Here is a 54,893-nt window from a genome sequence, read left to right as displayed (position 1 = left end):
AAAAACTGCTGGTGGACTCGGCGATGCGGCCGCGCCAGCAGCTGAGCCTGATTAGAGGCAGCCATCTGGTGCTGCCCGGGCAGCGCAGCCACGGGCTGATGCTGGAGGTGCCGTTCGAGGAGCGGGTGGTGTTTGTGTTGCCCCACGGGGAGCACACCCTGCTGGGCACCACCGAGGTGCGCCATCAATTGGGGGAGCCGGTGCGCTGCTCGGCCGAAGAGCGCCACTACCTGTTGCAGCTCTACAACCATTACTTTCTCAAACCCCGTACCGATGGCGAGGTGCTAGGCAGCTTTGCCGGGGTCCGGCCGCTATTGGCGGGCGCTTCTTCCCCAAGCCAGCTTAGCCGCGAATACGTGCTGAGTAGCCAGGGGCGGGTTTTGACGGTGAGCGGCGGTAAATGGACCACGGCCCGAGCCTTGGCCCGGGCCGTGTGCGCTAAAGTCGACGAGGATCTTTAGATCAGGCCTTCGGCCTTGAGGGCGCGCTGCACCGCGGGGCGCTCGGCAATGCGGCCAAGGTAGGCCTGCAGGGTCGGCCAGGGGTCGAGACTGAAATTCACCACCTGGGCCCAGCTCAGCACGGTAAAGAGATAGGCGTCGGCCACGGTAAAGCCGGGGCCGGCGATAAAGGACTTGTCGGCCAGGGTCTTGCTCAGCCAGTCCAGGCGGCGGGTCAGCAGGGCCTTGGTGGCTTCTTTCCAGTCGCCGGTTTGAGCCGGGTTGAACATCGAGCCCATGGGCTTGTGCAGCTCGGTAGAGATAAAACTCATCATACTCAGCAACTGGTAACGGGCTTCGCCACTGGCCGGGATCAGCGCCGCTTCCGGGTCCAGGTCAGCCAAGTATTGGGAGATAACCACGCCCTCGGTGAGGATATGGCCGTTGTCCATCTCCAGCGCCGGGACATAACCCTTGCCGTTGATGGCCAGGAAATCGTCGCCGGTTTCGGTGGTTTTGTCCTTCAAATCGACCTTGACCAGGCTGTGGTCCAGTTCCAGTTCTTCGAGCACGATATGGGGCGCGAGGGCACAGGTACCTGGCTTGTAATAGAGCTTCATCGGCTTTCCTTTTTTGATGCAAGGGTCTCTGGTTGGTCAGTGTAACCGTTGCTTTCTGGCTAACAAGTACTTACCGTTTGGTTAGTTTTGCATGACATTGTTGAAGTGATGACCCAAACCGCTCCTTTGTGCCTGCCCCCCGATGTGCTGAGTAAAGGCTGCCCGGCCCGCCACATATTGGAGGTGCTGGCCGACAAATGGACCCTGCTGCTGATGTATGCGCTGTCCGACAAAGCGCCGTGCCGCACCGGCGAGCTGCGCCGTCGGGTAAACGGCATCTCCGAGAAGATGCTGAGCCAGACCCTGCGCCGCATGGAGCGTTTTGGCCTGGTGGAGCGCATCGCCTACCCCGAGGTGCCGCCGCAGGTGGAATATCAGCTCACCGAACTGGGCGCCTCGCTAAGCGGCCCCATCCGTACCCTTAACCGCTGGGTGGAAGACAACGTCACCGCCATTACCGGTGCCCAGCTGCAATACCAGCAGCGCCAGCAAGACGGCGCCAACTAACGCTTTGCCGCGCCGGCTTTGATCAACATCATGGCCGGCCTGGCGCCAAACCGCTTTGATAGGACAGTATTCACCCAAGGAGACCACCATGACAGCCCTGAATGCCATTCCCTTTACCCTGATTGACGGCAAGGCAGCGACCCTCAAGGACTTTGCCGGCAAGGTGCTGCTGGTGGTCAACGTGGCCTCCAAATGCGGCCTCACCCCACAGTACCAAGGCTTGCAAAAGCTCTATGCCAGCTACCGCGACAAGGGCTTTGAGATTATCGGCTTTCCCGCCAACAACTTTCTTGGCCAGGAGCCCGGCAGCGAGCAAGAAATAGCCCAGTTCTGCACCGGCCAGTACGGGGTGACCTTCCCCATGGCCGCCAAGGTATCGGTGCAGGGCGATGATATTCACCCGCTCTTTGCCGCCATGATCGCCGAGCAGCCCCAGGCCACCGGCAATGTCGACAGCCAGCTCAAAACCCGGCTCACCGAGATGGGCCTGCTGCACCATGATGCCCGGCAAATCATGTGGAACTTCGAGAAGTTTCTGATTGATGGCCACGGCCAGGTGGTAGGGCGTTTCCGCCCCGACATCACCCCAGACGACCCGCGTGTGCTTTCCATGCTTGATAGCCTGCTGGGCCTTTGACTTGCTTGCTTAAGTGCAGCCTTTGCCGGACTATGGAGCCGGGTTTATAACCGGTAGCGCAAATGGAATTTGAACTTCAATACTGGCATTGGCTGGTGTTTGGCATGGTGCTGATCATCGCCGAGATGTTTCTCGCCTCCTTTACCCTGTTCTGGTTTGGCCTCGGGGCTCTGGTCGTAGCCGGGCTGATGGGGGTTTTTCCGGCGCTGCCCCTGCCTTGGCAACTGGTGCTTTGGGCCCTTAGCTCCATTGTGTTTACGCTGCTCTGGTTCCGCTACCTAAAGCCATTGATGGCCGATAAAAGCAAGGCGGGTAATGCCAGCGAAGCCATTAAAGGCGAAGTGGGCCAGGTTATCGTCTTGCCGGTTGACGACAAAAGAGGAGTGGTGCGTTTTACCACCCCCCTGCTGGGCGATGACGAATGGCCTTTTATCTGCCGCAACACTGTTGCGCTGGGTGATCGGGTTTATGTTACCGATATTTCGGGCAACACCCTGATCGTCGAAAAACGCTGAGGCAGCGCCGCTGCCCATCAAACCAAGGATATATTCATGCTTTTCAACGGAATGAGCATCGCTGTGGTGTTTGTATTGCTGGTGCTGATCACCATCTTTATGGGGGTCAAGATAGTTCCCCAAGGCAGCAAGTACGTGATCCAGCGTCTGGGTAAATTCAGCCGCACCCTGGGCCCCGGCCTGCATTTTGTGATCCCCTATGTCGATATGGTGGCGTACAAGGTCACCACCAAGGACATTGTGCTGGATATTCCCTCACAGGAAGTGATCACCCGCGACAACGCAGTGATCATTGCCAACGCCGTGGCTTACATCAACATCGTCTCCCCGGAAAAGGCCGTTTACGGCGTTGAGAACTACGCCTTTGCCATCCAGAACCTGGTGCAAACTTCCCTGCGTTCCATTATTGGGGAAATGGATCTGGACGATGCCTTGTCCAACCGTGACGCCATCAAGGCCAAGCTCAAGGGGGCCATCTCCGACGACATCGCCGACTGGGGCATCACCCTCAAGACCGTCGAAATTCAAGACATCAATCCGTCCCCTACCATGCAAAAAGCCATGGAAGAACAAGCCGCCGCCGAGCGGGGCCGCCGCGCCACAGTAACCCGCGCCGACGGTGAAAAAGCCGCTGCCATCTTGCAGGCCGAAGGCCGTCTGGAAGCGTCCCGTCGTGATGCCGAGGCCCAAGTGGTGTTAGCTACCGCCAGCCAAGCGGCCATCGAAAAGGTCTCCGAAGCGGTCAAAAATAACGAATTGCCGGTGATGTACCTGCTGGGAGAGCGCTACGTGGACGCCATGAAAGACATGTCCACCTCCCCCAATAGCAAGTTGGTGATATTGCCGGGAGACATCCCAGCCGCTATTCGTGCCCTAATGGGGGGCGTGATGAAATAACAAAAAACCCGCCGCGGCGGGTTTTTTGTTGCTCTGCGGCCAGCCCTGTCCGGCACCGCCTAGGGTGACGGCCTCAGGCGCCAAAGCCGCCGTCGATGGTGTGCTGAGCACCGGTGATATAACCGGCTTCCGGCCCGGCCAAGAAGGCCACCAGGGCGGCGATTTCCTCGGGCTTGCCGTGGCGTTTGATGGCCATGAAGGAATGCATCAGCTCGCTGAAGGGGCCTTCGGCCGGGTTCATGTCGGTATCTACCGGGCCGGGCTGGACGTTATTGACGGTGATGCCGCGCTCGCCAAGGTCACGAGCCAGGCCGCGCACCATGCCTTGCAGGGCCGATTTGGTGAGGGCGTAGGCGCTGGCACCGGCCATGGGCATGCGGTCGCCGTTGACCGAGCCGATAACGATGATGCGCCCGCCGTCTTTCATCTGCCGGGCGGCAGCCACGGCGGCGTGATAAGGGGCCCTGACGTTGATGTCTATCATGCGGTCTACGTCGTCGGCAGCCAGGGTCAGGGGGTCGCCCATCAGCAGGGTGCCGGCGTTGATCACCAGGATATCCAGGGGGCCTTGGCTGTCGATAAAGGCGGTGAGCTGGTCGCGCTCGCTGCTGTCTACCTGCACGGCCTGGCTGGCGGTGCTGTCGGCCAGGGCTTTGGCGGCTTGCGCCGAGCCGGCGTAGGTAAAGGTGAGGTAGGCGCCTTCGGCGCTCAGGCGGTTGACGATGGCGGCGCCGATGCCACGGCTGCCACCCAGGACCAGGGCTTTTTTCGCTGTCAGAGTGTTCATCAGTATTTCCTCGGTAAGGGAGTTAATTAGGACGCACTCAGGCTATTCCTTAACCACAGAAGGAAAAACAGCCTAAAATTCAAATCATCTTTCTGGAAGTCAGAAAAATCCCATGAATCAGCTGGAACAGATCCGCATCTTTGTCGAACTGGTGAGGGCCGGCAGCGCCACCCAGGCCGCCAACCGCCTCAACCTCGCCAACTCGGCAGTGAGCCGGCGCTTAAAAGAATTGGAGGCGAGGCTGGGCACCCAGCTGTTGCACCGCACCACCCGCAGCATGACCCTGACCGAAGACGGCCGGGCCTACTTTGAGCGCTGCGTGCAGATCCTCGATGACCTCGACGAAGCGGAGCGCGGCTTGTCCAGCCGGGCCAGCGAGCTGAGCGGCAGGCTGCGCATCGCCGCGCCCTGGAGCTTTGGGGTGTCTCACCTGGTGCCAGCCATTACTGAGTTTATGCACCTGCACCCCAAGGTGCTGGTGGATTTGGATATGAACGACAGGCGGGTGGACTTGGTGGCAGAGGGGATAGACGTGGCCATTCGTATCGGCGAGCTGGGGGATTCAAGCTATATCGCCCGCAAGCTGGCGCCGGTCAGCCATGTGGTGGCCGCTTCCCCCGATTATCTGCAGCGTTTTGGGCGGCCCGAGACGCCGGACGATCTCGCCCATCACCAGGGGCTTTGCTATGCCAACCTCAAGGCCCCCGGCCAGTGGTTGTACTTTGACCAAAGCGGCCAGCGCTGTAGCGTCAAGGTGCCGATAAGACTCAGGGCCAGCAATGGCGACGCCTTGCGCCACGCCGCCATCGCCGGGCTGGGGGTCTTGTGCGAGCCCAGCTTTATCACCTTCCAGGCGATGCGCCAGGGGCTGCTGGTGCCGCTATTGACCGAATATCGCTGGTACCAGATGGGGATCTACGCCCTCTACCCGCAAACCCGCCACCTTTCACCCAGGGTGCGCGGCTTTATCGACTTTCTCAGCCAGCGCTTTGGCGACCACCCCGAATGGGAGCAGTACCTTCCCGAACCGCCGCAAAAAAGCAGGGGCTGAGGGCTCAACCCTTGCTTTGGGCCAGCTCCGCTTCCAGCCATTTGGGTCTTGGCAGGCGGCCGGCCAGCACGTAGAGCACCATCACCAGCAGGGTGCAGGCGGCCATGGCGAGATACAAAGCCCGGCCGGAGTAGTGCTCGAGCATCCAGCCCCCCACCAACGGTGCCATCGACCAGCCGATGGAAAAAAGGTTACCGGCCCCGAAGTAGGCGCCGCGCAGTCTTGGCGGCGCCATGGAGTCGATTTGCACGTTGATGTTGGGAAAGAGGATCACTTCCCCCAGGCTCAGCACCAAGGTCGCGCCAATCCAGCCCCAGTAGGCGCTCATGGGGTTAAAGGCATACCAGAGCTGGGCGGCGCCCATCAGTACCAGACCAATCTGCATGCGCTTGGCCACAGGCATCCGCGCCATCATTTTAAGGAGCGGAAACTGCAGCACCATCACCGTTACCGCGTTTACCAGAATGAGCATCGAAATAAGCTCTATCAGCTTCGGCACCTGGGCCAGGGTCAGGTATTGAATGAGCGAGGAGTCGATATGGGCAAACACGAACATCAGCAGAATATTGGCCAGGATCAGCAGCAAAAAGCTGTGGTCCTGGCGCAGCAGAGATAGGGTCTGGCCGAACCCCTGGCGGGCAAGGCTGGTGTCTTCCCGGCGATAACCCCGGCCAAAGGCCCAGGCTAGCAGCGCCACCAACAGCACATAGCTGGCACTGGTGAGATAAAAGGTGGACTGCTGGGCAGTCAGCCCCGCCCAGACCCCCAGCAAAGGCCCCAGAGCGCCCCCGAGGTTGATAAGAAAGTAGCGCAGTTGCAGGGCCAGCTCCCGGGATTTGGCATCGGGCAGTTGGTCGCCCATCAGCGCCTGGGCGGCAGGTTCAAAGGTGGCCCGGCCAACGGAGGTGAGCATGATACCCAGCACATAGCCGGTGATGCTGTGGGCGCTGGCCAGCACCCCAAAGGCCAGGGCGTTTAAAAGGCCGGCGCAGTACAGCACCGCCTTGCGGCCAAAGCGGTCGGACAAGGCGCTGACATAAAAGCCGAGTATGCTGCCAGCCACCGCCGCCAGGCTGAGGATAAGGCCGATTTGCAGCGGGTTGAGGCCAAAATCCTGGTGCAGCAGTACTGCCAGGAAGGGCCAGACCATAAAGAAGGTGCCGCGGCTGACAAAGGTGCCCCAGAGGGTTATCCACACCAGCAGCGGGAAGGTTTTGAGGCGCTGCAGCGAAAGCGGGCTGTCCATGGCAAAGATCCATTGGGTCGGCCCTTCATCAGAACAAAAATCAGGCGTTTGTGAAACGGATTTTTTATACTCGCCACCAATATAAGCCCTTTAGTTTTAAGGTTTTTATGCCTTTGCGCCCGTTGTTGTTCCTGCTGCTGTCTTTGACGGCCTCGCCGCTGCTGGCTAAGCCTGCCTGCCAACTGATGTTTGATGCCGGCTCCAGCGGTACCCGGCTCTTTCTTTTTCAGCAAAAGGGCGGGCAATTGGTAAGCCAGCGTGGCCCGAAAATCGCGGCCCTGGCCGACCCGGTGCGGGGCATTCGCGGTAAAACCGCCGAAGATATTCCGGCCACCGCCATGGCGCTGGCCAAGGCGCTGGAGGACTTTCGCCACGACGGCCCGGCAGGCGAGGGCGGCAAACCCCGCTGGCGCGGTTTTGACTGGCGTGAGCGCTGCCGGTTACAGGCGGTGTCGGTGCTGGCTACCGCCGGTATGCGCCTTGCCGAGCAAGAAGCGCCGGGGCTCAGCCAAACCCTGTGGCTGGCGGTGCGCCAGCAGCTGCAACTGGTTGTCGGCCCCAAGGTGCAGGTTGAGGCCCGCACCCTGAGCGGCTTTGAAGAAGGGCTTTATGCTTGGCTGGCCCGCTATCAAAAACGCCAGCGCCGCGATTTTGGCATAGTTGAAATGGGCGGCGCCTCCAGCCAGGTGGCCTTTCCCTGCCCGGCCTGTAGCCTTGATGACGATGCCCTGCACCAAGTGGTGATTGGCGGCAAGGCGGTGCCCTTTTACAGCTATTCCTTCCTGGGGCTGGGCCAGGATCTGGCGCCCGGCTATCTTGGCCTGCCTGACCCTTGCCGCTTCGGCGCCGGTAAGGGTAACCCTCGGTGGCGCCTTTCCCAGTGCCAGGCCCAGCTGCTGCTTACCCAGGGCCCGGCCATTCGCGACCCCGCCAATTACCAGGGCGGCATCAAAGGCACAGAGCGGCAGGTGCCGGTGGCCAAAGCCGGTGTGGACAAGTGGTATTTGACCGGCGCTTTTAAATACCTGGAGGCCGACCAGGTGGCGCGCTGCTGCCAGGGCAGCGGCCAGTGCTACCAGCCCGAAACGGCCTGTTTTCGGGCCGCTTATCTGCCGCTGCTGCTGGAAAAACTGGGAGTGCCGGCCACCGCCAAGGTCAAAGACAGCAGCTGGACCTTGGGGGCGGCGCTGTGCCGCCAGGAAAACTGCCTGGCCAAGGCAGGTGTGCTTGCCTGCCGCTGGTCCAAAAACGGTTGTCTTTGATTTAGCTGGGCTTTTAAGGCTTCGCTACGGGCCGCGCCGGGAAGTATCTCAGGAAAGGCCGATGCCTTTGGCCATCAACACTGCCAGCAGTGGGATCACCAGCAACAGCAGCAATTCGGTGCGAATGAGCATCACCACCACCTTGGGCATGGCAACGGTCTCGGCGCTGCTGTTGCGGTGCTTGCGGTAGAAGAGGGTGGGGTAAATCGACAGCAAGGCGGCCAGCACAAAGAGCGTGATTTTGAGGTGGAACACCCAATTGTGGCTGTAAAAAACAGCCGGTTTGCCGACCCCAAACCACAGGGTCAGGCCGGCGGCCAGCACCACCAGCGCGCTGAGGCCAAAAATGGTGTCGATACGGGCCAGGCGTTTGAGCTCGGCCGGGGTCATGGTGGGTGCCAGCAACAGGTGCTCGGCCACCAAGGTGGCCATCAGCGCCATCATGCCGATGAAATGCAGGTAACGAAAAAAGATGTCGTCCATCAGGAGTCCGCGTGAAAAGGTTGCGAGCTGCCTACTCTTTCATAAAATCGAGCCTTTCCCAACAAGGGCAGCGTTATGAGCAGCGAACTGAAGATTGAAGACATCCTGGTGGGCGAGGGTAAAGCGGCGGTCAAAGGCGCTCTTATCACCACCCAGTACCGGGGCACCCTGGAAGACGGTACCGAGTTTGACTCCAGCTACGCCAAAGGCCGGCCGTTCCAATGCGTGATTGGCACCGGCCGCGTTATCAAAGGCTGGGACATCGGTCTGATGGACATGAAGGTGGGCGGCAAGCGGCGCCTGTGGGTACCGGCAGAGCTGGCCTACGGCGAGCGGCAAGTCGGCCCCCATATCAAGCCCGGCTCCAACCTGTTGTTTGAAATCGAGCTGTTGGAAGTGCTGACCCGCGACGACTGAGTTTGTCGCGGCCTTAAACGGCGGCAGTATTTCCCCTGGCAGGACAGCCAGGTTGCCCAATACTAAAACCTCGGTCTGCACCGAGGACGGGTGATGAACACACTGCCGCTTCTGGCCCTGCTGCCTTTTCTGGCCGCCGCCAACCCCCTGCAAGGCGACTGGCGCTGCCAGGCCGAGCGCATGGGAGGCGGCAGCGGCACCCAGGTGCTGCTGTTGCAACGCATCGACCCCCAAGGCCGCTACACCCTGGACTGGACCCAGCGCTGGTTCACCCAAGGCCTGCAAAACGACCCTTACCTTATTGTTGGCCAGCGCTCCCGAGGCGTGCTTGAGCGCCATGGCCCGGCCTTTGGCTACCTGCAAACCCAGGTCACCGAAAAGGTACAAACCGACACCTACCAACTCTGGCCTGATACCCCCAGCCGCCGCTTTGCCGACAACCAGCCCGGCCCCCGCTTTCGGCTCACCCCCCAGGCCGATGCGCCGCTGGCCTTTTTAGAGCCAGCAAGCGGCCTGCACTTTGCCTGCCAGCGCCTTTAATGCTCCTGGCGGCGCCGGCGCAGCGCATGCCAGGGCCGCATCTTGGGCGGCCAGTCTTCTACATCCTTGCTAAAGGCGATGGGCGAGAGTTCATGGAGATGGGTGCGCCGGTAGCGCAGCTCATACATAAACACGATAAGGGCGCTGGACAGTAAAAACAGCGAGTAGAAAAAGGGCAGGCATTTGAGGTGGCGAAGGGTCATCAGCCAGTAGCCCCCCGGCGGCACCCAGTAAAGGGGCAGGGCGCCCATTACCGAGATCAAAAACGACCACAACAATAGCCACAGAAAAATCTTCACCAGCGAGCCCGCTTCTTCCAAGGGCTTGTCCTTGCTGACAAAAACCCAGAACACGGCGATGGCCAGGCTCATGCTGGCCACGGTGGTGGCATTGGCTTCCACATAGGGGTAGAGGGCCAGCTCGGTCTGGTAGTCTATTTCTGGCGTGTAATAGCCCAGCACCACGTTGGCCACAAACACAAACTGGGCACCCCAAAAGGGAATGCGCAGGTACTTGAGCTTGGCCAGCAGCGGGTAACCCACCAGGGCATGCCAAAGCCCATACCAGCCCAGCAGCCCCAGGCTGTAAACAGTAATGGCAATTTCGGCTGGCGGCCCCATGGTGGCTCCTTTTTGGCGGTATTTTGTACCAGCTAACGGCAAGGGCCAGGTCTTTGGCAGGGGAAGGGCTTCCCGGCGCGCCAAAAGGGCAGAAAAAGCCGTCAAAACGGCTGAAAACACTGAAGACTTTACAAAGGCCGGTGATAAGCTTTCACCCAATTTTTACAGGTGTATTTGCCTACAGACAGGGAGAGGAACGGATGTCGTTTGAACATGGCTCGGTGGATTTAGGGATCCCCAACCCGTTCAAAGTGGAAGGGGCGCTGCGCACCCTTCGCGGTGTGGTGGTCAGCCTGCTGGGGGCCGGTGCCCTGATGCAGGTGGCCGGCTTGGTCAAGAACGACCCTGTCAGCGGCTGGATGATGGCCATTGTCGGCTTTATCCTGCTCGGTGGCGGCCTCAAAGCCACCGGCGCCGGTATCTTCCAGATGATGCGCTTTTACGTGGGCCGCGGCGTGCCGACCTCGCTGGCTGCCAACGTCAGCGAATCAGAGCGTTCCACCAGCCACCTGGAACAACCCTTTGTGGCTTATGACTCCGGCCTGCTCGAGCAAATGCTGATGGGCCGCAAGAACCTCACCTTTATCGAGCCCCGTGGCTGGATCGCGCGCCTGGTGCACAGCATCTTCCCGCGCCTGACCTTCCTCCCCTATGCCCTTCGCAACACGGCGTTGATGCTCTCGACCGCCGTGACCAAAACCTTGGTGGCGCTGCTGTGCTTTGTGCTGGCCTGGTTTACCTCGGCCACCGGCCTTGGCGGCCAGGGCGCCAGCGCCATGATGCCGGTGCTGAGCGCGGTGCTGCTGATTTACCTGCTGGTGGTGTGGTTTAAAGCTGGCACGGCGGTAACTCGCCGCCTGGGCGCCAGGGTGGATGCCGCCGGTACCGGCAGCCTGGCCAAAGTGCTGGCGCTGGCCATTTTGGCGCCGGTGCTTTTGGGATATCTCTACAGCTACGCCACCACCCATGGGGTGTCTCGCGGCCTGGCAGGCTTTTTAAACAGCATCGACATCATTGCCGCGGCCATCATGCCGGGGCTGTGGCTGCTGGTGACCAGCGTGCTGCTGGTGGCGGCCACCGCGCTGCTGGTTACCCTGCTTAGCGTTCGCGCTGGCCGTGCCAACCCGGTTACCGAGGTGTCGGAGTACCGGGGCAACTGGCAAGAGTCGGTGCATCCTAACGAGATTTTTATCAACATCGACTCCATGGTGATGGCCAACCGCCGTTATCTGGAGATCCCCAACCGGGTCTACCGCGACCTGGAGCCGGAGCTTAACGAGCAGTCCGAGGGTAAAGGGGCTTTTAAAGGCAAGATGATCCAGGAAACCCAGCCGGCCTATAAGCCGATGCCGGTGTCTCCTTTGCAAAAGAAACTGCGCCTGGTTGGTACCGCTGTGGGCCAACTGGCGTATGGGGTATCGGCGCTGCTGTTTTACTTCACCTTTACCGGCGCGGCCGAGGTGCTGGGCCAGCTCAAGGCCCACCGCATTCATGACATGGTGGCGCTGCTGGGCGCTATCGGTGGCGTGCTGCCGTACCTCACCGCATCTGTCATCGCGCTGGTGGTGGCGCGGCTGCTGGTAAACCATTGCCACCTGTTCTGGGGCGAGATGCAGTTTGAGTCGACCCTGGTGTACTTCAAGTGCGAAGGCACCTTTACCGAGTCGCGTATCTCTACCGGCGCCGGTATTTACGACTCCACCCGCTCCGAGAACACCCTGGTGCGCTCGTCCATGACCCCTTGGGTGATCGTCTCAAGGCTGGTTAGCTCCACCTTCGCCGGTGTGGGTGGCCGTAACCTCGAGTTCCCCCGCCATGTGCTGGAAATGCACAAGGACGAGGGCACTTTGCAGGCCCTGCTCAAAGACCTTAAAGGCTTCCTGGGCGACCGCGAAGTGATTGCCAGCCTCAAGAGCGACAAAGACCTGGCGGCCGCCTCCAATATCTTCAATATCAACGAGCAAACCCGCAGCGCCCTGCCGGGCAAGCCGGACTCGCCGGATGTGGCAGGCCATTTGACCAACAACGCCGACGCCACCGAGCAACACTAAAAAAGGCCCCGAAAGGGGCCTTTTTTATGCGCTGGCGGCTTGGTCGCGGGCGGTCATGCGCATCCAGAACAGCTCCTGGCACTTGTTGGCAAAGGCCTTGCTGCGCGGCTGCACCTCAAGGCCGTCCGGCAGGCTCAGCACCTTGTAGCCAATCCAGCATTCCTGGCAGCTTTGGCTGGGGTCTGGCTCGCTTTGCTCCAGTTCAAACTCGCGCTGCACCACCACGCCGTTGGCAAAGGTGTAAACGCCGGTTTGGGCTGTTACCTCGATGCCTGACTCCTCAAAGCTGTGATCGGTAAGCTCGCGCTTTGCGATTTGCTGCGCACTGGGAGCGGCATTGATGGCGGCAATGTAGGCGTGAAGGTGGGTCATAAGGCGTGCCCCGGCAAAAGAGAGCCTATGCTAGCAGCCTTTGCCGGCGCACTTTGATGGAAAATGCCGATAGCGCCAATGCCCTTAGTGGCGGCTGACAAAAGCGGCGCCCTGGCCTGTCATCCAGCTTTCCAGATCGGCCGCCGCCATGGGCCGGGCAAAGTGGTAGCCCTGGATGAGGTCGCAGCCAAGGCCGGTAACAATGTCGCACTGGGCCTGGTTCTCTACGCCTTCGGCCACCACCTTGAGCTGGAAGCTGCCAGCCAGTTGGATCACCGCCGCGGTGAGGTTTTTGTCGTTGGGGTCGGTATCGATATCGCGGATAAAGCTGCGGTCCATCTTCAGCTCGGTGACCGGGAAGCGCTTTAAATAGCTCAGGCTGGAATAACCGGTACCGAAGTCGTCGATAGACAGGCCAATGCCCAGTTGGCGAAGGGCGGTCATGGTGGCAAGGATATCTTCGTTGGACTCGATAAGCAGGCTCTCGGTGATCTCAAGAGTCAGGCTGCAACCGTCCAGCCGGTGAGCGGCCAGGGACTTTTTAATGCGCTCCAAGAGCCCTGGCTGGCGAAAATCCACTGCCGACAGGTTCACCGCCACCAGCGGAATGGCAAAGCCCTGGTTGCGCCAAAGGGCCAGCTGCGCCAAGGCCTGCTCCATCACCAGTTGGTCCAGCTGGCCAATCAAGCCGCTCTCTTCGGCCAGGGGAATAAAGACATCCGGCGGAATAAAACCCAGCTCTGGGTCCTGGCAGCGGGCCAGCACTTCCAGCCCCGCCAGGCGCTTGCCGCCGAAGTCGATTTGTGGCTGGTAATGTACCTTAAGGCTTTGGCCATTCAGGGCGCGGCGCAGGGCCTCAAGGTGGTGGTGGCGGCGAATGGCGGCCTGGTTCATGGTGGAGCGGTAAAACGACAACCCGCCCAGCCCTTGCTGCTTGGCTTGCAACAAGGCGCTTTCGCTACTGCGCAGCAGGTTATCGACAGTGCTGGCATCTTCTGGGGCCAGGCTGATGCCGATACCGGCACAGATCACCAGCTCGCGCTCATCAATGGCCACCGGTTGGTGGATGCAATGTTGCAACTGCTCGGCAAGGGCGCGGGCCTGGTGCTGGTCACAATCGGGAACCAGCAGCATAAACTCGTCGCCGCCCAGCCGGGCCAGGGTGCTGCGTGGTGGCAGGCAGTGCTGCATCCTGGCGGCCAGAGCTTGCAGCAACTGGTCGCCTATTTGCTGGCCCAGGGATTCGTTCACCGCCTTGAAGTTGTCGAGATCGATATGAATGGCGGCCAGGTGAGAATGGCTGCGCTGGCAGGCGCCAAGCTCCTGGTCGATACGGTCGCGCAGCAAGGTGCGGTTGGGCAGGCCCGTGAGGGGGTCAAAGAAGATGAGGTTCTCAAGCTGGCGCTGCACCCGGTTGTGTTCAATGGCCAGGGCGCTGACATTCAGGCAGCTTTCCACCATCTGCCGGTGAAAGGCGCTGGGGCCGCGTTTGTCGCGAAAATAAAGGGAAAAGGTGCCCACCACCTTGCCGTTTTTCAGGCTGACCGGGCAGGCCCAGCACGCCACCAAGCCCAGGGGCAGGGCAAGGTGGCGGTAGTTGTCCCACAGCGGATCTGAGGCGATGTCTTGCACCTCGACGGTGGTTTTGCGCCAGGCAGCCGTGCCGGAGGAGCCAGAGCCAGGCCCGATGGGCAGGTTAATAAAATGGTCGTAGTAGCTGCTATTGAGGCTGGGGGCGGCGCAGGGTTGCAGTAGGCCGTTTTCGTCTACCAGCATCACGCTGCAAATCGCTTCCGGAGCCAGCGCCTCTGCCCGGCGGCAGAGAATGTCCATGGTGCGATGCAGGGGGTTGCCCTCGGCCACCGAGCGCAAAATCTCGTTTTGCAGCTGCTGAATCTGGTACTGGGCTATGGGGTTGTCCAGCTCCTTTAGGCTCAGCGACAAAAACTGGCCATGCCATTGGTCGATGCGGCGCAGGGCCAGGGCGAAGTGGCGGCCGTCGTGCTTTTGCTCCTGGCTGCAAAGGGTGCCGCAGTGCTGGGCCTGGGCCACCAGCTTTTGCCAGCGCTGGGCCGTGAGGCTGTCGAGCAGGGTGTTGATGTTGTCGTGATTCAGCGGCGCCTTGTGGCCCAACAACCGCAAAAAAGCGCTGTTGGCACAATGGAGTTGGCCGTTTGGGCTGATACAAGCCGTTGCCTGGGGCACGGCCTCAAGCAGTGCGGTTAGCAAAACAGGATCGGGGGGAGCGACTAACAACCTTGCCTCGCCATTGTTCATCGACATTGTCTCCGCAGGTGAGTCTGGCAGCATGACTATTGAGGATTGTTGCAGCAATGGCTCACGTTAAGGCAACGTTGAATAAAGTAAAAGCAGGGTTAGCAAAGTTGTCTTTTATCCGGTGCTGGTGGCCGAGATCCTACCTGTGTGTCAGTTTTGCTCGGCGCTGTCGGGGTCTTGCATCTCGGCCATCAGCCATTCTTTAAAGGCCTTCATGCCGGCGGTCAGGGGCCGGTTCTTGCGGTACACCAGATAAAACGCCTTGTGGGTATCCAGTTGAATATCAAAGGGCACCACCAGCCGGCCCGAGGCAATTTCCCGTGAGGTCAGGGTGCTGTCGGCCAGGGCCACCCCCAGGCTTTCCTGGGCGGCAGCGGTGGCCAGCTGGCCGCTGGAGATCTGCATGCTGCCCTTGGGTTTGAGGTGCCCCACCCCGGCCTGGTGCAGCCAGTTTTCCCACTCGTATTTACGTTTACTGACGTAGATAAGGGTCTGGTGGCGCAGGTCTTCGGGTTTTTCCAGCGGCATGCGCCCGGCCAGTAAACGGGGGCTGCACACCGGCACCAGCATCACCTTACGTAAGAAATGCACTTCGATGTCGTCCCACTCGCCGTTACCGAAATACACCGCCATGTCGGTGCTGGCACGGTTGAAGTCAATCAAGCCCATAGAGGCGTTGATTTGCAGCTCCACGTCCGGGTACAGCTCCTGAAACCGGCCCATGCGGGGCATTAGCCAGCGGGTCAGGAAGTTGGGCGCCACGCTTATCTGCACCACATTGGCCTCCTGGTTGGCGGTGAGCCGTTGGGTGGCCACTTCTATCTCGTCCAGGGCGTGTTTGATGCCGGTCAGGTACTGCTCGCCGGCCGGGGTGAGTTCCACTTTACGTTTACTCCGGCTGAATAGCGAGACTCCTAAATATTCCTCAAGGGTTTTTATCTGGTGGCTGACCGCAGAGGCAGTAACGTGAAGTTCCTGTGATGCCGCAATAAAGCTGGCATTTCTGGCAGATGCCTCGAAGGCGCGCAGGGCGTTGAGGGGAGGGAGGCGGCGCATCATAGCTCGCTAATGATGAAATTTTCTCAGCATTATGGTTAGAAACGCTCGCTTTTTCAACAAGGGCGCCAGCAGTAGTATTTGCAGCGTGGAAACACCACTACCCCCGACCCGAGGAGCACCACCATGGCACAGCAACACGATCTGAAACTCGACCCCTACGGCAACATCGACGTCGACTACTACGTCCAGCAAGCCAAAGCCCAACGCCGCGTCTACATGGCCGAGCTTAACGCCGCTGTAAAAGCCAAATTCAAGACCCTGTTCCGCGCCAAGCACCGCAAAGTGGCCACCAGCCACTAATTCGCTCTGCTCCTCGTGTGAGATTGGCCGGCCCGCCCGGCCAATCTGCACGCCAGAGCCATACTGAGCCCGCCCTCTGCTTTACCGCGTTTTTGTGTTCGTCTTCCTCTATAATTGCCTCCACCTTTTTTGGTCGTGCCCCGTTGTGAACCTTGTGGGTCTACACCACCAACGATGAAGATGACTGCCCCATGCTAAGTTCTGCCACCACCCGCCTGAATAAATACATCAGCGAAAGCGGCATATGCTCGCGAAGAGATGCCGACCGTTACATTGAGCAAGGCAATGTCTTTATCAATGGCAAGCGCGCCTCAGTGGGCGACCAGGTGGCACCGGGGGACCAGGTTAAGGTCAACGGCCGGCTTATCGAGCCGCGCGAAGCCGACGACTTCGTGCTGATTGCCCTTAATAAACCGGTGGGGGTGGTTAGCACCACCGACAGCGCTGAGCGCAACAACATTGTTGATTACGTTAGCCACGGCACTCGCATCTTCCCCATCGGTCGCCTCGACAAAGACTCCCAGGGCCTTATTTTCCTCACCAGTAACGGCGACTTGGTCAACAAGGTGCTGCGGGCCGGCAACAACCACGAAAAAGAGTATCTGGTTACCGTCAACAAACCCATTACCCAGGGCTTTATCGACGGCATGGCGGGCGGCGTGCCGATCCTCGGCACCATGACCAAAAAGTGCAAGGTCAGCCAGGAGTCCAATAACGTTTTTCGCATCACCTTGGTGCAAGGCCTGAATCGGCAAATACGGCGCATGGCCGAGCATTTTGGCTATGAGGTGATAAAGCTTGAGCGCACCCGCATCATGCACATCACCCTCAAGGGGCTCGGCATTGGCGAGTGGCGCGACTTTACCGAAAAAGAAATCAAAGAGCTGGCCGAAGCCATTGCCGGGTCTTCGTCTGAATCGACAAAAGGCGGTTCGAGCAAGCACAGCCCCAAAAAAAGCGGCAACGGCCAGAGCCGTGCGGCCTCAGGTAAAAGCAAAGCGGGCAGTGGCCGCAATAAAGCCCAGGTGCTGGGCGGTGGCGGCAAAGCCCCGGCCAAACCGGCCCGCGACGGCGCCGGTAAAGGGCCTGCCAAGGCGGGGCTTGGCCGCAAAAAAGGCCCGGCGCAAAAAGGCGGGCGCCCGGCCATTAGCCTGGGTGGTAAAAGTAAAAAAGGGGGCCGCTAGGCCCCCTTTTTACTGTTTGAAAAAATACTCGCCCAGTATCTCTTTTTGTTGCCCCCACTGATCGGTTACCCCAATACCAATGCCCACTATCTGCCCCTTTGCCTGTGGTGGCTTGGCGGCCAAGGCCTTGGCGACTTCGGCCAGCGCTGGGCTGGTTTCTGAGGCCAGCAGGGTCAGGTGCGGCTCAAAGTTTTGAAAGACGTTGGGGCTGCCGTAACGCTCAAAGGCGGCCAGCTTGGTGGGGTAAGCCTTCACCCAGCCGGGCAGCGGCGGGTTGGGCGCGCGCAGCGGCGACAGCGCCATGGTCACTTCATCGGCCAGCCGCTGCAGGGCAGGGCTTGGAGTAACGTCTAAAAAGGCCCAGTTGCCCTTGGTAACGCTAAAGCCCTTGGCCTCAACCGCAAACCCTTCCTTACCTGCCACCAGCTTTGCAATCGCTGCCTTGATGGCCGCCTTGCTGCCCTCTGGGAAGCGGGTCAGGTACAAGGTGACATGCACCGGCTTACCCTGGGCATAAAAGCTCTCCAGGCCGTGGGCCTTGAGGGTATCGCTGGTGGCCTTTACCTCATCGATGATGGGTTTGGACGGAATGGCGAACACATCGATGCCAATGTCCTCGGCAAAAGCCTGAAAGCCAATACAAAGGGCAGCCACTGCCAGCAGGGATCGTTTCAACATAAGGTGTTGATACCGTTAAGGGAATGTAAGGCCATTATGGCCAAGGTAAGGGGGAGGGGAAAGAGGGGATGCTAAGTGGTGCTGTCTCTACTGAACCGGTCTCTGGCCTAGGGTTATCCGCCTCGGCTATTGCAGCCGGAAGGGTTTCCCCTTCTCTCGACTATGACAGGGACTTAGGGTCGCCCATGCGATCAACCAAAAGGAGATGGACAATGCCCAATATCAATTTAACCACCCTGGCCTGGGTACCCAACGTCAATCAGGCCTCCATGACCCAGCCGGAAGACAGTAACCAGTGCGGAGCCTTTGCCCTGGTGGCTGCCGTAGGGGCTTTTGGTGCCTTTACGGCCAACACTGTTGTCAGCTATCAAAATGCAGGGCCTGGGCCGGTCAACAATCAAGAGACGATAACGACTGAGCTAGATTTTACCGGCCTCAGCCAACGGGTTTATAACGTCACCGGCATCCTCAATCACGACCTGCCAGCACCAGACCCCGAGCTTATCAACGGGGGCGATTACAACTCACCGGCTGCCATGGCGAAAGTGATTGCCGATCTGGGCAGGCCCCAGCCGAGGGTGAATGTCCAACAAGACGGCTACCAATTATTGAATGCTCTCTATCCCGGGGAAACCGCCAGATGCCAACAGGTGGTTGGCGCCGGTAACGTTAATACCGATGCCGGCCAATACGGGGCGCCTGCAAATGGCGAAACCCATATTGTCTGCGTCAATGTTAACGATGGAGGCTTACACTGCCTGGCGCGCGGCTCTGACGGCCACTTCTATGACCCAGCCGATGGCACCCTCAACAACAACTGGAACCCAGTAAACACCGGTGATGCCATGGGGGCGCATTACACCTTTTCCGGGCTATGGATTGTTATTACCTGAGGGTGAATCGACGGCTGGTTTGGTGAGATCCGCGGTCGATGAGGGCCGTGGATTTTTATTAATGCCAGCCTCGGTGGACAGCCATTAGAGCCGGTGCCTAGCCAATAAGCATGACTCTGGCACCTCTTCAGAATGGAGTGGCTGATTATCTGGCACTGGTGGATTGGACGGGCCGGGCACAACGAGAAGACAAGCGCGGCTTCATCACCCCAGAAACCCCCGCCATTTTGAAACGCTTAGGCCTGGATGCCGACAGCTTCCTTATCGCCCTGGGTCAACATCAACTGTCCCAGGGCTCGGTGATTGGCCACAAACAGGCCCAAAGTGCTTACGCCAAAGCCCATCACCGACGATTGTGGTCGGCCAACCGATAAAAGCCGCTTAATCCCCTCACAGCACCACGCTCACAGACCCTCAGCAGTCACTGGCAATCTCGCTCGCCTTGGATTTGCGTTGTTAACGATAAAACGCGGTATCAGCGTGAAGTCAGCATTATCGGAAGCATATTGATATGGAAAGAGGAGACGCGTCGAACTTACTGTTTATTGCTACATCAGAAGATGGATGTCCTTTTTATTTGTTTGAAATGATTCACATTCGAGATAACATACTTTATGACCGGCATCCGGATGCATATGACACAGAAATGAATGCACACAATTGGCAACTAAACCATAGCGCAAGTTTTAATTGGAATAGTAAGAGTACTATGGACTTTTACAATGCTGGAGTTCTTAAAAGTATTGTGAGAGTTAAGAATGGAAGCTACGGTGTTGGCTAATGAAAAGTATTATTGCTTTTTTATGTGCTTTTTTCTATTCCAATACTTGTTTAGCTTTTGGTTATGGATGGCAGTATTACACCCATTTCAAGTCCAAGGCACATGGCGATGTTATAGGAGTGGTTCTAAAACTACCCAAACGTTATGATGGCTTCTCACTCAAGATTTTCACTACGTCTTTTTGCAACTATCAAAAGAATGGTAAAAATGTCGAAATATCAAGAAAACTGACACCAGAGAACTCAGCCAATGGTATGACCTTTGTTAATGTCAACGTAAGTGACTATTGTAAATCAGTTGCTAATTTTGACCATTTGACCTACTCCATAAAGTTTACAAAAGGAGTTGACTCCTCTAGTGATTTTTATGGAGATGATAGCCCCTTGATTTCTGGTCATTGGAAGTGGCAAGAGTTTGTTACGCTGAAAAAATTGAGAGGAGGGTGCCTTCTTTGGATAAAAAACCCCGATGAGAGCGATAGGATCTTTTCTATTTTTTCTGTCTTGAGAGGAAAGAAAAAAAGAGTGGATGAGGTCACCGTTGATGCATTAGGAAGTGCTTTTATCCATTTAGACGGAATTAGTGGTGATGAAGAAATTGAAGTTTATAAAGGTGATGGACTTTTTTTCTCATCAAAATAAAATATAAAGTAAAAGCGAAAGAAGTAAAAGGGACACCCATCCCATCATGGCGAAGTTACCTCGCGAAAACTAGTCTTGAAAGACCCTTCTCTTGATAAAGGCCTTTGGCCATTACCCGTCCTCGCGCTGAACTGGTGTCGGTACTCAGAAGATGGATGTCCTTTAATCATTCTTTTTGCAGTGAATCGTTTAAGCGAAAAGTAGAAGAGAGTGGTATTAAAGGATTGCTATTTAAGCAACACGAAACACTAAGCTGATTAGCTTCAGGCCACTTTCTTTATAGAAAATTAGAGGGGCAATTTCCCCTCTAACTTCATCGGCGGGTTGTGCTTACCAAAACTTCAGTTTGGACTTATTTTTCGCATTCCCGTACTTAAGATGCATCACCGTCTTTTCATGGCCAAAGTCGGACTCGCCGTAAATGACGCTTATCGACTCATCTTCGTCGTGGCCAACAGTATCGCCATCATTGATAACCAGGCTATTAGAGATAAGGTAGCCAGCCAAGCCTGTCAGTCGCTCTCTTAAAACGGCTATGGACTCAGGCGTCTCAACCGCCACTATGTCCATTAACCCCAGTGCCTCGAGGCCAGAGGTAAAGCCTGAAGAGAGGTTGGCTCTGCCATCGCCAACCCGAAAATCAACCCAGATAGGTACTGGTGGCCCATGAGGAAGCACTTCTTCTGGGAACTTGATAAACATCTCTTTGGGAACCACCATCGACGCGTTACTCCATAAAACGGCGTTGTTTCCTAAATCCGACAAGGAAATGCAGTCCCCTAATGGGCTGGCTGCCCTTAGCTGACCGCCTGGCGAACTGGCATACCTAAGGTCAGCATTTTGTTCATCACCTTCACCCCAGCCAGGGCCTCGGCAACCTGGCCGTTATAACTGCGCAGACTGAGCTTCGCGCTGATGAGTTGCTTGTATCGCGACATCGCCGTTTCCGCTTTTGACCGTTGGTGATAGCCGCTTTCTTTTTTCCACTCCGCCAGTTGCCCGGCTTTCAGTGCGGCCACGGCGTCGTTTCGTGGATGCCCTTGCTCCCAGAACCCCGCCGTTTTGCGCGGCGGTATGGTTGCCTTAGTGCCTTTCTTTTGCAGGAGTCGGTGGCAGGCTTTGCTGTCATAAGCGCCGTCAGCACTGACCTGCTCGATACGGCGGCGCAGCGGGCTAAGTAAGGCGGGGAAGACTTCGCTGTCACCCACGCTTTCCAGGCTCACTTGCGCACCAATGGCTTCATGAGTTTGGGCGTCCACCGCTAGGTGCAGTTTGCGCCACACCCGCCGCTGCTCCTTACCGTACTTACGTTGTTTCCACTCGCCTTCGCCAAAGACTTTTAGGCCGGTGGCGTCGATAACCAAGTTGGCCACCGCCCCTTTACTGGGTAGGCGGTACTGGATGTTGACTGTCTTGGCGCGCTTGCTGATGCAGCTGTAGCTGGGTGAGGTCAGCGGTAGTTTCATCAACTGAAACAGGGAATTGATAAAGCCTTCCAAGGCCCGCAAGGGCAGTTTGAACAGTGCCTTGAGCATCAAGGCGGTTTCGATAGCGGTGTCGCTGTATTCAAAGCACCGGCCCCGCTTGCCGTGGTGCTGGGGACAATACCAACCAGTGATGGCGGCCTTATCCATCCAAAATCCCGGCAAGCCTCGATTGATTAACCCGCGGTTGTACGTTGCCCAGTTGCTGATGGCGTGTTTGGCTTTGCCCATGGGTTGCTCCCCTTCGATACGTTGGGGATCGGATCACAGTCAGGCGGATTGGTTCAGTGGATTTGGGAAACAACGCCCCATAAAACGCCTAGCGCTTCATCACAGACAGCCAATAGCGCTGCCGTTACTTTGGTGAGTAAAATCGTGGTGTTAACCTCTGAAAGGTTGTCGTCAACGACGGTAACAATCAAATGATGGTCATGGGATGCAAGGTCTTGAGTCGCCGTTGGCCAAAGGATGCTGGTTGCACAGGGCCCTTCCAAGTCACTCCAAGGAAAGGGAGCCTGTGTGGTGCCAACAGCCACGAATGAATTGCCAATACTAAAAGAAAAGACATTGTCTTTGATGTCATCATCCAATGTGATGTCTTGCTTCCACACCGAGCTGAAATAGGTTTTCAGGTTCTCTAAAGAGATTGCCGGCATTCCTTTGCATAGAGGCATTGCTATTTGTAAAGCCAAAACGTCATCATTATTAATTGTTGGCTTAAGCCGAAAGTGATACTGGCACTGGCTCTGTAAACCAGAGCTGATTGATTATGAATTCACTTTCTCGGTAAGGGCGGCTATCCACGCCTCGGTGTCAGCCACTATAAATTCATAATGCAATGCATTTGATAGCGTTACTCGAAAAGCCTCAGTGGTAATAGGTATTATGCCGCCACCTTTTCCTAAACACTTCACGACGGATGTGATTTCACTACGCTTGAACCTGTACGGGCCCAATCCAAAGCGTTCATTAAATGGCACAAAAATAACTTCCGACTCTGTCAAGGACAGCTTTCCGTCCGCCTTAGCCGCACCGTCTTGCAATGTTGCAGGCGAAGATTTAATAACGTTATCAGGCATAATATGTTCCTTCTAAGTTTCTGTTTGGTAAAGCTACCAAGGTTAATTTCGTGACTGACACTGCTAATAAATGATGACACCTTTTTTTCAAGGTGACTCAGAGGATGGATGTCCCATTTTTTCATTATGAAGAGTTATTGATGCGTGTCCGTTAAAGCGGGTGAAGTCCACAAAACACCACAGTCACTTGTTATGTGCAATTACGCTTCACCCTCTAATTTTCCTGCTGCTGGCATAGTAACAACATGAAAATTTATACCATCTGGATCTACAACATCAGGGTGTCCTCGCAGATATTGCCGAATTGCAACTGCTTGCTCTGGAGTTGATACGGTTATATCACCATGAGCTGTGATACCCGTGCCATCACCACCTCCACCACCAACTAAAGATGGATTTATCGACTGTCGTATTGGTGAAAACTTAAGAGTTACACAATGTCTTTGATTTGCTTCAGTTTTGGCCGATAAATCGACAAAAAATTTAAACCCGCCACTTGCTTCGGCTTTTACTCCAAACTCGGTTTGAAGCTCAACCTCATTAAGCGTAAAAAATGGAACATCGTCTTCTTTTTTGTTTTTTACAGCTTCGATTAACTCTTTTTTTACTTCACTAATGAAATCAGCAAGACTAATTTTACCTTTCATAATAATTCCCTCTAGTTTAATAAATTAACCCCAAAATACTTACACATAACGCCCACCACAAACGCGAGTAATGTGTTGCGAATCGAGCGCCCAACGGACGCGTTTTTGATGGCGATTGTTATATGCCGAACGCAAAGCTAAACACTAAACCAGTTAAAAGTAGCAAAAAACCAAAAATTTGAATGAAGATATCTAATTGACGAGTCTCATTATTCCCTTTAATGAGCGTTGAAAACGACAACTTTTGAGTAAAGAAGTCTCTCGGCACAAGTCGGATACTTGAATACCCTAAACAGGAAAAGCCTACAGCATGGAGTAACAATGAAATTCTTTGTTCAAAGACAAAATTAATGATTGTGATAATCCCGACGAGGAACAAAAATATGCTCGGCCAATGTAGATTTATCTTTTTTTCCATTTGTGAAGCAACTCCGTACTTTTTATTACCTTAGCATATAACGCCGCGCTCTGCGGCAAATTTGGAGCGCAGCGGAAAGGGAGTAAAAGGGACATATATGTCCGCAAACCGCTTCTCATCGACAGTTGCAAAATACGGGGCGTCCATATATGTCCTTTAATCTTTATCCAGTGCAACCCGGTATTTAGCCGTTACTACTACCACCTCAAAGCCGCCGGAAAGCTTCCCAAAGTCGCCTTGATAGCCTGTATGAGAAAGCTCATCGTCATCCTCAACACCATGGTTAAAAATGGCGAGAAATGGACCGAAAAAGAGGCTTAATTCATTGACAGAACGCCACAGTCACTTGTTAGGCTTGCTTTTGATAAAACAAAATATATGGATCGTAAGCCTCTTCATGCGACGTTTGCACAACAAATTCAATGTTTGGATACAACTTTTTTAGTGAATGTAACCAGCCAACCTTCGTAATTTCTAAAGCAGCGTTCCAAAGGTCATTACTGCATGAAGCAGATTGATTGAAATATATTGCAAGGCTAAGCCTGTTAAAGCTGGCCTGATATTCTTCCAGACTTAAGTGACTAGATGATGGATTGATAAGCGCTGGATCTACCAATTCTTCTATGAAAATTAAACCTTTTACCTCTATGAAGTTTGGAAATATGAATTTCCCAATATGTACAAACAATTCCAAGTCGATATTATTGTCAAGGAAAAACTGCTTGTCGGTTACTTTGCAATTTGATACCCACTTTTGAAATTCAGGAGCTTCAAATTTTTCTGATAGCAGACTGATGGATTTCATTTTATAGCCTAACTACCCGCTAATCGGCGAGCGGCAGCGAGTCCGGTGGAGGCAACGCTTTTGGTGGCCGGAGCGCATTTAAGCGGTTTGTTATGAGTTACCACTTCTGTGATCTCCAAAACTCCGTATGAAACGTGGTGTAATCCATAAGTTGGCTGGTAAGTGCCCCGACCATTTTATCACTGCGCCTAAAGACTTTACCGAAACCGTTATCCATAAGTTCAGCCCATTCGTGACCGTTTGAATACGATTTAAATAGCTTTCTCAACTTCCGTTTACGGGTCCAAGGAAACCAACTTGGCGTCTGATAAATAACTTCATGAAGAACTTCGCCAAACGTTATAAGCAATATATCACCTGCCATTACTTCGACTGTGTATACAGTCGCTCCCGCAATCTTTCCATGGGGAGCTTCTTTAAAAGTAAAACCAGCAAGAGATTCAGGAATAAATTTATCCCCTAGATCAAAGGTGGGTAGCAACTTGAAGCTCCTTTACTCATAACGCCCGCATTTGCGGCTGGTTTGGAGCGCAGCGGAAAACCAGTCCGGCAATATGCGATTGTTAGGTAATTCGCTCACCGATCTAACCTTAATGCCATATGCTCATTGACCGATAGATCGCAATAAACTTTATTTCGCTGCGAGACAGATGGGCTTCCTAAAACCAAAATATATGCCCCAGCAAGATCTTCCTCGTCTTCAATTCCATATCTTGCGAAGAGAGGAGCAATCAAGTGCTCGTCCAAACAAAAACTAATAGAGTCCCTACCGCCACTGTTTAGCCACAATGTCCCATCAATTGCTCGCTTAGCATCAGACAGCATGCCCCAATAACCTCGAAATTGATTTTGATGATCGACGCTAACCTCAAGTAGAGGGACAAAGAAATCTCTTACGGCAATTTCAGGATGATCTTCGATTTCCAAGATCTGATCAGAATGCCGAAAAGCCGGAACTTCAATGAGTGTACGAAGTAATGGGCCAAGACGGCGATGCATACGAGCTTGCGGCCTGCCACCATCGCCGCCGTATCTACCACGTCTATTTCTGTTTGGAGGTAAATTCTCCGCTTCTTGAACGATAGGTTGCGGCGCAGCGCCATAATTTAGATCAACAACAATTCTATTCCCGGGATTTAAAAGTTGATCTTGATCTTCACCTTGGCCATCATCGTTGGGATCGTATTCTGGGGCTGCCAATTCACAGTTTGGCGCATGAGGTCTCGCTCCAAAACATGGCGCCCTTCCTCCTCGTGACGCTCGCCTAAAGAATGCAGGCCCTCCACATTCAGGACATTGCAAAAAACGCCTTTTCTGAGAAATTTCGTCAGGCGACAACCTTGAAAAGTCGACAGCAGCATAAGTCACGCCATCTTGGATGCATCTTGCTGAGTACATATCTTCCTCGTATTACCTAACAATAGTTATAAAGCTGGCTCGTTTTCACTCATCAGATCAGTTGAAGAGTTGGTGTTAACCAGCTGATTCCCCTACTTATATCTGCGAGTCTATCTATCACCCTGCGTGAAAGCGAGCCGGCTTCTTTTACTGATTGGACCGGCTTCATATCTTGACATCGGACCTGTTGATTAATCGATATTAATCAATGTTTTGTTGGTAGTGCACCGCAATAGATGAGCCAAGGTCTTGTAATAAAGATGCCAAAACCGCCACTACGGGCCAAATATACTGTGTCTAAATACAGTTTTGGTGATGTCGATGAGCTGCCCTTTGCTCAACCCAGTTCGCTAACAGATGCGGCTCTGACAGTACTGCATCCACACTAAGCACACTTACTTCTACTGGATAAAGGCATAGAAGATATCCACTTCTCAATTTCCATCACCACCCGCTCTTGAAGTCCTGTTAAGTGCAGCGCTCTGCTTAGCACGAGCACAAGGCATACGAGCTGGAATGAATTGCCATGGAAGGCCGAGTAAAAAGTACCTCGCCTGCCGGTGCGTAAACCGGCATTTAAAGGAACAAGAGCGAAGCTAAGCGTCTGCAAAATCCGCAACCTTGCTATTGGTACACTGACCAAACCCGCACCCACGCTACCGCCCTCAGGACTCGCACCTGCGTTGCCAAGACGGCGCCTTGTGTCTTGTTAGCCTGCTTTTTGAGCCTACCGGCTAACTCTTTGGGAATAAAGTAAAAAATCGTTGCTGACGGGCGGTGGCAGCAGGAGCTTAGGCCTGGGCTGACAGGGGCGCTTTGGCGCGGCTTTAGAGTAAGGCGCTATCCACGCTTGGCAGGCGTTCAAAACCCGGTTTGGCAAAGTAGTAACCCTGCATCAGCGCCACTCCGGCAGACTTTAACCAGTGCATTTCGCCGGCGGACTCTACCCCTTCGGCGAGGGCGGTAATGTTCAGATCCTGAAAGAGGTTGAGGAGATGGCGAATGATGTGCTGGCGCGTGCGGTCTTTGTCGATATCGCGAATCAGCGCCATATCAAACTTAATAATATCGGTTTGAAAGTCAGCCAACAGGCCCAAACCCGCATAGCCAGCCCCAAAATCATCAATGGCCGTTTTAAAGCCGGTATTTTGGTAGAAATTAAGAATGTCTTTAATGAAGGCACTGTCACGGATCGGCTCGGCTTCGGTGAATTCGAACATGATTTGTTCGATAGGAAAGGCATATTTCTTGGCCGCTTCCAGTGTGGTGCGAATGCAGCGTTCGGGCTTGTAAATGGCGTTGGGTAAAAAGTTGATGCTGAGCATGGAATCAAGCTTCAACCGGGCGGCAAGGGCAATGGCTTTTACCCGGCAAAGCTGATCGAACTGATAACGGTTATCGTCGTTTACTTGGGCGATGATGGTGTGAGCCGGTTCGTTATTCAGGCCCCGCACTAAGGCTTCATATCCAAAAATTGTTCTTTGTTGGCAATTCATAATCGGCTGAAACGCCATGGTGAAATCAAAGCCAAGGCTGGTTTTGTCTGCGCAATTCCCGCAGGAAAAACGGTCGAATACGGTGGGCAGATCGTCCATGGTGAATAACTCGTCAACTGTAACGCCATTTGGCGACCACTATCGCAGATTAGGCCTTGGCCCTGCAATGTTGCAGGGCTGCCGATACAGCTCGGTGCTCCCACTGGGCGCTGCTGCTTTATCAGGGGCAATCAGTCCAGCAAATGGCTGCCGTCGGCGTAACGTTCCCAGGCAACCGGGGTGTAGCTGTCGGCGATGCTAAGGCGCAGCAGGGCGTCGAAGATTTTCTCGGCATTCTCGCTGTTGCTAAGCAGCATCACCCCCAGCTTTTGTTTGGGAAAGACAATCAAATAGTGCACGCAGCCGTCGCCCCGGCCTTCTTTGAAGGCGCCCCAGCCGAAGGGGGTTTTGATTAGCCCCCAGCCAAGGCCGTAGCTAAGGGCGATATCGTCGTAGGCGTCTGTGACTTCATCGATACCCGGGCCGAACTGGGTGGGGGCGCGGATGCGGATTTGCGGGCTGAACATGGCGTGGTAGGAGGCTGGGGTGAGGCCAGCGCCTTGCAGCACGGCACTGGCAAAGCGGGTGAGCTCGTTGGGGGTGGTTTCCAGTGAGCTGGCGCTGCGCGGGGCGTTGTCTTTGTCTTTGGGGTAGGGGCGGCCCTCGCCGTTGTAACCGGTGGCGTAATGGCCTTCAAAGCGCGGTTGCCACTGGTAGCTGGAAGTTGCCATGCCAAAGGGGGTGAACACGTATTCTTGGGCCAGCTCTTCCAGGGTTTTGCCGGTTTTTTCTTCCAGTACCGTTTGCAGCAGGGTCATGCCCTCGCCGGAGTAGCGGTAATGGCTGCCGGGCTTGGAGTGAAAATGCAGTTTGTGGTCTGGCTCGAACCAGCGCCAGTTACCCAGGCCGGTGGTGTGGCTCAGGCAGATGCGGGCGGTGATGAGCTTGGCTTCGGGCTGGCCCTTGAGGCTGGATAAATCCCGGTGCCAGGCGCGCTTGTCCCCTTTGATGCGCCACAGCGGTTGGTCGAGATACTGATAAAGTGGGGTGTCGAGGTCTATCACGCCTTTATCTACCAGCTTCATCACCAGGGTGGCGAACACCGCCTTGCTGATAGAGGCGCCGTAGATCTCGGTGTCCAGAGTCAACGGGGTTTTGGTTTGGACATTGGCATAGCCAAAGGCCTGGCTGTAAACCGGCTTGGCATCGTTAAAAACGGTGACGCTAAGGCCCGTTACCTGGCCGATGGCCATCAGCTTGGTAACGCCGTCGGTGAGTTGCTGGCTACTGATGCTGCTGCCGTTGAGGCGCTTGATGGGGGCGGCTTGTACCTGGCTAATCAGGCAAAAGGCGATGGTGGCTAACACGCGGCTTAAGATGGTCATGGCTCCCTCCTGTGCCCAAACCATAGAAGTGGGAGGGAGGTTTTACCAACGGCCCTGAGGGCCGGTTGGTAACAAGATATTAAGCCTTGGCGGCGGGATTTTTCTTTAAAAGCCCCATCCAAAACAGCGCTTCAAAGCCTGCTCCCATCAGCAGCAGTAGCGTGCCACCGGCGGGGTAGCTGGCGCTATAGCAGCTAAGGGCGGCGATAAGGCACAGCGCTGGCAGCACAAAGCGCTTGATAAACGGCATCGCAAAATCCCTTAAGTGGCTGAGGGCTCAAGCTAACCCGTTATTTTTATTGTGTAAATAAAAAGGCCCCGCAGGGCCTTTTTGACTTACCGAGTTTGCCTTACAAGGATGGCAACAACCCTTTGGGGGCGAAGGAGTTAAGGGCGCCCAGTAGCAGGATGCCGTTGGCGGCTTCCATGTCGGCGGCCATGTAGCGGTCTTGGTCGTAAAAACTGACCTGGCTGCGCAATATGGCCTTGGCGTCTTCCACTATGGGCGCGGCTTTCAGCGGCGCGCGAAAATCCAGGCCCTGGCAGGCGGCCAGGTATTCCACCGCCAGTACGCCACGGGTGTTGGCGGCCATGTCTTTGAGGCGGCGGCCAGCAAAGGTGGCCATGGACACGTGGTCTTCCTGGTTGGCGCTGGTGGGCAGGGAATCGACGCTGGCCGGGTGGGCCAGGGATTTGTTCTCGGAGGCGAGCGCCGCGGCGGTGACCTGGGCGATCATAAAGCCCGAGTTGACGCCGCCGTTGTTCACTAAAAAGGCCGGCAGGCCGGAGAGGTTTTTGTCGATAAGGAGCGCCATGCGCCGCTCGGAAAGAGCGCCAATTTCGCTGATGGCAAGGGCCAGGTTGTCGGCGGCCATGGCCACAGGTTCGGCGTGGAAGTTGCCGCCGGAGATAATGTCGTCGTCCTCGGCAAACACTAGCGGGTTGTCGGTGACGCCGTTGGCTTCACACAAAAGCACCTCGGCGGCCTGGCGAATTTGCGTGAGACAAGCGCCCATCACCTGGGGCTGGCAGCGCAGGCTGTAAGGGTCTTGCACCTTGTCGCAGTTGGCGTGGGAGGCGCCGACTTCGGAGCTTTCCCCGAGGATATGGCGATACAGCTTCGCGCTGTCGATTTGCCCTTTTTGGCCGCGCACGGCGTGGATGCGCGCATCAAAGGGGCGGCGTGACCCCAGGGCCGCTTCAACGCTGGTGGCGCCAATCACGCTGCCGGCCACAAACAAATCTTCGGCGGCAAAGAGCCCTTGCAGGGCAAAGGCGGTGCTGGCCTGGGTGCCGTTCAAAAGTGCCAGGCCCTCTTTGGCGGCCAGGGTAATGGCCTTGATACCGGCGATTTCCAGGCCCTGGGCGGCACTTATCTTCTGGCCCTTGTGCAGCACATGGCCTTCGCCAATCAGCGGGCACACCATGTGCGACAGCGGCGCGAGATCGCCCGAGGCCCCTACCGAGCCTTTTTGCGGAATGCAGGGGTAGACTTCGGCGTTGATCAGCGCCATCAGGCCTTCCAGCACCACCCGGCGAATACCGGAATAGCCACGGGAAAGGGAGTTGAGTTTAAGCACCATCAACAGGCGCACCGTGTCTTCGCTCATCAGCTCGCCGATACCGGCGGCGTGCGAGAGCACAATGCGCCGTTGCAGCTCTTCAAGGTCTACCCGGTCGATGCGGGTGTTGGCCAAGAGGCCAAAACCGGTGTTGATGCCGTACACGGTGCGGTCTTCTTCAATCACCTTTTGCACCATGGCGCTGCTGGCGTCGATGGCGGCCCAGGCAGAATCAACCAGGCTTACTTTTACCCCATGGCTGGCGACTTGGCGCAGCTCGCCAAGGGTGAGCTCGCCGGGTTTGAGTACCAATTCAAACATCATTTGTTCTCCAGCATGGGCAGGTCCAGGCCCTGCTCGCGGGCGCAGTCTTGGGCAGTGTCGTAACCGGCATCCGCGTGGCGCATCACGCCGGTGCCCGGGTCGTTCCACAGCACCCGGCCCAGGCGTTTTTCGGCGGCGTCGCTGCCGTCGGCCACTATCACCACCCCGGCGTGCTGGCTAAAGCCCATGCCAACGCCGCCGCCGTGGTGGAGCGACACCCAAGTGGCGCCGCCCGCGGTGTTAAGAAGGGCGTTCAGCAGCGGCCAGTCGGAGACGGCGTCGGAGCCGTCTTGCATGGCTTCGGTTTCGCGGTTGGGGCTGGCCACCGAGCCGCTGTCGAGGTGGTCACGGCCGATAACGATGGGGGCTTTCACTTCGCCGTTTTTAACCATGTCGTTAAAGGCTTTGGCCAGCCGCGCCCGGTCTTTAAGGCCCACCCAGCAAATGCGCGCTGGCAGGCCCTGGAAGGCGATGCGCTCACGGGCCATGTCCAGCCAGTTATGCAGGTGCGGGTCGTTGGGAATGAGTTCTTTGACCTTGGCGTCGGTCTTGTAAATGTCTTCCGGGTCACCACTGAGTGCCACCCAGCGGAACGGGCCTATGCCCTCGCAGAACAGCGGGCGAATGTAGGCCGGTACAAAACCGGGGAAGTCAAAAGCGTTTTGCACGCCCACATCAAAGGCCATCTGGCGGATGTTGTTGCCGTAATCAAGGGTTGCCGCGCCAGCTTTTTGCAGGGCCAGCATGGCTTCAACCTGCACTGCCATGGAGGCCTTGGCGGCTTTGACTACTGCTGCTTCGTCTTTGGCGCGCATGGCTTTGGCCTCTGCCAAAGTCCAGCCCTGGGGCAGGTAGCCGTTTAGGGGGTCATGGGCTGAGGTTTGGTCGGTGACCACATCGGGGGTGATGCCGCGTTTTACAAGCTCTGCGAACACATCGGCGGCGTTACCCAACAGGCCCACCGACACGGCGCGGCCCATGGCGTTGGCGTCTTCGATGATGCCCAGGGCTTCATCGAGGGTGGCGGCCTTTTTATCTACGTAGCGGGTACGGAGGCGAAAATCGATGCGGCTCTCGTCGCATTCCACCGCCAACATGCTAAAGCCGGCCATGGTGGCCGCCAGGGGCTGGGCGCCGCCCATGCCGCCAAGGCCACCGGTGAGGATCCAGCGGCCTTCGGCCTTGCCGCCAAAATGCTGCTTGGCCACCGCCACAAAGGTCTCGTAGGTGCCCTGCACTATGCCCTGGGAGCCGATATAGACCCAGGAGCCGGCGGTCATTTGGCCGTACATCATCAGGCCCTTTTTATCGAGCTCGTTAAAGTGCTCCCAGTTGGCCCAATGGGGTACCAGGTTGGAGTTGGCGATGAGCACCCGCGGCGCGTCACTGTGGGTTTTAAATACCCCCACCGGCTTACCCGATTGCACCAGCAAGGTTTCGTCGTCTTCCAGGCGCTTTAGCACCTCCACGATTTTGTCGAAGCACTCCCAGTTGCGGGCGGCGCGGCCAATGCCGCCGTATACCACCAGCGCCTGGGGATGCTCGGCCACGGCCGGATCGAGGTTGTTCATCAACATGCGCATGGCGGCCTCGCTCAGCCAGCTTTTGCAGCTAAGGGTGCTGCCGTGGGGCGCGCGAATAACGCGGCTTTCGTCCAGGCGGGTGCCGGTGTGGTTCATCAGAAATCCCCCAATGTCATTGGTAATTGTCCCCCCAGCCTGTAGTGGCTGGGGTGGTAAAGACGGGCCAGGCTAACGGCGCCCTGGCGTGAGGCGGTAAGCCGGGTGAGTTTTAGAAGCGGGCTGTGTTCGGCTACGTCCAGCAGCCCGGCTTGGGCGAGGTCAGCCGCCACCGCTTCCACCCAGTGGTGGGCGGCGGCAATGGGCGCCACGGCGCTCAGGTAGTCGTGAGGCGTGTGAGCGGCGAAGTCTTGGGCCAGGTAGTCTGGCGCCAGGGCCAGATTGACGAAGCGCTCTTCAAGCTGCACCGGGGCGCTGTTCTCAAAATGCAGAATGCGCGAAAAACCCACCTCGGCGCCGGTGGCAATGCCCAGCAACTTGGCCAGATCGGCCGGGCAGCTCAGCACCTTGAGGCTAAGTACCCGGGCCTGGTGCTGGTGGCCGCGCTCGGCTATCTCGATGGCGATACTGCGAATGGACAGCAACGCGCTCTGGGCCTTGAGTTCGGCCACAAAGGTGCCCTGGCCCTGGCGGCGCTCCAGCACGCCGCTGTCTACCAGCTCGGTTAGGGCCCGGCGGGCGGTCATTCGCGACACGCCAAAGCGCTCGGCCAGTTGGTTCTCAGACGGCACCGCATCGCCGGGGCACAGCGCGCCGGTGTCGATGCTGTCTAGCAGCCATTGTCTTATGGGTACAAACTTGCTCATGCTCAAAAAGGCTTGTTGACGCTCGCGTCAATGTGGCACAGTCAGGTTGTATATACAAGTTGTGGAGGCAAGATGTCGGCAGACTGGGATTGGCTGGTGGTAAATGTGAATATCGCCACCATGGACGAGGCAGGGGAGATACGCGACGCCGCCTTGGCCGTGCAGGGTGAGCGCATTGTCTGGCTGGGCAAAAAGGCCGATCTACCTGCCCTTGACCCGCTGCTGCCGGTGATTGACGGCGCCGGTGGCTGGTTGCTGCCGGGGTTTATCGACTGCCACACCCACCTGGTTTACGGCGGCAGCCGGGCCCGCGAATTTGCCCTGCGCCTGGAAGGGGCTAGCTATCAAGAGATAGCGCAGGCAGGCGGCGGGATCATGAGTACGGTGCGCGCCACCCGCGAAGCGAGCGAAGAAAGCCTCTACCACAGTGCCAGGGCACGGCTGCGGGCCCTGCTGGACGAAGGGGTGACCACCGTTGAAATCAAATCCGGGTACGGCCTTAACCTCGAGACCGAGCAAAAATGCCTGCGCATCGCCCGTTTGCTTGGCGAGCAGATGCCCCAGCGCATCCAAACCACCTTTTTAGGGGCCCACGCCCTGCCAGCAGAATTTAAAGACGACCCAGACGGTTATATCCGCGTGGTGTGCGAGCAAATGCTGCCCGCCATTGCCGAGGAAGGCCTGGCCGACGCCGTAGACGCCTTTTGTGAAGGGGTGGGGTTCTCAAAAGCGCAAACCCGCCAGGTGTTCGAGGCCGCCAAGGCCCAAGGCTTGCCGGTAAAACTGCACGCCGAGCAGCTCTCCAACCTCGGCGGCTCGGCACTGGCGGCGGGCTTTAAGGCGTTGTCTGTTGACCACCTCGAATACCTGGACGAAGCGGGTGTCAAGGCCATCAAAGACAGCGGCACCGTGGCCGTGCTGCTGCCCGGCGCCTTCTACTTTTTACGGGAAACCCAGCTGCCACCCATCGATTTATTGCGCCAATACCAGGTGCCCATGGCCATCGCCACCGACATCAACCCCGGCACCTCGCCCCTTAGCTCCATGCTCTTGATGCTCAATATGAGCTGCACCCTGTTTCGTCTCACTCCCAGCGAGGCCCTCAAAGGCGCCACTTTAAACGGCGCCAAAGCCCTGGGCCTGGCGGAGGAAACCGGCAGCATCAAGGTGGGGAAACTGGCCGACCTCGCCCTTTGGGATATCAGCGAACCGGCCGAGCTTTGCTACCAGTTCGGCGTGCGGCCCCTGCGCCAGGTATGGATTGGCGGCCGTGAAGTGAGTGGGATAAGGCGTTAGTATTGGTCGAGACCCCTGCCTAGGTGAGGTAACAGCGGTGCTTGAAGACCAGTTTGACCCCCTGCCCGATGTGCGCGACGGCCTGACCCGGCTGGAGCGCATTGTTTTATATGTCCTGAGCGAAACCCAAAAGGAGCGGGGCGGGCGCAATGTGCCTACCGCCATGCTTTATGGCCGAGTGGTGGAGTACATCAATATCAGCGAGGCAGAGCTGGTGGCCTGCCTGCAGCGGCTGGGGGCGGCGGATCACTTCTAGCTTTTTGCGTGAGCGCGCGTGATTTAAAAAAGGCCGCATCAGCGGCCTTTTTTATCCCAGTGCCAGCCACAGCCCCACCCCCATCATCAGGGTGCCGGCGATGCGGTTGAGCAGCATCAGGTTGTTGCCACGGCCCAATACCCGGCCCAGGCTTTTGCCGCCGGCGGCGTAGAGCATCAGGCAGCTGAACTCGGTGCAGAGGATGATGCCCACCAGCATGGTGAGCTGGCCGCCGAGGGCGCGGGAGGCATCGATAAAGGGCGGCAGCAGGGAGATCATAAAGGCCCAGCCCTTGGGGTTGGCGATGGCGGTAACAAAGCCCTGGCTGGCCAGTTGGCGGCGGGAAGCGGCCGGCTTATTGCCATCGAGGGTCATGGCGAGCTTGCCTTTGGCCCGCCACATTTGCACCCCAAGGTAGAGGAGGTAGGCGCCGCCGGCGTACTTCACCACCTTGAACAACAGCGGATAATGCAGCATCACCGCCGCCACGCCCACGGCGGCAGCAATGGCCACCAGCGCCACCCCTATCAATTCCCCCGCCATCATCCACAAGGTGCGGCGCACGCCGATGGTCATCCCCAGGGTCATGGACAAGGTCATGCACATGCCAGGGGTAATGGATACGAAAAAGAAGGTAGGCAAAAAGGCCAGCAGCAAATTGGGTGACAAAACGGCGCTCCTGTGTGAATCCGGGCACTTTAAAGCAAAGTGTTCGGGGCGACAATTTCGTCCTGACCGGCCAACCAGGCTTTGAGAAAATCGATAAAGGCGCGCACCGTCGAGGGTAACAAGGCTCGATGGGGAACCAGGGCATGAAAGGGTAATTGTCTTGCCGACCATTCAGGCAACACCTGCCGCAGCCTGCCGTTGGCAAGGTGAGGGGCGACCACAAAGGAAGGCGCCAATAGTACCCCTTTGCCGAGCAGGGCCATTTCGACCAAAAAGCCGATATCCGATGCGGTGAGTTGCCCATGCAGGGCGACGGTTTGGCGCTCGTTGCCCCGGCTCAACGCCAGTTGCTGCGGACTAGAGGTGCGGCTGTAAAGCAGGGCTTCGCTGCTGCCGAGCTGCTCGGGGTTAGTGATGGGCTGCGTGGCCAGATACGCCGGGCTGGCAACCAGCAACAAGGCAAAGCGGCCAAGGGGGTGGGCAACCAGCCCGGAGTCGGGCAGCTCTCCCAGCCGCAAAGCCACATCAAAACCGCCTGCCAACAGGTCGACTTCCCTTTCGGATAGCTCAAAACGGAGAGTGATTTGCGGGTAGCGGTTCATAAACTCGTTGACCGCCGGCGCCAGTACCGAGGTAGTAAAGGCCAGAGGGGCGGCGATCCGCAATTGTCCGCTGGGCTGATGCTGCAAAGCGCCGACCTCGGCCTCTACTGCGCGCATTTCATCGAGGATATGGCGACAACGCTCCAGATAAGAGCGCCCGGCATCGGTCAAGTGCAACTTGCGGGTGGAGCGGTTTATCAGGCGCACACCGAGCCTTGATTCGAGCGCCGATAGATGGCGCCCGGCCATCTCCGCCGAAATACCGTTGTGGCGTGCTGCTGCCGCCAGGCTGCCATGGGCAATGGCGTCACAGAAGACGGTCATGCTGGTCAGGGTATCTAAGGCCATTATCAACCTGTGGTATGTAGAGCATCAATCGAGTGGGAGATTATCAACTTAAAGTTGGTGAATACAATGAGGCCTCGTTTTGGACAAAGGAGTAAGACGATGGCTCATTACCTCACAACCAACAATGCTACCCTGCATTTTACCGACCAAGGCCAAGGAAGTACGGCGCTGCTCTTTTTACATTACTGGGGAGGGAGTGCTCAAACCTGGCAACAGGTCACGGCTCCACTGGTGCCTAAGGTGCGCTGTGTGGCCATGGATCTACGAGGCTGGGGCCGGTCACGGGCGCTGGACGGCCGCTACGATCTTGAGGCCATGGCCGACGATGTACAGGCGCTTATTGAGGCCCTAGGCATAGAGCGCGTTGTGCTGGTGGGACACTCCATGGGCGGTAAAGTGGCGCAAATTGTGGCGGGCCGCCTGCCAGCGTCGTTGGCTGCGCTGTTGCTGGTGGCACCGGCGCCACCCAAGGGTTTACCCGTGCCCGCAGAGGTACGCCAGGGCATGTTGGACTCGTACCAAAGCCGGGCTGGTGTCATGCAAGCACTCAAGGTGCTGACTCACCAGCCGCTTGGCGAAGCCGACCGGGAGCAGGTTATTACCGACACCCTGGCAGGTGACATGGCAGCCAAGGTTTACTGGACCTCCGAAGGGATCTTGGCCGATATCAAGGAAGGGTTAGAGCTTGTTACGGTGCCGGTGCTGATCCTAGTTGGTGATAAGGACGAAGTAGAGCGCCGACAAGTACTTGAGCCACTCTTTGGCGCCATTTTACCAGGGGCAGGGTTTCGTGTGCTGGCCGACGTGGGGCACTTGTCCCCTATCGAGGCTCCTGCTCAGGTGGCGCAAGCTTGCCTGGAGCTGCTGGAAGAACTGGCTTGAGACTAAACACCGCTGCGGCGGTGTTTTACATTTGCCGCGCTAAAACTCCGCCAAATTGAAGATGGGCGCCGCCAAACCCGATTTTTTGGCGTTAGGTCTTGATAGAGATAACAATTTTTGAGGTTGCGGCTCGCAATCCCCGGCCGCAGCCATTACAAAAACAAGACCGCTTTTGGGAATGGCGACAATGACACTAAGCCGCACTTATTACCTGCTGTGCTGCCTTGACGGGCTTTTTATCCTGGGCCGCTACCTGGTAGGTGGCGTACCGGCCCCGGCCCTGTTCACCTCGGCATTGGTGCTGCTGGCACTGGTGCTGTTTCGCTTGGGTAAGCACATTACCCGGTTGATGGTGGCCATCATGGCGGTGGTGAGCTTGTCACAGCTGTCGCAGTTGGGGGCGGCGCTTACCGGTTACGCCCAGGACCCGCACTTTATCTTTGCCAACCTAGGGGTGATGGTGGTGGCCATTATCTGCGCCAGGGTGACGCTGAGAAAGGCGCCAGCGGCGCTGCCCAAAGAATGAAAAAAGGCCGCATCACGCGGCCTTTTTGCTACCCAACTGGTTGATGGCAACGGCGCCGAGGATAACCATCAGCGCCACCCAGGTGGTCCCTGCCAACTGCTCGTGATTAAGGGTGGCGGCAAGCACAACCCCCACCAGCGGCACCAGGTAGTTGGAGAGCGATGCAAACACCGGCCCGGCCTTTTGAATAAGGATCATATACAGCAGGTAGACGATACCGGCGCACATTACTCCCAAGTAAGCCACCGAGCCCAGGGCCTCGGGTGTGGCCTGGAAGCTGCCAAGGGGTGCGCTCAACAGGGCCATTACCAGCAGCTGATTGCTGGCGGCAATTAGCACGTTGCGGGCCACAATCAGCGGCGGCTCGTTATCCAGCCTTTTTAGCAGCAGCAGCGCCACCGCAAAGCAGGCCGAGGCGCCGATGATGGCCAGCGCTCCCCACAGGCCGGCATTTACGCCCTGGCCAAGCTGCGGTGAGAACAACACCAGCAACCCGGCAAAGCCCACCAGCACCGACAGCAACCCGGCCAGGGTAATGCGGGCACCCTTGACCAGCAGCGGGCTGAGCAGCACCGCAAAAAACGGAATGGTGCCCATCAGAATGGCGGCCACGGCGGTGTCCAGATATTGCTGGCCCCAGGCCACGGCCACAAAGGGCAGGGTCGCTTCCAGCAAGCCGATAAGGTGGTATTTCCCCCACTGGCGCTGGCGGCTTTTGAGATGCAAAAAACGGCAGACCAGGAGCAGGGTCAAAGCCCCCACCAAGGCGCGCCCGGCGCCAACCCATACCGGAGGCAGGGTTGCTACCGCTTTTTGCTGGAATAAAAATTGGGAGCCCCAGATAAGGCCGACTCCCCACAGGAAAAGATAATTTTTCAACACGGATACGCTTCCTGAAAACGCCTGGCAGTGTAGTGAGCTGGCCATCATGGTTAAAATGAATTGTCTTCATTAACCCATGGCGAATATCGATATGCAGCGGCTGGACCTTAACCTGTTGAAGATCTTCGACGCCCTGATGAACACCCGCTCGGTGTCTCAGGCCGCCAGGCAGTTGCACCTGTCCCAGTCCACTGTCTCCCACGCGTTGGCCCGTTGCCGCGAGCAACTGGGCGACCCACTGCTGGTGCCGGGTAAAAGCGGCATGCAGCCCACCCCCAGGGCTCTGGCCCTGGCGCCGGCCTTTGCCCAAGCCCTGGCCACCATCGACGATGCCCTCAGCCAGCCGCCCCGTTTTGACAGCGCCAGCAGCCAGCGCCGCTTTACCCTGGCGGTAGGCAGTTACTTTGACATGGTGCTGCTGCCGCGCCTGATGCAGCGGGTGATGAGCGCCGCCCCAGGCATCAGCCTTAGGCTGACGGTGCTGGGCCCTTCCGACCACGAACGGGAGCTTGAACAAGGAGAGCTGGACTTGGTGGTGGGCTTTACCGAACCGGCGCACCTGTCGCCAAGGCTGCAACAGCAGCGGCTGGTAACCGAATCGGTGAGCCTGCTGGCCGGGCGGCCACTGGCTTTGCCGTTAACGCCGGCGCTGCTGGGAGAGCTGGAATACATCTACCCCTCAGACTGGGGCCACAGCCAGCTGCTGCTGGACAACTGGCTACAAGGCTTTGGGGTTAAGCGGCGAGTGCGGCTGCAAGTGCCGGATTTTCAGGCCATTCCCGGCATGCTGGCCAGCACGGCTTTGTGCGTGGTGCTACCCACGGCGGTGGCCGACCTCTATGCCCGGCAATTTGGGCTCTTTGCTGCCGAACTGCCAGAAAAAGCCCTGCACTTTACCCTGGTGCAAGCCTGGCACCCGCGCTTTGCCAAGGAGCCGGGGCTGTGTTGGCTGCGCGAGCAAATTCTGGCGGTCAGAGATTAACGGCGGCCTTACTGAGCAGCAGCAACGAGGCGCTGTAGTAGTCCTGCTTGGGGTCTAGCGGCGGCAAGGCGGGTGCGGGCTCCAGGCTAATGGCAATCACCGCCTTTAAACCCACCGAAGCGCCATAAGGCGATTGCTGGCCGGTTTGAACATCAAACCAGGCCGGGGCCTTGCTGCCAGCCAGTTGCCAGAAGTGGCGAATGGCCGCCAGGCTGGCGCTTTGTGCAAGCCCTGCCCAGCGAAAATAAAGGCCGATACGTACCGCATCAAAGCCAAACCGGGCCGGCCAGTCGGGAGAGGGAGCCAACTGGCCACTTTGGGTCAGGCGCAGCCAATCGCTGGGCAGTTTGGCATCGCCAAATTGTGCTGCTGCCACCAGCGCTTCGCCGCTTGCCAGCAGTTGTTGCCAGCGCGGGTCTTTATCCGCCTCGGCAAAGGCTTTGAAAGCCGGCATCACCCAGTAGGAGAGGTTGATGTCGATGTAGCCGTCGCCGGTAAAGCCCTTGAGGCCCGGCAGCAGCAGCCGGTGGCCGGCGTAACTCAGGGTGAGGTGGTCCAGCACCGCCATGCGGATCCGCCGCGAGGCGTTGAGGTAGTTGCTGTTTTGCCAGACATTGCCTGCGCGAAGCAGCGCCCAGGCGATGAGCAAATCGCCGTCGGAGGCGTCATTGGTGTCGGCAACCATGGGCTTGCTGTTGGGGTCGTAGCGCCAGGCAAAAAGCGGCAGATCGTGGCGGCCAAGGTTTTTGCGGGTCCAGCGCCACAGCTGCTCGAAGGTGGCTTTATCGCCGTATTGCTGGGCCAGCAACATGCCGTAGCCTTGCCCTTCCGAATGGCTGATGTCGCCGTTGCCGGTGTCTATTACCCGGCCTTCACTGCTGATGTAACTGTCTTTGTAGCGAGACCAATCGTCGGCCAGGGCCGAGCTGCTGAGCACGGCGGCCATCAGCCACAGGCCAAGGCGTTTAATCATGGGCAGGTTCTTTGCCGTAATGCAGCACCAGGCCGTCTTGGGTATCGGCCAGGCGCACTGTTACGTCCGGCTCGCCGCCCTGGGCCAGTAGCCAGCTGCCGTATACCCCTTCAAGCACCATGGCCAGGCTCTTTTGGGCTGCCTCAACCATGCGCCCCTGCTGATGGGGCACGGGGCAGTGGTAATGGTGGATGGCCAGGTAATCGTCGTGGCTGCGCAGTTTTGCCTGGCCCCAGTCCAGCTCGCTCCAGCGCTTGTTGATGGCGCCTTCCAGGGCGTCGAGGGTGTCGTGGGCACCGAGGGGGAGCGACAACGCCATGTTGGCTCCCACCTGGCGCAAAAAGCTGCGGGCTTCTTGCTCCGGTACCGAGTTCAGCAGACCATCGAACAGCGCGCTGAGCAGATGCCGCCACTGCGGGTGGCAATGGCGGCTACTGAAGTAGGTGTCGTGCTCAGTCATTACTGCCTCCCATCAGGTAGTGAAGATACAGCTGGCCACTGGTTTCGCTGTATTCCCCAAAGTTATCAAAGCCCAGTTTGCCACCCAGGGTGAAATTGGGCGACAACTCATATTTGCCTTCGGCGCCGATGCTCAGGCCAAAGCCGCTTTGGCTGTTGGCCTGGTATTGGGAGGCGTCAATCAGCCCCAGGTTGGCAAATACGTCCAGCAGTTGCTGGATCTCGGGGTCGTCCGGGAAGAAGTCCACGGCTTTTTCGGTAAAGCTTTGGAAGCCCGGCGCCAGTTTCACACTGTAGCTAAAGCGGTTGCGCTGCTCGCTGAAGGTGATGGGGAACGACACCGCCACATAGTCTTGCGGGCTGAAGTAGCCGCCATGGCCCAGGCCAAAGTTGCTCATGTTCTTGTCAAAAGACTGGAAGCTGACATGAATGCCGGTTTGCAGTTGCCGGGTTTTGGTGTCGATGGGGCGCAGATAGCCACCAAGAGACAGATCAAAAGCGGTGTTGTTGTAGACGTTATGGCCAAGGTAGCGGTAGCCGCCAAGGTTGGCATAAAGCCCCAGGTTGCCGTCGTCATAGCCCAGGCCTACGCCCAGGCCGTTTTTGGTGACGGCGCCCCAACTGGTGCCGGTGCTGGGGTCGTAGGTGCCGGCGTAAGACAGCACGCTGTCGGTAACGGCCCGGCGCTCCAGGTTCAAATCCAGGCGCAGGTTGTCGTCCAGCTGCGGTTGCCACTGCACGCCGCCCACTAGGTTTACCTCTTCAAATCCCAAAGGCGTGGTGCCGATATCGAAATTGAAATCACCCACTCCATAAGCCAGCGACAAGGCCACCCCGGCGTCGTGCTGCGCCGGCAGATCTTCGGCGCTGCGCATCAGGCTGTTGAGCTGCGCCCTAAGGGAGCCAAGCAGGGATTCAAAGGCATCGCGGCTGTCCAAAAACGCTTCAAGACTGGTGGAAGACAAACCACCTGTGCTGTCAAAACCCAACTGGCCAAAGTAGCTGTTGAGGGTAGCCCAGTCTTCGCTGGTGAGGTTGTCGGTATTGAGGCCGATGCCTTTTAGCAGGTCTTGTTGCACGGCCCGGTCGAAGTTGCGCTTGGCCTGGGTGGCGGTCAGTTCGGCCTGGTTGGCGGTGGCCAAAAACTGGGCTTGCTGGATGGCGGTCAGGGTTTTGTCGGCCAGCGCCGCCTGGTAAATCGCCTGGGCGCTCTCGGCGCTCAGCCTGGCTTGCTCGTAGCTGTAAGCGGTGTCTTCAATACCGTCCAGTACATCCGGCATGTCGTTCAGATCTTGGCTCAGGGTGCTGGCGGCGCTCCCCAGAGCGCCACTGCCAAAGCGGCTGTAATCACCGGAAAGGGTGCCGCCGTTGAGGTAAGTGGGGGTGATCTGGGCTTTAAGCCGGCCACTGCCCAACTGGGTTTCGATGGTAACCGGGGTTTTAACCTCATCAAGCTGGCCCAAACCCGCCTGGCCGTTGCGGGAGCGAAACTCCACGTTGGCGTCGAGGCGGGTGGCGCTGTCCTTGTGGATCTCGCGGGTCAGGCTGTCAATCTGGGCCACCAGTGACGGCGGGCCGGCCGGGGTGTCTTGGTCTTTCCAGGGCGATTGCTCGGTGGAGAGGTCGTCTCCGCCCGGCAGCCAACTGGGGCGGCGCCAGGGATTGTCGCCAGCCTTGCCCTTGGCCGGTGCCTTATTGGCGGCAAAAGGGTTGTCAAAGCCCGGCTGGCTGTCGCTGGCCACCAGCCAAGGCTGGTCTTGCTGGCCTTCAAAGAGCTTGCTGCGGGATTTGGCCAGCAGGCGCAGGGCCTGGTCGTTGTCACCCCTGGCGCGGGCTACCTTGGCGGCCAGTAGCAACATGGCTGGTTCTTCGGCCTGATCCCTCGACAGCTGTGCCAGCAGTTGGTCGGCAACGTCCAGGTCTTTGGTGGTAATGGCCACTTCCACGGCGCCGCTCAAGGCGTCGAGGCTGCCGGGGTTGTGCTTGAGGGTGTATTGGTAAATCTGCAGGGCTTTGCTGTTTTTATTGCCGGTTTGATAAAGGCGGGCCATGGCCAGCAGCAGCGGTTCGTCGTTGGGTGCCACTCGCAAGCGGGCGGCCAGCACGTCGTAGGCCTCGGCCAACTGGTCGGCCAGGCGCAATTTATCGGCCTTGGCCACCGCCATGGCATTGCGGATCTGTTCAATGGCGGCCCAGTCGCCAGGGCCCAGATCCCGGCGCTGGGAGAGCCTGGCTACCAGGGCATCGGCTTCCTGATCGGCGCCAGCTTTGATCATCACCAGCACCTGGGTCTGGTATTGGGCCACCGGTGAGGTGAGGGCCTTTTGGTCATTCTGGCGAATGAGCATGAGCGCCATGGCTGGCTCGCCGCTCTCATAGAGCATGGACGCCACTTCGCCCACCCCGGCAGCACTTTGGGGGGGCTTGTTGTACATGTCCATGATCAACTGGCGGGCGCCTTCGCGGTCACCTACCTGCTGGCGGCGTTTTATCTCGTCAAGGCGAGCCTGCAGGGCCGCGCTTTCCAAAAGATCCTTTATCTCGGCCGAGCGTTTGCTGGCGCTAACAGGCTCAAGCAGGCGGGCCACATCACCCCAACGCTGCTGATCCTTGGCCAGCAGCGCCGCCACGTAGCGGTCATCCGCCAGGCCATAGTCTTGCACGCCACGGTTAACCAGCACCTGGGCTGCCAGCGGGCGGCCGGTTTTATTCAGTAACCGGGCCAAATCTAGGCGCACCCAAGGGTTTTTCGGGGCCAATACGCTGGCCTGACGCAGGGTGGCTTCGGCCATCACCGGCGACTCGCTGGCGGCCCGGTCACGCAGCACCATGGCCTGGCCAGAGGCCAGATCGCCTAGCTCGCCTTTAGCCGATGCCGGCAGCGCCTGAGCCACCTCGCTTGCCTCACTCCAGCGCTGCTGTTGGCGCAGCACGTTGACCAGCCCCAGGCGGGCGGCGTTGTCGGTGCCTCGCTTGGCCAGCAGCGCCCGGTAACTGGCCTCGGCGCTGTCGAGCTCCCCTTTCTTTTGCAGCACATCGGCTTTTAGCAACTGGGCGTCATGGCCCTGGCTGCCACCGGCCCCGGTCAGGGGAGCAAGAAGATTCAGAGCGGTATCGTATTGACGGTGCTCGCTGGCGCTACGGGCCTGGCCGAGCCGAGCGTAAAAATCGGCGCTCTCATAGGCCTTTTGCCATTGGCTCTTTTGGGCAGGGGCCAGGCGGATGGCCTGGGCCAGGTTATCCCGGGCGCTGGCAAAGCGCTGGCGGCGAAGCTCTACAAGGCCCAGTCCAGCCAGGGCCTGAGGGTCTTGGCTTTTAGTGGCCAGGGCCTGGCGGAAGGCTTTTTCGGCCTCGCCGAGCCTGCCGGCATCCAGGGCCTTATAACCGAGGCTGCGGGCCTGATCCGCAGCCTGGGTGGGAGAGAGGGTGGTTTTGTCGTGGTAGTAATCGGCGACTTGCTTATCGCCGGGGTGGGCCTGTTCAAAGGCCTGATAGAGAGGTTGGTCGGCTTTGTCGGCATCAAGCCACAACAACCCCTGGCGCCAGGCTTTGGTGGCGTCTTTGCTGACGGCGTCGTACTTGGCCAGCAGGTTGATGCCCTGGCGGCGGGTGCTGTCGCGGTAGGTCAGCACCTGGCCGTAGGCAATGGCCACGGCGCTATTGCCCGGTTGGGCCTGATGAAGCTTGGCGAGCCCCTGGCGGGCAGCGTCCCAGCCGTTTTGGGTACCGGCGAGGGTCTGATAGTACTCCAGCGCCAGGCTCGCTGGCGGCGTGTCACCGCTGAACAGGCTTTTATAGCGGGCGATGGCTTCTTCAGCCTGGCCGCTGGCGGCCAGCACCCGGGCTTCGCCAAGGGCGCCGGAGTCGACATCGGTAGAGGCTTGAGCGATGCGCAGCTCTTCAAGGTGCGCATCGTTCGGCGCTACGGTTTTCAAGCGCTCGATGTACGCCGAAGCATGGGTGTTATCCCCTTCTTGAATGGCGATCATCGCCAGCCGGTAAAGGGCCTCGGTGTTGTTGGGGTCCGCCGCCAAGATGCGGTTAAGGGCGTCTTTGGCCAAGTCCTGGCGCTGTTTGCTTTGCCAAAAATCAGCCTGCTGGAACAGGGTGTCAAAGTCGCTTTGCACCCCGGTACTGGCGGCCAGAGCCGGTACCGACAGGGAGGAAAGGGCTAGGGTAAGCAGCAGCGATTTATTCATGATGATGCTCTTTCGCTTTAGCCAGGCGCTGTTTGGCGCGCTGTTTGAGAAGGGGATAAATCAAGGTGGCGCCCAGCAAGATGCCCAGCAGCAGGGTGGCCAGCAGTTGCAGCACGTGTTGGCCGAAGTACCAGCGCACGGTCATGTCCCACGACATTTCGCCGCTGCCGGTGCGTGGCCCGACCCGATAAGAGCGGATCTGCTGGTCTTGAAGCAGCACCAGGTCGCCGTGGACTTCGCTACTGGCCTGGGGATCTTGCAGGCGCGTGGTAAGGGTGGGCAGCTGTTGCTCGTTGCTGGCCGTGGCCACCACTACCACCCGCGCCGGATCGGCAGGGGAGATATAACTGGCCAGGCCAAAGAAGCTGTCCTGGGCTTCCAACTGGCGCCGGGCTGGCTTGTCCTGGCGGCCCCAGTCACCTTTAAGCAGGCGGATCCATTGGTCGGTAAGGCTGGTGGGCTTGAGGCCTAGCTTGTTCTGCTCGAAGCGGAACGGGCTGGTGTAAAGCACCGGGCTACTGGCCAGGTCGGCAACGGCGCCAACCACCAACAGGTCGCGGCCGGTTTGGGCGCGGATCTCGCCAAAGCCCTTTTTCACTTCGACGCCGTAGGCCGGGTAGCCGGTGGCCTGGCCCATCCTGGCCATTAAATCGAACAGGCTTTGCAGCTCCAGGTTGCTGGGGCGGGCCGGTACCAGGGCAGTGGTTTGCGACAGATCCGCCATGCGGGTGAAGGGAAAGCCGGCGCTGATGAAATACGAGAGGTTGGGCAGCATGGTGAAATGCTCGGAACCGCTCAAATCCAGGTCGGAAGCGGGCAGGATACGGCTAATTATCTTGGTGCCCAGCACCTGCTGGCAGTCGCTGTCGGGGTGCAGGCGAAGGTCAAAGTAAAACTGCAGCTTGTTCTCGCCATACAAGAGGTAAGGCGGCAGCTCGACCTTGGCTTTTTGCTGGCGCACATCGCTGCCGAGCATCCGCATGATGGAGGCGCCGATACCGCTGCTGTTCACCGGCAACGAGCCCAGGTACTGGCCGTTTAAGGTTACGTTGAGTTTGGAGCGGCGCTCGTCCAGCCAGTCACCTTCGGGGAACAGGTACTGCACTTCCATGGACATGGGCCGCCCGCGCCAGCGGAACAAATCCGGCGGCGCCCTAAAGTTCACCTCGTTGGCGCCGTGGTTAAGGCCCCGGGCGGCCAGGTCGTCCGGCTTAGCCAGTTGGCCGAAGGTAACCGCGTGGCGGGTGTCTACCCAGTTTGGGGCGTCGTAGGGTTTGCGCTCGGGCAGTTTGATGGCCTTGGCCAGCATCTGGTCCCCTTCAAGGGGGGCTCCGCTGAGCAGGTAGGTGACGGCGGTTTTCAGCTCGCTGTCGGTACGGCCCATCACCACCAGCACTTTGTAGAGCGGGTTCAAGGGGTTATCGATAAGCCTAATTTCAGGCCCAGATGGCGGCGCCAGGGTGGCACCGGCCAGGCTGTTACCTACCACCAAGGCGATGGCGTTGTCGTCGGGCAGGCTGTTGCGGTTCACCGGCAGGTGAACCACCCGAAACCGCGCTTCCTTGCCAAAGTAAGAGGCCAGGATGGCGCCGCTTTCCAGCACCCCTTCGCTGGGCTGCTCCGGTAACACCAGGGGAATGCGAATTTGGCCCATGGCGCCGTTATCAAAAAAAGGCGCCGGGAAGATGGCCAGATCGCGGGGCCTTGGCAGGCGGGTCAGGTCCAGATGCAGCGACGACAGCTCGCTTATCAGCACCTCGTTGTGATTGGGGGCGTCTTCATCCAGGCACTGGGGGCCAGCCTGGCCGGCAATGCGAAAGTTAAGGTCGTTTTCGCTGAGAATAAGCGCCGGATTGATGGCGATTTTGCTCTCCAGGCCGTCGGCGCTGAATGGGTCCAGCGCGATGCTTTGCAGCAACTGGCCGTTAAGTAGCACATCCAGGTGGCTATTCTCGGGGAACTTGGCGTCGGGGTAGCTGAGGGAGAGGTCTAGCTCGGCGGCGTTAGCCATCTCGTCTTTACGGATGGAAAAGTGCACGCCGCTGTTGTTGCCGTTACCGCTGACCACCAACGGGCCAAAGAGGCCTGCCTGGCGAAAGCCAAGCTGCTCTTGGTAGCTGTTCTCTGCGGCCCAGGCCCGGTTGGCCACGATGGTGATACCAAAGGCCACCAGGGTGACCAGCGCGATACGAAACTTCCAACTGCCAAAGAGGCTGGTGCGCCAGCGCGCCCAGCCGCTGTTTTTGCTCTCCCGGGTAAAGAGCCCCATCACCGCCTTTATTACTGCCCACAGGGAGGTAAAGGCGTTGTCTCTGGGGTGGGGATGGTCAGGCACCCAGGCATCGGCCCGGCCCATTACCACGTTCACCAACTGGCGACGCTGGCGCACCGGCAGAGCCCGGAACTGAAACCGCAAGGCGTCGTCACCGAGGTTGATGGTGTTGACCGGGAACAGCAGGGTCTGGTTGTCAAAGCGGATCTCCACATCCTCCACCATGGCGTCTTCCAGCGCGCTACCCATGGGGTTATCGAGCATCATGCCGCCCATGGAGAAGTTGCGGGTGGTGGTTTGCAGGGTATGGCCGTTGGCCAGGTGCAAAATGGCCGGCAGCTTGATATCGACCCGCACCGTATTGCGAACCTGGCGGGTTTCACGGGCAACGGCAACGGCGGCAAGCAGGATAAGGGCGCTGAAACAGGCCCAGAACAGGTTCAGCACCAGCACCGTTGGCTGAATGTCGAACACATCGCTCCAGATAAGCCGCACCACCCCCCAGGTAACCCCGGCGATAAGCAGGGCCAGGGTGAATACATGGGGGCGCACGGCGTCGTAATCGAAGTAGCCGTCGCGCAGCAAGCCGCCCTTTTCGGTGACGTTGAACTTACCCTTTTTGGGGTTCCACAGTGTGGCCAGCACCGGCCGCACCAAGGAAAACGCCAGCACTGTCTCGTAAATTTCGCCCCAGAAGGTGTAGCGGCTGCGGCCATGGAGCAAGGAGTTGGTGTAAAGGGAATGAATAAGGTGCGGCAAGGCGTAGGCCAAAATCAGCAGCGGGGAAGAAGCGATGATATTGAGCCCAAACAGCAAGTAGGCCAGCGGTGCGGTGAGGAACACCACCCGCGGTAGTGCGAACTGAAAGTGCAGTGCTGCGTTCAAGTAGCAAAGCCGCTGATGCCAACGCAGGCCCTTGCCAAACAAGGGGTTATCGATGCGAAGCAACTGACACATGCCCCGTGCCCAGCGCGCACGCTGACCGACGTGCAGGGCCAGCCGTTCCGTGGCCAGGCCCGCCGCCAGGGGGATGCCCAAGAAGGCGGTGTCCCATCCCATACGCTGCAAACGCAGTGCGGTGTGGGCATCTTCGGTAACGGTTTCAACGGCAAAACCGTTGGTCTGGTTAAGTGCCTCGCGGCGGATCACCGCGCAGGAGCCGCAGAAGAAGGCGGCGTTCCAGTAGTCGTTACCCATCTGCACCGGCCCGTAGAACATTTCCTCTTCGCTGGGCATATCCAGGGAGGTGCGCAGGTTCCGGTCAAAGGGGTCGGGCGAGTAAAAATAATGGGGAGTTTGTAACAGCGCCAGGTTGGGTTCGGCCATAAAGGCGCCCACCGTTGCCTGCAAGAAGATGCGGGTGGTGACGTGGTCGCAGTCGAAGATACAAATCAGCTCGCCGCTGGTTTGCTTCAGGGCATTGTTGAGGTTGCCGGCCTTGGCGTGGTTGTTGTCGTTGCGGGTGATGTAACCCACCCCGGCTGCGGCGGCAAAAGCGCCAAACTCGGGGCGCCGGCCGTCGTCCAGCAGGTACACCTTGAGCTTGTCTTTGGGGTAGTCGAGGTTCATGGCGGCCAGCACCGTGTCCTGCACGATGTCCAGGCTCTCGTTGTAGGTGGGGATGTAGACATCCACCGTTGGCCAGGTGCTGCTGTCTTTGGGGAGTGGCACGATGCGCCGGTTCAAAGGCCAGATGGTCTGGATAAAACCCAGCACCAGAATAAGCCAGGTGTACACCTCGGCCAGCAGTAGCCCAATCCCAAGAATGGTTTCGATGGGGGTGCTGAACACCAGGGTGTCGGTGGCCCGCCAGTACAGGTAGCGGGTTGAGATCACCATGCTCATCAAGATCAGCACGATACGGGCCCAGCGGGACGTAAAACGGCTCACGATGAACATCAGTACCACACCGGCCAGGCCAAACAGCGCCTGGCTTTCGATATCCAGCGGGGTGGTGACAATCAACAGCACAATGCCCAAAAGAACCAAGGTTGCCAGGATTTGGTACGCCAAATATCCCGGCCGGGTAGGTTGATCCGGTTTCATGTTATTCCATCAATTCTGTGAAAACGTCATCGCGCTGTGCCCGTAGGCCTCGGGCAGCATTCGGCTGATGCTGCGGGCGATGTTTTCAAGGTCCTGGATAACCGCGGAGGCGGGGGCGTATTCAAATACCGAGCGCTGCGAGGCGTTGGCTTCCGGCACTGCTTCGTCCCGATGCACCCGGCCCAGCATGGCGGCGCCAAGGCGCTGCTCGAAGAACTCGGTAACATCGCGATTAAGGCGAGAGCGGATATACACCTGGTTGACGATGTAAAAGGCGCTTTTACGGGCATCAATGCCCAGGTAGCTCTCGTGTTCCACCAGCGGCAGGGTGGCAGCGGAGGCGCCATCGGCCAGCATCACCACCAGGCTGATGCCAGCGGTCTTTTTCATCGCTTCCAGCGCGGCGCTGGGGCCAGAGGGCAGGTCCACCAGCACAATGCAGCCCGGCTGGTTCACCAGCGGCCCCAGCCGCTGGCCCAGAAACTCCGGGTCTTGGCGCAGCAAGGCGTCAAAGCTTTCCCGCTGTGTCTGGCTCGCTTCGCCATAGGGCAACAAGCCGACGCCGCTGGGGGTTTCCATGATCTGGCTGCGCCAGTCACTGCTGTGCTGAAGGCCCGGCACGATGCCGCGCTGCTCGCTTACCGGCAGCCCCAGATGCAAGCGCAGGCTGTTTTGGCAATCGAGGTCGAGGGCCACCACCTGATGCCCCAGCCGTTGCAGGGCAAAGGCCAGGTTGGCGGTCAGCGTGGTACGGCCGACGCCCCCTTTGGGTGACATCAAGTACACCAGGTTCATTGGCTGACCTTCTTGAGCAGGGAGCGCAGCGCCGTACCTTGCGGCTCAGCAATTGGCTGCGGGTGGCTTTGGGCAGGCGCTTGCGGTGGCGGGGTAGCCCTGGCAGGGCTGGTGTGGCTGGTCACGGTGCGCTCAAACTGTGGCTGGTAGCGGGCCAACTCGTTGAGCAGTTTCCAGGGTGAATTGAAACGAACGTCCTTGTCCGAAAAGGTCTGGTAATCCAGTTGGGGTTGGTCGGCTTTCTCCTTAAAGCGGCCAATGTCGTCGTAACTATTCACTAACGGGTTCCTCTAACCTTGCCCCTAAATACGAATCATTGTTGTTATGTGGGCCAAAGAGGCGGCAGAACACCTTCTGGCTTTAGGCTTACTTGTAAGTGTATGTATTTTGTATGCCTAGTTTAGAGTCACCTTATCATTTATCAGCGACTTAGAGAGAGTGAATAACGTGCGGTGCGTCAAAAAAATGACGCATTTCTAAGTGTTGAAAAATAAAGCATAAAAAAGGCCCTGGTGGGCCTTTTTTGGGGGAAGGGGTTAGGCAGGAAGGGCTTTGGGACGTAACAGCCCAAGGGAAATAGCCACCCCGGCCAGGATAACCAGGCCGCCCAGCAGCAGGCTTAAGGTTACGCTTTCGCCCAGGAACAGAGCGCCCCACAGGTTGCCAAACACCGGGATCAGAAAGGTCACCATCACCGCGTTGGCCGGGCCAACCTGGGCAATAAGACGAAAGAACAGCAGGTAGGCAAGGCCGGTACAGGCAATGCCAAGGGCCGCGGCAGCCAGCCAGGCGTGCAGGCTGATACCGTGGCTGGGCCAGTAGAGGATAGCCAGGGGCAGCAGCATCAGGGCGGCGGTTACCTGGCTACCAACAGTGCTGACCAAAGGCGGCACCCCTTCGAGCTTATGTTTGCTGTAGTTGGCCGAAACGCCGTAGCTCATGCTGGCCAGCAGGCAGGCGCCGATGGCCAGCAAGGCGCCACTGGCCGACAGCTTGGGCCAAACCAATACCAGTACCCCTGCAAAACCCACCAGGATACCCAGCACCCGCTGGGTAGAGAGTTTGTCGCCGTAAAAGAAGAAGGCCACCAGGGCTGTCCAAAAAGGCGCCGTGGAGTTGAGCACAGCAGTAAGGCCCGCGGTCAGCGAGAGGGTGGCAAAGGCAAAAAGGCTGAACGGCAGGGCCGAGTTGGTCAGCCCCACAAAGGCCAACGGCTTGATATGGCGGCGAATAAGCCCCAGTTGCTTGCGCCAGTACAGCACCGGCAGCAATACCAGCGCAGCGATGCCAACCCGCATCGCAATGAGCGGAACTGGGCCAAACTCCGGCGCGGCAACGCGCATGAACAAAAAGGAGGCGCCCCACAAGGCGGCCAATAACAACAGTTCGGGTAGATAGCGGCGGGGCATGGAACCTCCTGATAAAACGCTATGATAGCGCCGCAATCTGGGGCTGTCGTGCTGAAAACGGACCTTTAATCAAGCGCTTCCATGGCGCTGACAAAGGCCACCACCAGCGCCGCCAGGGCCTGGCCGCAATCGCTCATACCGGCCTTTTCTCCAGCCGGGTGGCGCGCCGGCGCCGCCTCGCAAAGGTGCAGGTAACGAGGCTTTAGCCGGTTGGCAGCCTGGTAAACCAGGTATTCCACGTCGCAAAGGGGCAGGCTGGCGTTGGTGTAGGCGCTGGCCGGCAGGTGGTTTATCACGTCAAGATCCACCTCCAGGCCGCAAGGGTAGTGCTCAAGACGTGCCGCCATCTCGGCCAGAGCCTTTTCAAGGCTCAGGCTTCTTTTTACATAAAGGTCGAGATAACTGGCGTGACCAAAGCCGGCGTCCGCCATGGCCTGCTGGCTGGCGGCCGAGTTCTTCCAAGGATGCATGGCCATCACCTGGTATTGCGCCAACAGCCCTTCTTCGTAGGCGTAGCGAAAGCCGTTGCCAGAATGGCGCCCCTCGGCGGGCCGAAAATCGGCGTGGGGGTCGATATTCAGCACCCCAAGGGGGCTAGCCAAGGCACTGCTCACCCCTTTTATTACCGGGTAGGCGTTGTTGTGGCCACCGCCGATGACGATGGGAGTAAGCCCCGCTTCAACCACCTGGCTGATAACGGGCGCCAGGCGGTTGTCTACCTCGGCCACCAGCTCCCTTAACTGCGCCAACTGCTCAGGGTGTTGGCTGCCCAGTGCCTCGCCTTTGGCGGCCAGATCATTCAGCTCAAGTTCGCCGACCAGCACCATACTGGAGCAGCGAAAACCATCTTGGCTTTGCAGGTTTAAAAAGCGGGCCAGGAAGGCGGCCCAGCCTTTGTCGGCGCCACCTTGGCCAAGATTGGCCCGGGGGCCCAGATCTTCGGGCACCCCCAGCAGGGCATAACGGCCGCCAAGGGCGCGGGCCCCTTGCAGCCGCTCGGCCAGGCTAGCGCCTTTGGGAAGCAGGGTCAGCGCTTCGCCGACTTTGGTCTCCAGGGGGCGATGATGGATGAGGGCGGCGATGTCGCTATGGGTGTAGACCTTCAGTGCCATGGGGCTTTTGCGTCGTTTCATGTGGTAGGCGTTACGTTACAATAGTTTGAGATGCCTTTCCTTAGCCTGTTGAAAAGCGTAGAAAGGCATCCAGGCGCAGGTGCCGATACCTGTGGTGCGCCATTGATGATTAGGGGAAAACATGTCGCTGGAATTGTTGGAAAAGCTGGAAGCAAAGGTACAGGCCGCCGTAGATACCATTGGCCTGCTGCAAATGGAAATCGAGGAACTTAGGGCCGAAAAGGGCCAGATGACCGGCCAGAATGAAACCCTGGCAGCCGAAAACCAGCGGCTGAAGGGGGAGCTGGAAACCGTCCAAACCCGTATCAATGCGGTGCTGGGCAAAATTGCCCAGGTCGACGACCTGCTCTGAATGAAAAGCCCGGCCTGTGCCGGGCTTGTTGTTTATAGGGAGGAATAATGACCATTGGCGTCTGTACCTGGACTTTGGGTACTCGGGATCTGGATGAGATCATGCAAACCGCGGCCGAGTTGGCCTTTGATGCCGTGCAGTACTGCGAAGATCTCGACCGTTACAGCCCGCAACAGGTGGCCAAGGCGGCCGCCCGGCATCAGTTGGCCATCATCGCCGTGGACCCCTTCCACTGTCGCCCGCCCAGCCAGGCGCAGGCGACAGTGCAGGGGGCCCTGAGGTTTTACCAGGGCGCTATCGATTTTGCCGCCGCCCTGGGAGAGGGCATTCCGGTTTGCCTGCAAGGGCTCAGCACCTGGCTGGTCAATGAAGAAGGCGACCAGCAGCGCTGGGACGCCCTGGTCAATGCGTGCAAATCGCTGCTGGCTTATGCTGCCGAGCGCTCGGTGCCGCTACTTTTTGAGCTTTGTAACCGCTACGAAGTGCCAATGATGCACAACACCGGCGATTACCAGCGGTTGGTCAGGGCCCTTGGCCAGCCGGGGCTTGGCCTGCTGCTGGACAGCTTCCATATGAATATCGAAGAAGAGCACGATCCGGTGCAGGTGCTGCGCCACTTTGCGGCGGACACCGGCATCTACCATATCAGCGATTCCAATCGCGGTGGCATTGGCACAGGTCACCTGGATTTTGTCTCCCAATTTAGGGCGTTGTACCAAGGCGGCTTTCGCGGCGCGGTGGCCGTGGAGGTGGTTTTGCCCCACCTTGGGCCCAGCAATCCGCCGCGAAATGCCGAGGAACGGCAGCAATTGGCCGGGCAATTACGCCGTAGTGTGCGGGTTTGGCGCGATCTGGCCAGCCGTTAAGGTGGCCAGATGCCTGAATTCTCGGGGATTGTGCTGAGATAAGACCAGTATTTTGCTGTCTTTTTACGGCAAGCCGATATAATGCCATGGAAGTAGGGCTTGAAGCCCTTTGTGGTCGGATCTCTCGACGTTACCGACCATAACCGGACAAATCACCACAAAATTCCGGAAGATTATGGCAAATCCCACAGTACTGCTTATCAACGGCCCTAATCTTAACCTCTTGGGTAAACGCGAACCCGAGGTCTATGGCCACCAAACCCTGGCAAATATCCTTGCCGGCCTTACCCAGCAAGCCATGCAACTAGGCATCACGCTTGAGCATCTGCAAAGCAATGCCGAGCATGTGCTGATCGATGCCATTCACGACGCCATGGGGCGAGTGGATTTCATCGTTATCAACCCCGGCGCCTTTACCCACACCTCGGTGGCGCTGCGCGATGCCTTGCTGGGGGTCGCCATTCCCTTTATCGAAGTGCATTTGTCCAACGTGCATGCCCGCGAGCCCTTTCGCCAGCATTCCTACCTGTCTGACAAGGCGGTGGGGGTGATCTGCGGCCTGGGTGCCCAGGGCTACCAATTCGCACTGGAAGCGGCTGCAAAGCGGCTTTCGGTCAATCTCAACGAAGCCAAAAATTAGAGAAGCCTGTTTATGGATATTCGCA

At 58.1% G+C, this 54,893-nt stretch carries 58 protein-coding genes and 2 pseudogenes (2 of these 60 cut by a window edge); 25 read left to right on the top strand and 35 right to left on the bottom strand.

The window, feature by feature from the left end; translation table 11 throughout:
• On the top strand, window positions 1-461 hold the 3' portion of the coding sequence (locus tag EDC28_RS13600; protein WP_050659617.1) for a glycerol-3-phosphate dehydrogenase/oxidase. The gene continues 616 nt to the left of window position 1, outside the view; 461 of the gene's 1,077 nt are visible here — the last part of the coding sequence; the start codon falls outside the window, past its left edge; its stop codon occupies window positions 459-461.
• Here EDC28_RS13600 and gstA read toward each other — a convergent pair.
• Window positions 458-1,060: a glutathione transferase GstA gene (gene gstA, locus EDC28_RS13595; protein ID WP_123421972.1), complete on the bottom strand. Its 603-nt coding sequence runs from the start codon at window positions 1,058-1,060 to the stop codon at window positions 458-460. The genes EDC28_RS13600 and gstA overlap by 4 nt on opposite strands.
• A gap of 108 nt (window positions 1,061-1,168) precedes the next feature.
• Between gstA and EDC28_RS13590 the strand changes: the two genes are divergently transcribed.
• The 4 genes from EDC28_RS13590 (at window position 1,169) to EDC28_RS13575 (ending at window position 3,616) form a co-directional block, all read left to right on the top strand.
• The gene (locus tag EDC28_RS13590; protein ID WP_123421971.1) at window positions 1,169-1,567 is read left to right on the top strand and encodes a winged helix-turn-helix transcriptional regulator; all 399 of its coding nucleotides are present in this window, start codon (window positions 1,169-1,171) and stop codon (window positions 1,565-1,567) included.
• Between the two features lie 88 nt (window positions 1,568-1,655).
• Window positions 1,656-2,204, top strand: a complete 549-nt coding sequence (locus EDC28_RS13585) for a glutathione peroxidase (protein WP_050659620.1) — start codon at window positions 1,656-1,658, stop codon at window positions 2,202-2,204.
• A gap of 62 nt (window positions 2,205-2,266) precedes the next feature.
• Window positions 2,267-2,719, top strand: coding sequence for an NfeD family protein (locus EDC28_RS13580; RefSeq protein WP_050659621.1), 453 nt, complete (start codon window positions 2,267-2,269; stop codon window positions 2,717-2,719).
• A gap of 36 nt (window positions 2,720-2,755) precedes the next feature.
• Window positions 2,756-3,616 (top strand): SPFH domain-containing protein, encoded by an 861-nt coding sequence (locus EDC28_RS13575; RefSeq protein WP_050659622.1) that lies wholly within the window; start codon window positions 2,756-2,758, stop codon window positions 3,614-3,616.
• A 73-nt stretch (window positions 3,617-3,689) separates the two neighbouring features.
• On the opposite strand, the gene bdcA is transcribed toward EDC28_RS13575, so the two are convergent.
• Window positions 3,690-4,403: an SDR family oxidoreductase gene (bdcA, locus tag EDC28_RS13570; RefSeq protein ID WP_123421970.1), complete on the bottom strand. Its 714-nt coding sequence runs from the start codon at window positions 4,401-4,403 to the stop codon at window positions 3,690-3,692.
• Window positions 4,404-4,515: 112 nt separating this feature from the next.
• Here bdcA and EDC28_RS13565 point away from each other — a divergent pair, with 112 nt between their 5' ends.
• On the top strand, window positions 4,516-5,454 hold the full coding sequence (locus EDC28_RS13565; RefSeq protein ID WP_123421969.1) for a LysR family transcriptional regulator: 939 nt from the start codon (window positions 4,516-4,518) through the stop codon (window positions 5,452-5,454).
• 4 nt (window positions 5,455-5,458) lie between these two features.
• Here the strand turns inward: EDC28_RS13565 and EDC28_RS13560 are convergent, their stop codons facing one another.
• Window positions 5,459-6,700 carry an MFS transporter gene (locus tag EDC28_RS13560; protein WP_123421968.1) on the bottom strand — a complete coding sequence of 414 codons (1,242 nt, stop codon included), beginning with the start codon at window positions 6,698-6,700 and terminating at the stop codon, window positions 5,459-5,461.
• A gap of 113 nt (window positions 6,701-6,813) precedes the next feature.
• Between EDC28_RS13560 and EDC28_RS13555 the strand changes: the two genes are divergently transcribed.
• Entirely contained in the window at window positions 6,814-7,962 is a 1,149-nt protein-coding gene (locus EDC28_RS13555; RefSeq protein WP_170164129.1) for a nucleoside phosphatase, read from the top strand.
• Between the two features lie 48 nt (window positions 7,963-8,010).
• Here the strand turns inward: EDC28_RS13555 and EDC28_RS13550 are convergent, their stop codons facing one another.
• The gene (locus tag EDC28_RS13550) at window positions 8,011-8,445 is read right to left on the bottom strand and encodes a DUF2214 family protein (protein WP_123421966.1); all 435 of its coding nucleotides are present in this window, start codon (window positions 8,443-8,445) and stop codon (window positions 8,011-8,013) included.
• Window positions 8,446-8,520: 75 nt separating this feature from the next.
• Between EDC28_RS13550 and EDC28_RS13545 the strand changes: the two genes are divergently transcribed.
• Together EDC28_RS13545 and EDC28_RS13540 are read left to right on the top strand one after the other, a co-directional pair.
• Window positions 8,521-8,862 (top strand): FKBP-type peptidyl-prolyl cis-trans isomerase, encoded by a 342-nt coding sequence (locus tag EDC28_RS13545; protein ID WP_123421965.1) that lies wholly within the window; start codon window positions 8,521-8,523, stop codon window positions 8,860-8,862.
• 93 nt (window positions 8,863-8,955) lie between these two features.
• The gene (locus tag EDC28_RS13540; protein ID WP_123421964.1) at window positions 8,956-9,402 is read left to right on the top strand and encodes a hypothetical protein; all 447 of its coding nucleotides are present in this window, start codon (window positions 8,956-8,958) and stop codon (window positions 9,400-9,402) included.
• Here the strand turns inward: EDC28_RS13540 and EDC28_RS13535 are convergent.
• Window positions 9,399-10,022 (bottom strand): hypothetical protein, encoded by a 624-nt coding sequence (locus EDC28_RS13535; protein ID WP_123421963.1) that lies wholly within the window; start codon window positions 10,020-10,022, stop codon window positions 9,399-9,401. The two genes, EDC28_RS13540 and EDC28_RS13535, sit on opposite strands and share 4 nt — an antisense overlap.
• Window positions 10,023-10,222: 200 nt before the next feature.
• On the opposite strand from EDC28_RS13535, the gene EDC28_RS13530 reads away from it, so the two are divergent.
• A complete protein-coding gene (locus EDC28_RS13530; RefSeq protein WP_123421962.1) occupies window positions 10,223-12,073 on the top strand; it encodes a hypothetical protein in 1,851 nt (616 codons plus the stop codon).
• 24 nt (window positions 12,074-12,097) lie between these two features.
• On the opposite strand, the gene EDC28_RS13525 is transcribed toward EDC28_RS13530, so the two are convergent.
• The 3 genes from EDC28_RS13525 to gcvA all read right to left on the bottom strand — a co-directional run bounded on the left by EDC28_RS13525 (window position 12,098) and on the right by gcvA (window position 15,778).
• Entirely contained in the window at window positions 12,098-12,445 is a 348-nt protein-coding gene (locus EDC28_RS13525) for a hypothetical protein (RefSeq protein WP_050659632.1), read from the bottom strand.
• 84 nt (window positions 12,446-12,529) lie between these two features.
• Window positions 12,530-14,674 (bottom strand): bifunctional diguanylate cyclase/phosphodiesterase, encoded by a 2,145-nt coding sequence (locus EDC28_RS13520; RefSeq protein WP_170164128.1) that lies wholly within the window; start codon window positions 14,672-14,674, stop codon window positions 12,530-12,532.
• Between the two features lie 198 nt (window positions 14,675-14,872).
• Complete coding sequence (gene gcvA / locus EDC28_RS13515) at window positions 14,873-15,778, bottom strand: transcriptional regulator GcvA (RefSeq protein WP_123422093.1); 906 nt, start codon at window positions 15,776-15,778, stop codon at window positions 14,873-14,875.
• A gap of 126 nt (window positions 15,779-15,904) precedes the next feature.
• Between gcvA and EDC28_RS20175 the strand changes: the two genes are divergently transcribed.
• On the top strand, window positions 15,905-16,081 hold the full coding sequence (locus EDC28_RS20175; protein ID WP_170164127.1) for an RSP_7527 family protein: 177 nt from the start codon (window positions 15,905-15,907) through the stop codon (window positions 16,079-16,081).
• A 191-nt stretch (window positions 16,082-16,272) separates the two neighbouring features.
• Entirely contained in the window at window positions 16,273-17,265 is a 993-nt protein-coding gene (gene rluF, locus EDC28_RS13510; protein ID WP_123422092.1) for a 23S rRNA pseudouridine(2604) synthase RluF, read from the top strand.
• A gap of 9 nt (window positions 17,266-17,274) precedes the next feature.
• On the opposite strand, the gene EDC28_RS13505 is transcribed toward rluF, so the two are convergent.
• The gene (locus EDC28_RS13505; protein WP_050659635.1) at window positions 17,275-17,943 is read right to left on the bottom strand and encodes a 2'-5' RNA ligase family protein; all 669 of its coding nucleotides are present in this window, start codon (window positions 17,941-17,943) and stop codon (window positions 17,275-17,277) included.
• Window positions 17,944-18,155: 212 nt separating this feature from the next.
• Here EDC28_RS13505 and EDC28_RS13500 point away from each other — a divergent pair, with 212 nt between their 5' ends.
• From EDC28_RS13500 to EDC28_RS20015, 3 genes are all read left to right on the top strand, one after another.
• A complete protein-coding gene (locus EDC28_RS13500) occupies window positions 18,156-18,836 on the top strand; it encodes a T3SS effector IpaJ family cysteine protease (protein ID WP_123421960.1) in 681 nt (226 codons plus the stop codon).
• Window positions 18,837-18,973: 137 nt separating this feature from the next.
• Window positions 18,974-19,210, top strand: a complete 237-nt coding sequence (locus EDC28_RS13495; protein WP_050659637.1) for a hypothetical protein — start codon at window positions 18,974-18,976, stop codon at window positions 19,208-19,210.
• Window positions 19,211-19,616: 406 nt separating this feature from the next.
• Entirely contained in the window at window positions 19,617-20,258 is a 642-nt protein-coding gene (locus EDC28_RS20015; protein WP_148049854.1) for a hypothetical protein, read from the top strand.
• A 330-nt stretch (window positions 20,259-20,588) separates the two neighbouring features.
• On the opposite strand, the gene EDC28_RS13490 is transcribed toward EDC28_RS20015, so the two are convergent.
• From EDC28_RS13490 to EDC28_RS13470, 5 genes are all read right to left on the bottom strand, one after another.
• Window positions 20,589-20,978, bottom strand: coding sequence for a DUF4261 domain-containing protein (locus tag EDC28_RS13490; RefSeq protein ID WP_123421959.1), 390 nt, complete (start codon window positions 20,976-20,978; stop codon window positions 20,589-20,591).
• Window positions 20,979-21,055: 77 nt separating this feature from the next.
• Window positions 21,056-21,973: an IS5 family transposase gene (locus EDC28_RS13485; protein ID WP_123421958.1), complete on the bottom strand. Its 918-nt coding sequence runs from the start codon at window positions 21,971-21,973 to the stop codon at window positions 21,056-21,058.
• Between the two features lie 53 nt (window positions 21,974-22,026).
• Window positions 22,027-22,434: a hypothetical protein gene (locus EDC28_RS13480; RefSeq protein ID WP_170164126.1), complete on the bottom strand. Its 408-nt coding sequence runs from the start codon at window positions 22,432-22,434 to the stop codon at window positions 22,027-22,029.
• Window positions 22,435-22,509: 75 nt separating this feature from the next.
• Window positions 22,510-22,821 (bottom strand): hypothetical protein, encoded by a 312-nt coding sequence (locus tag EDC28_RS13475; protein ID WP_050659639.1) that lies wholly within the window; start codon window positions 22,819-22,821, stop codon window positions 22,510-22,512.
• A gap of 200 nt (window positions 22,822-23,021) precedes the next feature.
• Window positions 23,022-23,468 (bottom strand): trypco2 family protein, encoded by a 447-nt coding sequence (locus tag EDC28_RS13470; protein ID WP_123421956.1) that lies wholly within the window; start codon window positions 23,466-23,468, stop codon window positions 23,022-23,024.
• Between the two features lie 583 nt (window positions 23,469-24,051).
• Here EDC28_RS13470 and EDC28_RS13460 point away from each other — a divergent pair.
• Window positions 24,052-24,207 (top strand): annotated as a pseudogene (locus tag EDC28_RS13460) (IS110 family transposase); the annotation flags it as partial.
• Window positions 24,208-24,235: 28 nt separating this feature from the next.
• Here the strand turns inward: EDC28_RS13460 and EDC28_RS13455 are convergent.
• From EDC28_RS13455 to EDC28_RS13415, 9 genes are all read right to left on the bottom strand, one after another.
• Window positions 24,236-24,691 (bottom strand): hypothetical protein, encoded by a 456-nt coding sequence (locus EDC28_RS13455; RefSeq protein WP_123421954.1) that lies wholly within the window; start codon window positions 24,689-24,691, stop codon window positions 24,236-24,238.
• 97 nt (window positions 24,692-24,788) lie between these two features.
• The gene (locus EDC28_RS13450) at window positions 24,789-25,172 is read right to left on the bottom strand and encodes a hypothetical protein (RefSeq protein ID WP_123421953.1); all 384 of its coding nucleotides are present in this window, start codon (window positions 25,170-25,172) and stop codon (window positions 24,789-24,791) included.
• 95 nt (window positions 25,173-25,267) lie between these two features.
• Entirely contained in the window at window positions 25,268-25,891 is a 624-nt protein-coding gene (locus tag EDC28_RS20010) for a hypothetical protein (RefSeq protein ID WP_148049853.1), read from the bottom strand.
• A gap of 1,025 nt (window positions 25,892-26,916) precedes the next feature.
• A complete protein-coding gene (locus EDC28_RS13435; RefSeq protein WP_123421950.1) occupies window positions 26,917-27,684 on the bottom strand; it encodes an EAL domain-containing protein in 768 nt (255 codons plus the stop codon).
• Window positions 27,685-27,815: 131 nt separating this feature from the next.
• On the bottom strand, window positions 27,816-29,009 hold the full coding sequence (locus tag EDC28_RS13430) for a serine hydrolase domain-containing protein (protein WP_123421949.1): 1,194 nt from the start codon (window positions 29,007-29,009) through the stop codon (window positions 27,816-27,818).
• Between the two features lie 79 nt (window positions 29,010-29,088).
• Complete coding sequence (locus EDC28_RS20170) at window positions 29,089-29,259, bottom strand: hypothetical protein (RefSeq protein WP_170164125.1); 171 nt, start codon at window positions 29,257-29,259, stop codon at window positions 29,089-29,091.
• Between the two features lie 100 nt (window positions 29,260-29,359).
• Window positions 29,360-30,892, bottom strand: a complete 1,533-nt coding sequence (hutH, locus tag EDC28_RS13425; protein ID WP_123422091.1) for a histidine ammonia-lyase — start codon at window positions 30,890-30,892, stop codon at window positions 29,360-29,362.
• Window positions 30,892-32,574, bottom strand: coding sequence for a urocanate hydratase (hutU, locus tag EDC28_RS13420; RefSeq protein ID WP_123421948.1), 1,683 nt, complete (start codon window positions 32,572-32,574; stop codon window positions 30,892-30,894). The genes hutH and hutU overlap by 1 nt, the downstream gene beginning before the upstream one ends.
• Window positions 32,574-33,281 (bottom strand): UTRA domain-containing protein, encoded by a 708-nt coding sequence (locus tag EDC28_RS13415; protein WP_211355740.1) that lies wholly within the window; start codon window positions 33,279-33,281, stop codon window positions 32,574-32,576. Before EDC28_RS13415 ends, hutU begins: the two co-directional genes overlap by 1 nt.
• Window positions 33,282-33,401: 120 nt before the next feature.
• Here EDC28_RS13415 and hutI point away from each other — a divergent pair, with 120 nt between their 5' ends.
• Both hutI and EDC28_RS13405 read left to right on the top strand, forming a co-directional pair.
• Window positions 33,402-34,577, top strand: coding sequence for an imidazolonepropionase (gene hutI, locus EDC28_RS13410; RefSeq protein ID WP_336391543.1), 1,176 nt, complete (start codon window positions 33,402-33,404; stop codon window positions 34,575-34,577).
• Window positions 34,578-34,614: 37 nt separating this feature from the next.
• Window positions 34,615-34,833 (top strand): hypothetical protein, encoded by a 219-nt coding sequence (locus EDC28_RS13405; protein ID WP_123421945.1) that lies wholly within the window; start codon window positions 34,615-34,617, stop codon window positions 34,831-34,833.
• Window positions 34,834-34,884: 51 nt separating this feature from the next.
• Here EDC28_RS13405 and EDC28_RS13400 read toward each other — a convergent pair whose 3' ends face one another.
• Together EDC28_RS13400 and EDC28_RS13395 are read right to left on the bottom strand one after the other, a co-directional pair.
• Complete coding sequence (locus EDC28_RS13400; RefSeq protein ID WP_123421944.1) at window positions 34,885-35,502, bottom strand: LysE family translocator; 618 nt, start codon at window positions 35,500-35,502, stop codon at window positions 34,885-34,887.
• Window positions 35,503-35,531: 29 nt separating this feature from the next.
• Window positions 35,532-36,452 carry a LysR family transcriptional regulator gene (locus tag EDC28_RS13395; protein WP_050659649.1) on the bottom strand — a complete coding sequence of 307 codons (921 nt, stop codon included), beginning with the start codon at window positions 36,450-36,452 and terminating at the stop codon, window positions 35,532-35,534.
• Between the two features lie 99 nt (window positions 36,453-36,551).
• Between EDC28_RS13395 and EDC28_RS13390 the strand changes: the two genes are divergently transcribed.
• A complete protein-coding gene (locus EDC28_RS13390) occupies window positions 36,552-37,334 on the top strand; it encodes an alpha/beta fold hydrolase (RefSeq protein WP_050659650.1) in 783 nt (260 codons plus the stop codon).
• A gap of 187 nt (window positions 37,335-37,521) precedes the next feature.
• The gene (locus tag EDC28_RS13385) at window positions 37,522-37,860 is read left to right on the top strand and encodes a hypothetical protein (protein WP_050659651.1); all 339 of its coding nucleotides are present in this window, start codon (window positions 37,522-37,524) and stop codon (window positions 37,858-37,860) included.
• A gap of 12 nt (window positions 37,861-37,872) precedes the next feature.
• On the opposite strand, the gene EDC28_RS13380 is transcribed toward EDC28_RS13385, so the two are convergent.
• Complete coding sequence (locus EDC28_RS13380; protein WP_123421942.1) at window positions 37,873-38,742, bottom strand: DMT family transporter; 870 nt, start codon at window positions 38,740-38,742, stop codon at window positions 37,873-37,875.
• A 76-nt stretch (window positions 38,743-38,818) separates the two neighbouring features.
• Here EDC28_RS13380 and EDC28_RS13375 point away from each other — a divergent pair, with 76 nt between their 5' ends.
• Entirely contained in the window at window positions 38,819-39,724 is a 906-nt protein-coding gene (locus EDC28_RS13375; RefSeq protein ID WP_083445916.1) for a LysR family transcriptional regulator, read from the top strand.
• Here EDC28_RS13375 and EDC28_RS13370 read toward each other — a convergent pair.
• From EDC28_RS13370 to EDC28_RS13335, 9 genes and pseudogenes are all read right to left on the bottom strand, one after another.
• The gene (locus EDC28_RS13370; protein ID WP_244946594.1) at window positions 39,714-40,697 is read right to left on the bottom strand and encodes a family 8 glycosyl hydrolase; all 984 of its coding nucleotides are present in this window, start codon (window positions 40,695-40,697) and stop codon (window positions 39,714-39,716) included. The genes EDC28_RS13375 and EDC28_RS13370 overlap by 11 nt on opposite strands.
• Window positions 40,690-41,157, bottom strand: coding sequence for a cellulose biosynthesis protein BcsD (gene bcsD / locus EDC28_RS13365; protein ID WP_123421941.1), 468 nt, complete (start codon window positions 41,155-41,157; stop codon window positions 40,690-40,692). Before bcsD ends, EDC28_RS13370 begins: the two co-directional genes overlap by 8 nt.
• Window positions 41,150-45,355, bottom strand: a complete 4,206-nt coding sequence (locus tag EDC28_RS13360; protein WP_123421940.1) for a cellulose biosynthesis protein BcsC — start codon at window positions 45,353-45,355, stop codon at window positions 41,150-41,152. Before EDC28_RS13360 ends, bcsD begins: the two co-directional genes overlap by 8 nt.
• Window positions 45,348-47,504, bottom strand: coding sequence for a cellulose biosynthesis cyclic di-GMP-binding regulatory protein BcsB (locus tag EDC28_RS20465; RefSeq protein WP_419179033.1), 2,157 nt, complete (start codon window positions 47,502-47,504; stop codon window positions 45,348-45,350). The genes EDC28_RS13360 and EDC28_RS20465 overlap by 8 nt, the downstream gene beginning before the upstream one ends.
• Before the next feature lie 69 nt (window positions 47,505-47,573).
• Window positions 47,574-49,673, bottom strand: a pseudogene (gene bcsA / locus EDC28_RS20460) (UDP-forming cellulose synthase catalytic subunit); the annotation flags it as partial.
• Window positions 49,674-49,682: 9 nt separating this feature from the next.
• A complete protein-coding gene (gene bcsQ, locus EDC28_RS13350) occupies window positions 49,683-50,468 on the bottom strand; it encodes a cellulose biosynthesis protein BcsQ (RefSeq protein WP_050659656.1) in 786 nt (261 codons plus the stop codon).
• Window positions 50,465-50,746, bottom strand: coding sequence for a hypothetical protein (locus tag EDC28_RS13345; RefSeq protein WP_050659657.1), 282 nt, complete (start codon window positions 50,744-50,746; stop codon window positions 50,465-50,467). The genes bcsQ and EDC28_RS13345 overlap by 4 nt, the downstream gene beginning before the upstream one ends.
• 258 nt (window positions 50,747-51,004) lie before the next feature.
• Complete coding sequence (locus tag EDC28_RS13340) at window positions 51,005-51,877, bottom strand: DMT family transporter (RefSeq protein WP_123421938.1); 873 nt, start codon at window positions 51,875-51,877, stop codon at window positions 51,005-51,007.
• Window positions 51,878-51,942: 65 nt separating this feature from the next.
• Entirely contained in the window at window positions 51,943-53,010 is a 1,068-nt protein-coding gene (locus EDC28_RS13335; protein WP_123421937.1) for a formimidoylglutamase, read from the bottom strand.
• A 121-nt stretch (window positions 53,011-53,131) separates the two neighbouring features.
• Between EDC28_RS13335 and EDC28_RS13330 the strand changes: the two genes are divergently transcribed.
• The 4 genes from EDC28_RS13330 to accB all read left to right on the top strand — a co-directional run.
• Window positions 53,132-53,362 carry a cell division protein ZapB gene (locus tag EDC28_RS13330; RefSeq protein WP_050659660.1) on the top strand — a complete coding sequence of 77 codons (231 nt, stop codon included), beginning with the start codon at window positions 53,132-53,134 and terminating at the stop codon, window positions 53,360-53,362.
• Window positions 53,363-53,409: 47 nt separating this feature from the next.
• Window positions 53,410-54,228: a sugar phosphate isomerase/epimerase family protein gene (locus EDC28_RS13325; RefSeq protein WP_123421936.1), complete on the top strand. Its 819-nt coding sequence runs from the start codon at window positions 53,410-53,412 to the stop codon at window positions 54,226-54,228.
• Between the two features lie 175 nt (window positions 54,229-54,403).
• The gene (aroQ, locus tag EDC28_RS13320; protein ID WP_123421935.1) at window positions 54,404-54,868 is read left to right on the top strand and encodes a type II 3-dehydroquinate dehydratase; all 465 of its coding nucleotides are present in this window, start codon (window positions 54,404-54,406) and stop codon (window positions 54,866-54,868) included.
• 12 nt (window positions 54,869-54,880) lie between these two features.
• Window positions 54,881-54,893: the 5' end (the start) of an acetyl-CoA carboxylase biotin carboxyl carrier protein gene (accB, locus tag EDC28_RS13315; RefSeq protein ID WP_050659663.1), read on the top strand. It continues 446 nt past the right edge of the window; 13 of the gene's 459 nt are visible here — the first part of the coding sequence; the start codon lies at window positions 54,881-54,883; the stop codon falls past the right edge of the window.

Origin of the sequence: Gallaecimonas pentaromativorans (genome assembly GCF_003751625.1) — a bacterium.
GTDB lineage: Bacteria > Pseudomonadota > Gammaproteobacteria > Enterobacterales > Gallaecimonadaceae > Gallaecimonas > Gallaecimonas pentaromativorans.
Note: the sequence above shows the minus strand (reverse complement) of the source record. Positions and strands in the feature narration are given on the sequence as shown.

Excerpts from the sequence above, each read along its gene's own strand:
- gstA (WP_123421972.1), bottom strand. The coding sequence starts at position 1,060 with ATGAAGCTCTATTACAAGCCAGGTACCTGTGCCCTCGCGCCCCATATC.
- EDC28_RS13590 (WP_123421971.1), top strand. The coding sequence starts at position 1,169 with ATGACCCAAACCGCTCCTTTGTGCCTGCCCCCCGATGTGCTGAGTAAA.
- EDC28_RS13585 (WP_050659620.1), top strand. The coding sequence starts at position 1,656 with ATGACAGCCCTGAATGCCATTCCCTTTACCCTGATTGACGGCAAGGCA.
- EDC28_RS13580 (WP_050659621.1), top strand. The coding sequence starts at position 2,267 with ATGGAATTTGAACTTCAATACTGGCATTGGCTGGTGTTTGGCATGGTG.
- EDC28_RS13575 (WP_050659622.1), top strand. The coding sequence starts at position 2,756 with ATGCTTTTCAACGGAATGAGCATCGCTGTGGTGTTTGTATTGCTGGTG.
- bdcA (WP_123421970.1), bottom strand. The coding sequence starts at position 4,403 with ATGAACACTCTGACAGCGAAAAAAGCCCTGGTCCTGGGTGGCAGCCGT.
- EDC28_RS13565 (WP_123421969.1), top strand. The coding sequence starts at position 4,516 with ATGAATCAGCTGGAACAGATCCGCATCTTTGTCGAACTGGTGAGGGCC.
- EDC28_RS13560 (WP_123421968.1), bottom strand. The coding sequence starts at position 6,700 with ATGGACAGCCCGCTTTCGCTGCAGCGCCTCAAAACCTTCCCGCTGCTG.
- EDC28_RS13550 (WP_123421966.1), bottom strand. The coding sequence starts at position 8,445 with ATGGACGACATCTTTTTTCGTTACCTGCATTTCATCGGCATGATGGCG.
- EDC28_RS13545 (WP_123421965.1), top strand. The coding sequence starts at position 8,521 with ATGAGCAGCGAACTGAAGATTGAAGACATCCTGGTGGGCGAGGGTAAA.
- EDC28_RS13540 (WP_123421964.1), top strand. The coding sequence starts at position 8,956 with ATGAACACACTGCCGCTTCTGGCCCTGCTGCCTTTTCTGGCCGCCGCC.
- EDC28_RS13535 (WP_123421963.1), bottom strand. The coding sequence starts at position 10,022 with ATGGGGCCGCCAGCCGAAATTGCCATTACTGTTTACAGCCTGGGGCTG.
- EDC28_RS13530 (WP_123421962.1), top strand. The coding sequence starts at position 10,223 with ATGTCGTTTGAACATGGCTCGGTGGATTTAGGGATCCCCAACCCGTTC.
- EDC28_RS13525 (WP_050659632.1), bottom strand. The coding sequence starts at position 12,445 with ATGACCCACCTTCACGCCTACATTGCCGCCATCAATGCCGCTCCCAGT.
- gcvA (WP_123422093.1), bottom strand. The coding sequence starts at position 15,778 with ATGCGCCGCCTCCCTCCCCTCAACGCCCTGCGCGCCTTCGAGGCATCT.
- EDC28_RS20175 (WP_170164127.1), top strand. The coding sequence starts at position 15,905 with ATGGCACAGCAACACGATCTGAAACTCGACCCCTACGGCAACATCGAC.
- rluF (WP_123422092.1), top strand. The coding sequence starts at position 16,273 with ATGCTAAGTTCTGCCACCACCCGCCTGAATAAATACATCAGCGAAAGC.
- EDC28_RS13505 (WP_050659635.1), bottom strand. The coding sequence starts at position 17,943 with ATGTTGAAACGATCCCTGCTGGCAGTGGCTGCCCTTTGTATTGGCTTT.
- EDC28_RS13500 (WP_123421960.1), top strand. The coding sequence starts at position 18,156 with ATGCCCAATATCAATTTAACCACCCTGGCCTGGGTACCCAACGTCAAT.
- EDC28_RS20015 (WP_148049854.1), top strand. The coding sequence starts at position 19,617 with ATGAAAAGTATTATTGCTTTTTTATGTGCTTTTTTCTATTCCAATACT.
- EDC28_RS13490 (WP_123421959.1), bottom strand. The coding sequence starts at position 20,978 with ATGGTGGTTCCCAAAGAGATGTTTATCAAGTTCCCAGAAGAAGTGCTT.
- EDC28_RS13485 (WP_123421958.1), bottom strand. The coding sequence starts at position 21,973 with ATGGGCAAAGCCAAACACGCCATCAGCAACTGGGCAACGTACAACCGC.
- EDC28_RS13475 (WP_050659639.1), bottom strand. The coding sequence starts at position 22,821 with ATGCCTGATAACGTTATTAAATCTTCGCCTGCAACATTGCAAGACGGT.
- EDC28_RS13470 (WP_123421956.1), bottom strand. The coding sequence starts at position 23,468 with ATGAAAGGTAAAATTAGTCTTGCTGATTTCATTAGTGAAGTAAAAAAA.
- EDC28_RS13455 (WP_123421954.1), bottom strand. The coding sequence starts at position 24,691 with ATGAAATCCATCAGTCTGCTATCAGAAAAATTTGAAGCTCCTGAATTT.
- EDC28_RS13435 (WP_123421950.1), bottom strand. The coding sequence starts at position 27,684 with ATGGACGATCTGCCCACCGTATTCGACCGTTTTTCCTGCGGGAATTGC.
- EDC28_RS13430 (WP_123421949.1), bottom strand. The coding sequence starts at position 29,009 with ATGACCATCTTAAGCCGCGTGTTAGCCACCATCGCCTTTTGCCTGATT.
- EDC28_RS20170 (WP_170164125.1), bottom strand. The coding sequence starts at position 29,259 with ATGCCGTTTATCAAGCGCTTTGTGCTGCCAGCGCTGTGCCTTATCGCC.
- hutH (WP_123422091.1), bottom strand. The coding sequence starts at position 30,892 with ATGTTTGAATTGGTACTCAAACCCGGCGAGCTCACCCTTGGCGAGCTG.
- hutU (WP_123421948.1), bottom strand. The coding sequence starts at position 32,574 with ATGAACCACACCGGCACCCGCCTGGACGAAAGCCGCGTTATTCGCGCG.
- EDC28_RS13415 (WP_211355740.1), bottom strand. The coding sequence starts at position 33,281 with ATGAGCAAGTTTGTACCCATAAGACAATGGCTGCTAGACAGCATCGAC.
- hutI (WP_336391543.1), top strand. The coding sequence starts at position 33,402 with ATGGACGAGGCAGGGGAGATACGCGACGCCGCCTTGGCCGTGCAGGGT.
- EDC28_RS13395 (WP_050659649.1), bottom strand. The coding sequence starts at position 36,452 with ATGGCCTTAGATACCCTGACCAGCATGACCGTCTTCTGTGACGCCATT.
- EDC28_RS13390 (WP_050659650.1), top strand. The coding sequence starts at position 36,552 with ATGGCTCATTACCTCACAACCAACAATGCTACCCTGCATTTTACCGAC.
- EDC28_RS13385 (WP_050659651.1), top strand. The coding sequence starts at position 37,522 with ATGACACTAAGCCGCACTTATTACCTGCTGTGCTGCCTTGACGGGCTT.
- EDC28_RS13375 (WP_083445916.1), top strand. The coding sequence starts at position 38,819 with ATGGCGAATATCGATATGCAGCGGCTGGACCTTAACCTGTTGAAGATC.
- EDC28_RS13370 (WP_244946594.1), bottom strand. The coding sequence starts at position 40,697 with ATGATTAAACGCCTTGGCCTGTGGCTGATGGCCGCCGTGCTCAGCAGC.
- bcsD (WP_123421941.1), bottom strand. The coding sequence starts at position 41,157 with ATGACTGAGCACGACACCTACTTCAGTAGCCGCCATTGCCACCCGCAG.
- EDC28_RS13360 (WP_123421940.1), bottom strand. The coding sequence starts at position 45,355 with ATGAATAAATCGCTGCTGCTTACCCTAGCCCTTTCCTCCCTGTCGGTA.
- bcsQ (WP_050659656.1), bottom strand. The coding sequence starts at position 50,468 with ATGAACCTGGTGTACTTGATGTCACCCAAAGGGGGCGTCGGCCGTACC.
- EDC28_RS13340 (WP_123421938.1), bottom strand. The coding sequence starts at position 51,877 with ATGCCCCGCCGCTATCTACCCGAACTGTTGTTATTGGCCGCCTTGTGG.
- EDC28_RS13335 (WP_123421937.1), bottom strand. The coding sequence starts at position 53,010 with ATGAAACGACGCAAAAGCCCCATGGCACTGAAGGTCTACACCCATAGC.
- EDC28_RS13330 (WP_050659660.1), top strand. The coding sequence starts at position 53,132 with ATGTCGCTGGAATTGTTGGAAAAGCTGGAAGCAAAGGTACAGGCCGCC.
- EDC28_RS13325 (WP_123421936.1), top strand. The coding sequence starts at position 53,410 with ATGACCATTGGCGTCTGTACCTGGACTTTGGGTACTCGGGATCTGGAT.
- aroQ (WP_123421935.1), top strand. The coding sequence starts at position 54,404 with ATGGCAAATCCCACAGTACTGCTTATCAACGGCCCTAATCTTAACCTC.